Origin of the sequence: Mesorhizobium sp. M1169 (assembly GCF_040318345.1) — a bacterium.
Taxonomy (GTDB): Bacteria; Pseudomonadota; Alphaproteobacteria; order Rhizobiales; family Rhizobiaceae; genus Mesorhizobium.
The window spans coordinates 57,672-106,994 of record NZ_JAMYME010000019.1; the positions used below are offsets into that span (position 1 = coordinate 57,672).

A 49,323-nucleotide genomic window follows, 5' to 3' on the forward strand; every position below is an offset into this window, starting at 1 on the left:
AACAGATCTCTTCGTCCTACCTGCCGATCTCAGCCCTGCTGATCAATGACAAGGTATTCGAGCCGATCGCCGACGAAAGCAACCGTATCGGCACCTTCGGCCACGGTTTCACCGGCGGCGGCCATCCTGTTGCGGCAGCGGTCGCGCTCGAGAACCTGAAGCTGATCGAGGAGCGCGACCTTGTCGGCAATGCGCGTGCGGTCGGCGCGCATATGCTGAAGCGGCTGCGCACGCTCGCTTCGCACCCGCTTGTCGGCGAGGTGCGCGGCATCGGCCTGATTTCGGCGGTCGAACTGGTCGGCGACAAGGCGAACAAGGCGCCGTGGGGGAAGACCAGTGAACTGGGCGGGCTCGTCAACGGCTTCATGCAGCAGAACGGCGTCATCTCGCGCAATATGGGCGATGCGCTGGCTTTCTGCCCGCCGCTGATCATCACCGAGCCGCAGGTCGACCAGGTGATCGACGCGTTTGAACGGTCGCTCGAGGCTGCCGCCAAGCAGGTCCGATCGCAGAGCTGAATAGGCAAAGTCGATTTTGAAACCTGAAAACAAAAACGCCTCGGCGACGGCTGGCAGAAGGTTACCCTCCACACCCGTTGCTGCCGTTTAGTCTCCGTGCTTTGTTTTCGCAGATGAGCCGCTGAATCCTTCCAGTTCCTCGCCGATTCCTGAAAGTGCATTGACGATCGTCGTCTCGACGTCGCCACGCTGTTTCTGGGGAATCAAGCCAAGTCCTTTTTGTATCGCTTCACGCCAATGTTTCCCCCTGTCCCACGCTTCCGAAAACGCGATGGCGAGATCGTCCTGGCGACGGGTAGCTTCCAGTGCCTCGACCAGAAGTGCTGCCTGGTGGACATCCTTTTCCCGCTTGCCCACGCCGTTTGCGTTGTTCTGTCGGCGCGAGGCAACGATCAGCTTGTGAACCGCATATCGTCCGGGCGACGGTACCACGACAGGCACTCCCGATCGATGCAGCAGCACAGTTCTGATTGGTTCGTGGATCAGGAAATCGAGAAACCGAAGAGGCTGCGCGGATGCACCGCCCAAAAACGTCATCGAGGTTGCATGATCGGCGTAGTCATCGCTGCCCGTGTTCGGTGTAAGGAACTCGACCTTGTATCGGACTGCGTTCTCGAATTGCGTCGCGTGTCCGGGATCTGATCTGTGAGGGATTTCCCTGAAGGTTGGGTCGATCTCCCTCAAGATTTCGAGGATGGGCGGCAGGCTGTCCTCGACCGCGGCCGACACGGAACGGAATAGGGCGAAGTCTGCATCGCCCGTCTGCAACGCTGCACCGGGCAGCTTCACGCCCAGATAGCCCGCGTAGGACTGAAAGGCGACTGTGCCGACCAGGACGCCGCGTAAGCGGAAGATGCCAGCCTTCCCCAGCGCCTCGACGACATCCCCGGTGAACCTTTCGGGTTCTGTCAGCCCTGCCTCGCGCACGAGCGTGGATACCAGCTTCCTGCGGGCGCGGAGGTCGTCCTTGATCTGACGGAAGGATTCAACGCGTTTTGCAATCTCGGGATCGCTGTCAGGCCCGACATACCGTCGCGTCTTCGTCGGCTGCGTTTCCTCGAAATACCAGTATACCTTGCCCTTGACGGGCACCTTGACGAGATTGCCCGTCGTAGGGAAATCCGTTTCGAAGACTGCGTCCAAGGATCGCTGGGCGAGTTCCGCATACATCGTGCGGTAAACGAGGTCGACCGTCTTCATGTCAGGCGGCTCCGGTTATAAGAAAAATGCGGTTCTCTTATAGCGGCATGACCTCAAGGGACGCAAGCGGGAGTTATAAGAAAATCGCGAAAACCTATAACACCGCAGGAGAGGGTCAGGAATCCTTGTTGCCGGCGTGCAGCCAAATCAGAATGGGTTTTGCTCATTCAGATAAACAAAGCCATCACGAAAACGCTGCTTGGATGTGGCGCTCGACCTCACCGCGTTCGCGAACGGCCCGAGCCTGTCATAGGCGTTTTTGGTCGACGCGCTATTTTGGCGACGCATCCGGCACGACGACCAGCTTGCCAACGAAATCCTTGGCGATGAAATCGGCCTGGGCGCGATGGAAATCGGAGAGCCGGTAGACGCCGCCGACCAGCGGCCGGATTTTCTTGTCCTCGATGTAACGCACGATGCGGCGGAAATCCGCCCGCGTGCCTTGGCTCGAGCCATGCAGTTGGAGCTGTTTCAGGTACATGGTGCGCAGGTCGAGCTGGACGACCGGGCCGGCGATCGCGCCGGCCGTGGTATAGCGGCCTTCCGGCCTCAAGATGCGCAAGAGGTCATTGAAGATGGCGCCGCCGACCAGGTCGGCGACCACATCGATTGGCCGCCCGCCGGTCGCCTCGTTCACGGCTGCCGGCAGGTCGGCCACGCCACGGGTGATCACCGCCTCGGCGCCGATGTCACGCACGGCCTGTTCCTTGCCCTTGCCGGCAACCGCATAGGGAATGGCGCCGCGTGCCCGCGCCAACTGCACGATGCCGGAGCCGACGCCGCCCGAGGCGCCGGTGACCAGCACGCGCTCACCGGCCTTCAATGCTGCGCGTTCCAGCATCTGTTCGCCGGTGAGATAGGCGCAGCAGAAAGTGGCGAGCTCGACATCGCTGAGATCGGTATCGACGACATGGGCATTCTCTGCCGGCACCGCCTGATATTCGGCATAGCCGCCGTCGCGGCCGTGGCCCATATAGTCGATGTCGGCGAGTGAATCGTCGTCGCGATTGTAGATGGAGAAATCGACCATCACCCGCTCGCCGATGCGGGTCGGCGACACGCCGTCGCCGACGGCAATGATGTTGCCGACCGTGTCGGTGCCCTGGATGCGCGGGAAGCTCAGCGTATTGCCCCGACGACGCCAGGTCGACACAGCGGCGGCATCCTCCTCCGTTCCATAGGCGCCCTGGCGCACCCAGACGTCGGTGTTGTTCATGCCGCAAGCGGTGACCTTGACCAGCACCTCGCCCCGGGCGGGCGAGGGCACTTTCACGTCGGTGCGGTAGACGAGCTTTTCCGGTCCGCCGTGCCCGATCAGTTGCACGGCGGCCATGGTGGCGGGGAGGGTCTTGGTCATGGCATTCATGTCGGCTCTTCAGATATTTGCAAACACGCTCTTCACCGCGTCGGCCGTCCTCGACACGACGATATCGGCCTCTTGCCGCGTCAGGCAGAGCGGCGGCGCGAAACCGAGAATGTCGCCCTGCGGCATGGCCCGGCCGATGACGCCGCTTGCCGCAAGGGTGGTCGCGACCTGCGGCCCGATTTTATGCGAGGCGTCGAAGAATACGCGATCGTTCTTGTCGGCGACGAACTCGATCGCCGCCAGCATGCCGTCGCCGCGCACCTCGCCGACGTTTTTGTGGCCGCCGACGGCTTTCGTCAGCTCGGCGCGGAAATAGGCGCCGGTCTCGCCGGCGTTCCGCACCAGGTCCATCTCGTCGATCAGTTCCAGGTTGGCGACGCCGGCGGCGACGCAGATCGGATGCGCCGAATAGGTCCAGCCATGACCGAGCGAGCCGAGCTTGTCTGAACCCTGCACCAGCACCTGCCAGACCTTGTCTGACACGATGACGCCCGACAGCGGCGCATAGGCCGAGGTCAGGCCCTTGGCGATCGTGATCAGGTCGGGCTTGATGCCGTAGTGGTCGGAGCCGAACATGGTGCCCAGCCGGCCGAAGCCGGTGACGACCTCGTCGGCAACCAGAAGCACGTCGTATTTCTTCAGCACCGCCTGGATCTTCTCCCAGTAGCCGGCCGGCGGCGGCACGATGCCGCCGGTGCCGAGGATAGGCTCACCGATGAACGCGGCGACCGTCTCCGGCCCTTCGGCGAGAATCATCTCCTCGAGCTTGTCGGCACAGTGTTGCGAAAACTGCTCCTCGCTCAGCGAGCGGTCGGCACGGCGGAAGTAGTAGGGCGCCTCGGTGTGCAGGACCGGCGCACGCGGCAGGTCGAAGGCGTTGTGGAACAGGTCGAGGCCGGTCAGCGATCCGGTCATGATGCCGGAGCCGTGATAACCGCGCCAGCGCGAGATGATTTTCTTCTTCTCCGGCCGGCCGAGCACGTTGTTGTAGTACCAGATCAGCTTGATGTTGGTTTCGTTGGCGTCGGAACCGGAGAGCCCGAAATAGACCCTCGACATGCCCTGCGGCGCGCGGTCGATGATCATCTTGGAAAGCGTGATCGACGCCTCGGTGCCGTGCCCGACATAGGCGTGATAATAGGCGAGGTTCTTGGCCTGTGCGGCGATGGCGTCGGCGATCTTCTGACGGCCATAGCCGACATTGACGCAGTAGAGGCCGGCGAAAGCATCGATGCTCTTGCGACCGTTATTGTCCCAGATGGTGACGCCTTCGCCGCCGGCGATGATGCGGGTCGGCGATTCACCCCGTGCATGCGTGCCCATATGGGTCGAGGGATGGAAGAAGTGATCGCGGTCCCAGGCGGCGAGTTCGTTTGACTGGTCGAGCATCTTTTTACTCCTGAGGAAAAGTGTCGGGCGCGGTTCTAGGCCACGTCCAGGCAGAGATATTTGAGATCGGTAAAGGCTTCGAGCCCGTGACGCGAGCCCTCCCGGCCGATGCCGGACTGCTTGACGCCGCCGAACGGGATCGGCGCGCCGGTGATCCTGACGCGATTGATGGCGACCATGCCATAGTCGAGCGCGCGGCCCATGCGCAATTGCCGGCCGCCGTTTTCAGTGACGACATAGGCGACCAGGCCGTACTCGGTGGCATTGGCGCGGGCGGCGACTTCCTCTTCGCTGTCGAAGGGCGTCACGGCCGCAACCGGACCGAAGGTCTCCTCGCGCATGATCAGGGCGTCGTCGTCAACATCGGCCAGCAGCGTCGGCTGGTAGAACAGCGGCCCGGCAGGATGGCGCTTGCCGCCGGTCAGGCAACGCGCGCCTTTGGCGAGCGCATCGGCCACCTGCTCCTCGACCTTCTTGACGGCGCGTTCGTGCATCAAGGGTCCGATTTCGGTGTCCTCAGCGAGGCCATTGCCGGTCCGCAATGCCTCGACGCGTTTGGCGAAAGCAGCGCAGAACCGATCGTAGAGCGGACGCTGGACATAGATGCGGTTGGCGGCGAGGCAGTCCTGGCCGGAGGTGGCAAATTTGGCGTCGACGGCTATTCTCACCGCCTTGTCGAGATCGGCGTCGGCAAAGACGATCAGCGGCGCATGCCCGCCAAGTTCCATCACCAGACGCTTCATCGTCGGCGCACTTTGCGCGGCAATCAGCCTGCCGATCTCGGTCGAGCCGGTGAAGCTCATGGCGCGAACGCGCGGGTCTTCGCACATCCGCCCGACGATGGTCGAAGCCCTGCCGGTGAGGACGTTGAACACGCCAGCCGGCAGGCCGGCACGTTCGCCAAGCTCGGCCAGCGCCAGTGCCGACAGCGGCGTTTCCGAGGAAGGATGCGCGACGATGGTGCAGCCGGCGGCAAGGGCGGCAGCCGCCTTGCGGGTCAGCATGGCCGCTGGAAAATTCCACGGCGTGACGACGCCGACGACACCGAGCGGTTCGCGTCGCACCACCATCTCGGCATTTGGCAAATGGCTGGTGACGCTTTCGGCGTTGAGACGTTTGGCCTCCTCGGCATACCACTCGACAAAAGAGGCTGCGTAGTCGATCTCGCCGCGCGATTCCTTCAGCGGCTTGCCTTGTTCGAGCGTCATCAGCAGGGCCAGGTCATTTTTGGCGGCGACGATCAGATCGAACCATTTTCGCAAGATTTTCGACCGTTCCTGCGGCAGCAATGCGCGCCAGGCAGGAAAGGCGCGCGATGCCGCATCGATCGCCAATGTCGTCTGCCGGGCATCGAGCGCGGCAACGAAAGCGACGGTGGATCCGGTGGCCGGATCGGTCACCTCGAAACTCTCCGCGGTCTCGCTCGCCGTCCAGTGGCCAGCGACATAGGCGAGTTCGCGCAGCAGCCGTCGGTCGGCGAGGCGGTCAAGTGCTTCATGGCGCTGCGAGCGGGCAAAATGTGCGGACATCATCGGGCTCCCGGTTCGGGTGATGCCGCAAGACTATCTCTGCCGCGCAAACAGAGAGGCTGTTTGCGTGCCTGCACGTAGAGAGATTGTCTCTATTGCACCGAGCGGGCAGACGATCTCTCCGATATCAGGAAGATGTCGGCAACAGGTCCGCCACCGGCAGCACACTCTCCTCCTTCACCGTCTTGGTGACGATATAGGTGAAATAGCGGTCGATGCCGATCTCCCGCTCGAGCAGAGTGTCGACCAGCCGCTGATAGGCGTCGATGTCGCGCGCCATCACCTTCAGCAGGTAATCGACGCCGCCGCCGACAGACCAGCAGGCGACGATCTCGGGGATGTCGCGGATGACGCGCTCGAAACGGTCGAAATCGGCCTGGCGATGGCTGGCAAGCGTCACCTCCATCAGCACGGTAGCGACCGGCGAGATGGCGCGCATGGCGATCCTGGCATGGTAGCCCGAGACGATGCCGGCCTTTTCCAGCTTGCGCAGCCGCATCCAGCACGGCGTCGGCGACAGGCCGACTTTCTCGGCCAGCGCCAGCTTGGTGATGCGCCCGTCGCGCTGGATGGCGTCGAGTATTTTCAGATCGATCGGATCGAGTTTCGCTGCAGCCATGATCGTCCACTTCTAGTGCCGGACACCATGACGGCGCATTATTTCGATTGTCAATTGCACTGATTTCGATCTCTAATAAGTCATGACATTTTGGCGACCAGATCCCGCTCTTATCCGGCGGCCGGCCTATCAATCGCTCGCCGACCAGTTCGCGCGCGCCATCCATGACGGGCGCCTGGCCAATGGCGCGCGCTTGCCGACGCACCGGCAGTTGGCTGACGATCTGCAACTTTCCGTGCAGACGGTCAGCCGCGCCTATGAGGAATTGATCCGCCGCGGGCTGGTGTCCGGCGAGATCGGCCGCGGCAGCTTCGTGCAGACGCAGCGCCGCGAGCCGGAGCCGCCCTATCTGCCGGAGCGGCTGGGCGAGGTCATCGATCTCTCCATCCTGAAGCCGGTCTGCGAACCGATGCATCTGGAGCGGCTGAGGCAGGCACTGGGCTGGCTCGCCGAAAACCTGCCGTCGAGCTCGGCGCTGTCGTTCAGGCCGAACATGGTGTTCCCACGCCACCGTGCGGTGGGTGTCGAGTGGCTACGCCTCTGCGGCCTCGACGCGTCGCCGCAGAACATCAGCCTGACCAACGGCGCCACCGCCGGTATGACGGTAGCGCTGATGAGCGTAGCGCCGCCCGGTTCGACCGTCGCCACCGAGGCGATCGGTCACCACACGCTGATCCCGCTGGCGCGTTATCTCGGCTTCAACCTCGAGGGTTTGCCGATCGACGACAATGGGCTGATCCCGGAAGCGCTGGACGAGGCCTGTCGGCTGTCCGACATCCGCGCCGTGTTCGTGCAGCCCTCGGTGATCAACCCGACGGCAACGCTGATGGATGCCGCCCGGCGCGAGCAGATCGCTGCGGTGGCGCGCAGGCACGACATCGCCGTTATCGAAAACGACGTCCTCGGCCCGTTGGTCGAGGACAGGCCGCCGCCGGTAGCCGCCTTCGCGCCCGAGCGCACGCTCTACGTCACCTCCTTTACCAAGATCGTGGTGCCGGGCCTGCGCATCGGCTATCTCGCGGCGCCCGATCGTTATGTCGCCGCGGTCGCCAATCGCCATCTCGTCTCGAACTGGATGGCGACGCCGTTGGTGGCCGAGATCGCCACCAAATGGGTGACCGACGGCACCGCGATGGAACTCGTGCGATGGCAGCGCCTGGCTTTGCGGCGGCGTCTGGACATAGCCGCCGAGGTGCTTGCCGGAGTGGACTATCGGGCTCATCGCGACGGGCTGCATGTCTGGCTGCAACTGCCCGAGGATCGCGGCGAGGAAAGCTTTGTGTCCCAGGCGCGCCTGCAGGGCGTGGCGATTGCGCCCGGTACGTCGTTTCGCATTTCGCAGATGCCTTGGCATCCAGCTGTCCGGATTTCGCTTGGCTCGACCACGGAGGGGGAACTGCGTGCCGGTCTCGGCGTTGTCACCAAGCTTCTGCTCGGCGATCCCGAGCATCTCCTGCTTGCCATCTAGGGAACAAATGGCGGGGAATTGTGCGGAGTTCGAAATATTGTCATGATATGATTTTCTTGATTGACATGATTTGCCGCGATCCGCATCGTTAAAGGCATAGCTTCTCCAGCACGGGAAATTCATTGTCGGCGCCCATCATCAAGATCGACGGTATTTCGAAAAGCTTCGGCACCTTCAAGGTGCTGGACGGCCTCTCGATGCAAGTCATGCCCGGCGAGAAGCTGGCACTGATCGGTCCATCGGGTTCGGGCAAGACGACGATCCTGCGCATCCTGATGACGCTAGAGCGTATCGACAGCGGCCACATCCAAGTCGACGGTGAACAGTTGTACCACATGGAGCGTAACGGCCGGCTGCTGACGGCCGATGAACGGCATTTGGCAAAGATGCGCCAGAAGATCGGCATGGTCTTCCAACTGTTCAATCTGTTTCCGCACAAATGTGTCATCGACAATGTGACGCTGGCACCGATGCTGACCAAAGGCGTGCCGCGGGCCGCCGCCGAAAAGCGGGCGATGGAACTGCTCGACATGGTCGGCATGGTCGACAAGGCCAAAGCGATGCCGGCGCAGCTTTCAGGCGGCCAGAAGCAGCGCGTCGCGATTGCGCGGGCGCTGGCGCTGTCGCCGAAAATCATGCTGTTCGACGAGGTCACCTCGGCGCTCGACCCTGAGCTCGTCGACGAGGTGCTCAACGTCATGCGCAAGCTCGCCGCCGAGACCGACATGACCATGCTGCTGGTCACCCACGAGATGGGTTTCGCCCATGACTTCGCCGACCGGGTGCTGTTCTTCGATCGCGGCAGAATAGTCGAGGAGGGCAAGCCCGACGAGATTTTCCGCCATCCCAAACAGGAGCGCACGCAAGGTTTCCTGAAGAAGATCATTGCGGCCGGACATCGGGTCTGACTGCCATGCGAGGCGGCGACGCCTCAAGCAAGCCAAGAAGACAGACAAACAAGGAGTTGGGAACAATGAAGAAATTTGCCATTTTGGCCGGCGTCGCCGGTATCGCGCTGACGGCGGTGCTGGCCGCCTCGACGGCCGGCTCGGCCGATGACAGCAAGCTCGAAGAGCTCAAGGCGCAAGGCTTTGCCCGCGTCGCCATCGCCAACGAGCCGCCCTATACGGCGGTCGCTGCCGACGGCAAGGTTTCGGGTGCGGCGCCTGACGTTGCCCGTGAAATCTTCAAGCGCCTTGGCGTCAACGATATCGTCGCCTCGATCTCGGAATATGGCGCGATGATTCCCGGCCTGCAGGCCGGCCGTTTCGACGTCGTCACCGCCGGATTGTTCATGAAGCCGGAACGTTGTGCTGCGGTCGCCTATTCGGAACCGGTGCTGTGCGACGCCGAGGCGATGCTGGTGAAGAAGGGCAACCCGAAGGGTTTCAAGAGCTACGAGGACGTCGCGAAGGACGCGAGCGCCACGATCGGCGCACCGGGTGGCGGCACCGAAGAGAAGCTGGCGCTCACCGCAGGTGTGCCGCGCGAGCGCGTCATCGTCGTGCCGGACGGCCAGAGCGGCCTGAAGATGCTGCAGGACGGCCGCATCGATGCTTATTCGCTGCCCGTGCTGTCGATCAACGACCTGGTCAAGAAAGCCAATGATCCGAACCTCGAAGTCATCGCGCCGGTGGTCGGTGCGCCGGTCTATTGCGACGGCGCGGCCTTCAAGAAGGGCGACGAAGCGCTGCGCGACGCCTATGATGTCGAGCTGGCGAAACTGAAGAAGTCCGGCGAGTTCGCCAAGATCATCGAGCCTTACGGCTTCTCGGCGGCGGCGGCAATGTCGACGAGCCGCGACAAGCTCTGCTCGGCGAAGTAGGTGCGTTCTTCCTTCTCCCCTTTCACGGGGAGAAGGTGGCCCGAAGGGCCGGATGAGGGGCGGCGCCATACTCCGGTTGGTTCGCGCTGCCCCTCATCTGCCTGCCGGCATCTTCTCCCCGTGAACGGGGAGAAGGACGCTGGAACCAACGTGTCGCTAGACATTCAACGCGGAAACTTTCGACCCAATGACCCAATGGTCCGGCTATTTCGGCCTGATATTGCAAGGAGCGCTTGTCACCATCGAGCTGACGCTGATGGGGTCGGTGCTGGCCTTGATCATGGCTTTTCTTGCCGGACTGGGGCGGCTGTCGCGGTTTTTCGTGCTACGCGCGCTGGCCACCGCGTATATCGAGTTCTTCCGCGGCACCTCGATTTTCGTGCAGCTGTTCTGGGCTTATTTCGTGCTGCCTTTTGCCGGCATTTCGCTGACGCCGCTGCAGGCCGGCGTGCTGGCGCTGGGCCTCAATGTCGGCGCCTATGCGGCGGAAGTGGTGCGTGGCGCCGTCAAGTCGATCGGCCGCGAACAATATGAGGCCTGCACCGCCCTCAATCTCGGCCGCTGGCAAGCCATGCGCCATATCATACTGCCGCAGGCGCTTCTGGTGATGCTGCCAACCTTTGGCAACAACGCCATTGAATTGCTCAAGGCCACCGCCGTCGTTTCGCTAATCTCGCTCGCCGACCTGACCTTCCAGGCGCAGGTGGTGCGCTCGCAGACCGGCAATACTCTGGTGCCGTTCAGCACCATCCTCGTCATCTATTTCGTCCTGGCGCTGCTCATCTCATGGGGCGTGCGGTCGCTGGAACGCCGCATGGCGCGTGGCCTCGACGGGGTGCGCGTATGATGGATCGGCCCTGCTAATGGAATGGGATTGGGATTTTGTCCGGCAGATCCTGCCGACGCTGATCGAGGGGGTGAAGATCACCATCCTGGCGACGCTGCTCGGCTCGGTACTGGCGGCCATCATTGGACTGGGCATCGCGTTGGCGCGCCGGTCGCCGAACAGGGCTCTGTCGCGCACCGTCGGTTTCCTTGCCGAGTTCATCCGTGGCACGCCGCTGTTGGTGCAGCTCTATTTCATCTTCTACGTGCTGCCGGATTTTGGCATCCTGTTGCCGCCGTTGGTGGCGGGCGTCATCGGTCTCGGACTGCATTACGGCACTTACACGGCCGAGGTCTACCGCGCCGGCATCGACAATGTGCCGCGCGGCCAATGGGAAGCGGCCAAGGCCTGCAATCTGAACGCCACGCAGACCTGGACGCACATCATCATTCCGCAGGCAATTCCGCCGATGATCCCGGCGCTTGCCAATTATTTCATCGCCATGTTCAAAGAGACGCCGCTGCTGTCGGCGATCACCGTGCTGGAACTGATGAACCAGGCCAAGAGCGTCGCCAATACCTATTACCGGTATATCGAACCGATCACCTTGGTCGGCGCCTTCTTCCTCGCCATCAGCCTGTTCTCGGTAGTGCTGCTGCGCTGGCTGGAACACCGTTATGGGCGGATCGAAAGATGAGCGCTGCACCCGAAATCCGCCTGCATTCGGCCCGGCCGCCGCTCGACGCGCGTCCGCTGGAAAAGCGGGTAGGCCTGATCATCCTTGCCACCGACCACACGAGCGAACCGGATTTTCACCGCATGGTGGCAAGCGACCGCATCGGCGTTTATGTCGCGCGCATCCCCTACGCCAACCCGACGACGCCGGACAATTTGCGCAAGATGCAGCCGTCACTGACGGCGGCCGCGGCCCTGATCCTTCCTGACGAGCCGCTCGACGCGATCTGCTATTCCTGCACCTCGGCCTCCGTCGTGATCGGCGATGCCGAGATCGAGGCCGCGGTGCAGGCCGCCAAACCCGGCGTGCCGGTGGTTACGCCGCCGATGGCCGGGGTGCGCGGCCTGAAGGCGCTAGGCGCCAGGACGATCAGCATTCTTACCCCTTATACGATCGAGACCAGCCGGCCGATGGCGGCCTATTTCACCGAGCATGGTTTCGAAATCGTCAGCTTCACTTGCCTCGGCTTCGAGGATGATCGCGAGATGGCGCGGATTGCGCCGAAATCCTTGGTCGATCTGGCTCGCGAGGCGACGGCCGAACACTCGGACGCGCTGTTTGTCTCCTGCACGGCACTGCGGTCCGCGGCGGCAGTTGTCGGTATGGAAGAAGCCATCGGCCGTCCTGTCGTCACCAGCAACCAGGCGACAGCCTGGAATTGCCTGCGGCTTTGCGACGACGACGAGCCGCGTCCTGAATTCGGCCGTCTGATGACGCTGCCGTTGAACTGATTGCAGAGCCATGACCACGTCCAGGATAAGCCTCTCCGACATCCGCGCCGCGCGCGAGCGCATCGCAGGCAAGGTCGAGCGTACGCCGACCGTCACTTCCCGGAGTCTTTCCCAGCACTTGGGCGCTCCTGTTTATCTCAAGCTCGAACATCGGCAGACCACCGGCGCCTTCAAGCTGCGCGGTGCCTCGAACGCTATCGCTTCGCTGACAGACGAGGAGAGGGCGCGTGGCGTCGTCGCTGCCTCGACCGGCAACCACGGCCGGGCGCTTGCCTATGCCGCTCGACTGCAAGGCATCCACGCGACGATCTGCATGTCGCGGCTGGTGCCGCAGAACAAGCTGGACGAGATCCGTCGGCTCGGCGCCGAGATCCGTATCGTCGGCAACAGCCAGGACGATGCGCAGCGGGAGGTCGAACGGCTGGTCGCGGAAGAGGGGCTGATCATGCTGCCGCCCTTCGACCATCCTGCCATTGTCGCCGGGCAAGGCACGCTCGGGCTGGAGATCATCGAACAGGTTCCGGACGCCGCCTTGGTGCTGGTGCCGCTTTCCGGCGGTGGGCTGGCGGCTGGCGTCGCTGCTGCCGTGAAGGGCGTCAGCCCGGCGACGAAGGTGATGGGCGTTTCAATGGCGCGCGGTGCGGCGATGAAGGCGAGCCTCGACGCCGGACATCCGGTTTTGGTCGAGGAACTGCCGACGCTGGCCGATTCCCTCGGCGGCGGCATAGGCCTCGACAACCGGCTGACCTTTTCCATGTGCCGCGACCTGCTCGACGATGTGATCCTGCTCAGCGAGGACGAGATCGCCGCCGGCATCCGGCATGCCTATGAGCAGGAGCGCGAGATCGTCGAAGGCGCCGGCGCGGTCGGCATCGCAGCCGTGCTTGCCGGCAAGATCAGGGCGAGCGGCCCGACGGTGCTCGTGCTGTCCGGCCGCAACATCGATATGACACTGCACCGCAAGATCATCTGCGGCGAAGCAATTGCGGAGAGCGCAGCATGAGCCGGATGACGATCCTCACCGAAGCTGAATTGCGCAAGATCGTGAAGCTTGATCTCGATGCCGTTGCCTGCGTCGAGAACGCGTTTCGCGCGCTCGCCACCTTGCCGGTGGCGATGCCGCCAATCCTCAGGCTCGACATTCCCGAGCATCGCGGCGAGGTCGACGTCAAGACCGCCTATGTACCGGGCATCGACGGTTTTGCCATCAAGATCAGCCCCGGCTTCTTCGACAATCCGAAGCTCGGCCTGCCCAGCGTCAACGGCATGATGGTACTGCTGTCGGCGAAAACCGGTCTGGTCGAGGCGCTGCTGCTCGACAATGGCTATCTCACCGACATCCGCACGGCGGCGGCCGGCGCGGTTGCCGCCAAGCATCTGTCGCGGCCGGGTTCCTCCGTTGCCGCGATCTTCGGCGCCGGTGTTCAGGCCGGACTGCAGCTCGAGGCGCTGATGCTGGTGCGGCCGATCACCAAAGCCCGCATCTGGGCAAGGGATGCCGGCAAGGCCGAAGCCGCGGCCGACGCATTGTCCGAAAGACTGGGCATCGCCGTTCACGCCGAGCCCGACGCGGCAAAGGCTGCGGCCGATGCCGACATCATCGTCACCACGACGCCGTCGACCGAGCCGCTGATCAAGGCCGGCTTCGTCTCCGCCGGCCAGCATATCACTGCCATGGGCTCGGATGCCGAGCACAAGAACGAGATCGCGCCGGCGATCCTGCGCATGGCCGATCTCTACGTCGCCGATAGCGCCAAACAGACGCGCCGATTGGGCGAACTGCACCATGCTATCGCGGCGGGCGTGATGGCGTCCGATGCCGAAATCACCGAGCTTGGCCACATCATCGCCGGCGAAAGGCACGGCCGGCGCTCGGACAGCGACATCACCATCGCCGACCTGACCGGCACCGGCGTGCAGGACACGGCGATCGCCACGCTCGCCCGCGACCGTGCGCGTGCGGCCAAGACCGGTACGATTTTCGAAAGCTGATGCTGGCCGCAAGGCCCAACAAACGAGGACCAAGAACAATGCAGCCCAACTTGAAATTCTCGCACGGCGAATATGCGGAGCGCCTCGCCAAGACGCGGAAGGCCATGGAAGCCAAGGGCATCGATCTGCTCGTCGTCAGCGATCCGTCCAACATGGCTTGGCTGACCGGCTATGACGGCTGGTCGTTCTATGTGCATCAGGCTGTCATCGTGCCGCCGTCGGGCGAGCCGGTGTGGTACGGGCGCGGCCAGGACGCCAACGGCGCCAAGCGCACCGCCTATCTCGCGCACGACAACATCATCGGCTATGCCGACCACTATGTGCAGTCGACCGAGCGCCATCCGATGGATTTTCTGTCCAGCGTGTTCGCCGATCGCGGCTGGGGCAAGCTCAGCATCGGCGTCGAGATGGACAATTACTGGTTCTCGGCCGCTGCCTTCGCAGCGCTGCAGAAGCACTTACCCTATGCCCGCTTCGTCGACGCCACGGCACTCGTCAACTGGCAGCGCGCGGTGAAGAGCCCGACCGAAATCGACTACATGCGCAAGGCCGCCCGCATCGTGGAAGCGATGCACCAGCGCATCGTCGACAAGATCGAGGTCGGCATGCGCAAATGCGACCTGGTCGCCGAGATCTACGATGCCGGCACGCGCGGCGTCGACGGCATCGGCGGCGACTATCCGGCGATCGTGCCGCTGCTGCCGTCGGGCGCCGACGCATCGGCGCCGCATCTGACCTGGGACGACCGGCCGATGAAATCGGGCGAGGGCACCTTCTTCGAGATCGCAGGCTGCTACAACCGCTATCACTGCCCGCTGTCGCGGACAGTGTTCCTTGGTAAACCGACGCAGGAATTCCTCGATGCCGAAAAGGCGACGCTGGAAGGCATGGAGGCGGGACTTGCCGCCGCCAAGCCCGGCAACACATGCGAGGACATCGCCAACGCCTTCTTCGCGGTGCTGAAGCGGTACGGCATCGTCAAGGACAACCGCACCGGGTACCCGATCGGGCTTTCCTATCCGCCTGACTGGGGCGAGCGCACGATGAGCCTGCGTCCAGGCGACCGCACCGAGTTGAAGCCCGGTATGACCTTCCATTTCATGACCGGCTTGTGGCTCGAAACGATGGGGCTGGAAATCACCGAATCCATCCTGATCACCGAGACGGGCGTCGAGTGCCTGGCGAATGTGCCGCGCAAACTGGTGGTGAAGAATTGAGCCCGATGTCCAGCCTTCGCCCATCACCGATCACGCCGACCGTCGATTTCGAGCGCGACGGCGTGCAGCACGGTTTCCTGCGCCTGCCTTACAGCCGCGACGATTCCGCCTGGGGATCGGTGATGATCCCGATCTGCGTCATCCGCAACGGCAAGGGGCCGAGCGCATTGCTCACCGGCGGCAATCATGGCGACGAGTACGAGGGGCCGCTGGCGCTCTATGACCTCGCCCGTACGCTCAACCCGAAGCAAGTCAGCGGCACGATCATCATCGTGCCAGCAATGAACTATCCGGCGTTCCGCGTCGGCACGCGCACCTCGCCGATCGACAAGGGCAATCTCAACCGCAGCTTTCCCGGCCGGCCCGACGGCACGGTGACCGAGAAGATCGCCGATTATTTCCAGCGCGAGCTTCTGCCCCGTACAGACATCGCGCTCGACTTCCACTCCGGCGGCAAGACGCTCGACTTCGTGCCGTTCTGCGCCGCCCACATCCGGCCCGACAAGGTGCTGGAAGCAAAGGGTTTCGCTGCGGTTGAAGCCTTCTCCGCACCATGGTCGATGAAAATGCTGGAGATCGACGCGGTCGGCATGTTCGACACTGCCGCCGAAGAGATGGGCAAGCTGTTCATCACCACCGAGCTTGGCGGCGGCGGGACTTCGCGCGCGGAAACGGTGCGGATCGCACGTCGCGGCGTGCTCAACGTGCTGCGTCATGCCGGCATCGTCGCCGGCGCGGTCGAGATGCAGCCAACCCGCTGGCTCGACATGCCGTCCGGCGATTGCTTCTCGTTCGCCGAGGACGACGGGATGATCGAAACCATGATCGATCTCGGCGAGCCGGTGGCAGAGAACCAGGTGCTGGCACGTATCCATTCCATAGGCCGCACCGGCGGCGCGTCGCAGGAGATCCGGGCCAAAATGTCCGGTCTGTTGGCGGCGCGGCATTTTCCGGGGCTGGTCAAGGCCGGCGACTGCGCTGCCGTGGTCGCCGTGCTGGTCGATTGATGGTTAGGAAGCCGATGTCGGGAACGGCTCGGTCCTGCCTTTGGGGCGATCGCCGATGGCAAAGACGGCGCTCGCCTCGCTGACGATCGAGACATGATCCTTGGCGGCTGTTCCGGCCGCCGCACTGTCGCCGCGCATGATTGCTGTCACGATGGCGTCATGCTCCTGCCACGACTGGGCTAGCCGGCCGGGCAGCATGAATTGCGCGCGCCGGAACGGCGCCAGCCGGCCACGGGTCATGACGGTCAGTTCATAAATGTGCTTGCTGTGGGCGCCGCGATAGAGCCGGGTGTGGAATTCGGTGTTGAAGAGCTCATACTCTTCTTCGGCACCGAGCTGCACGAAGCGCGCCGACGCCTGGTGCTCGGCCTCCAGCGTGCGGCGCTCGCCAGCGGTCATGCGCTCGGCCGAGAACCGCGCGCAGATCGCTTCAAGCTCGGCCATGCTTTCGAACATCGAGGCGAGGTGCTCCTGCGTCACCACGGCGACGGTGGCGCCGCGGTTCGGCCGCCTTTCGACCAGCCCCATGGCGCTGAGCCGGCTGAGCGCTTCCCTGATCGGCGTGCGTGAGACGTCGAAGCGGGCGGCTAGCGAGGCCTCGTCGAGCTTTTCGCCCGGGCGCAGGAAACCGGTGACGATCCGGTCGCTGATCGCCCTCACCATCTGATCGACGGTCGTGCCCGACCTGATCAAATTGCGCTTTCCCGACACGTCTCCTCCGTCCAGTCTTTTCGCTAGAGCCGTAAGCCACTCACCGGCTTCGATTCCTCTGCATCTCTGTATGCCTATGTTTTAGCCTTCATGTCAAATTGGCGATTTTGGAGGCAAAAAGTGTATGCAATTGCTCCGGCTTTGTGCAGCCCACATCGGCACACTCATTGATATTGCAGAATAAATCTCATTTCTGAAACTGGCATGCTGATTGCATACACTTTTTTCATTGAGGTGTTAACCGGCCCCAAAGGCCCCACAGAGGGAGCATTCAATGTCCGAGAGATTCATGCTTAGCCGCCGCGACCTGCTCAAGACCTCCGCCGCCGGAGCGGCGCTCGGCCTTGCGTCCGCATCGTTTCCGATCAGCAGGGCCTTCGCCGCGACGGCCACCGTCGGCTTCATCTATGTCGGGCCAAAGGACGATTACGGCTACAACCAGGCGCATGCCGAAGGCGCCGCCACGCTGAAGGGGATCGAAGGAATTTCCGTCGTCGAGGAGGAGAACGTGCCGGAGACGGTCGACGTGCAGAAGACGATGGAATCGATGATCAATCTCGACGGTGCGTCGCTGATCTTCCCGACCTCGTTCGGCTATTTCGATCCGCACATGCTCGCCATGTGCGCGAAATTCCCCGACGTGCAGTTCCGCCATTGCGGTGGCATGTGGAACAAGGACAAGCATCCGATGAATGCCGGTTCCTATTTCGGCTATATCGGCATGGGCCAGTATCTGAACGGCGTCGTCGCCGGTCACACCAGCAAGACCAAGAAGCTCGGCTTCGTCGCGGCAAAGCCGATCCCGCAGGTGTTGCTCAACATCAATTCCTTCCTGCTCGGCGCGCGCTCGGTCGATCCGACCATCACCTGCCAGGTGATCTTCACCGGCGAGTGGTCGCTGGCGGTCAAGGAGGCCGAGGCCACCAATGCGCTGGTCGACCAGGGTGCCGACGTCATCACCTGCCATGTCGACAGCCCCAAGGTGGTGGTCGAGACGGCGGCCGGGCGTGGCGCCTTCGTCTGCGGCTATCATGCCAACCAGAGCCCGCTGGCGCCGGAAAAATACCTGACCGGCGCGGAATGGAACTGGGCCAAGGTCTACAAGACGTTCGTCGACGATCTGGTGGCCGGCACGCCGCTGCCCAATTTCACGCGCGGCGGCCTGGCCGACGGCTTCGTCAAGATGAGCCCGCTCGGCCCCGCTGTCGGCGAGGCCGCCCGCAAGCAGTTCGACGGCACGCTGGCCGAAATGATGAAAGGCGGCTTTTCCGTCATCAAGGGTCCGCTGAAGAGCAACAAGGGCGTCGTCGTCGCGACCGAAGGCCAGGCCTTCGCCGAGACCGCGCTCGAACTCGAAAGCATGGACTACCTGGTCGAGGGCGTCGTCGGCTCGACCGCCTGAACCGGATCGGAGACGGGCCATGGCAGACACGGTCAGCACTGCGGGCGCACCGGCGCTGGTTGGCGCCAGGAATTATCCGGCGGCGCTCGAATGGGCGGCGCGGCGGGCGGAAGCCTTCGTCATACCGCTCGCGGCGCTGATCGTCGGCATGGCGCTGTTCAGCGTGTTCATCGCGCTGGTCGGCAATTCGCCGGTGCAACTCTACGAGACGATGTGGCGCGGCGGCTTCGGCTCGTGGTTCTCGATCCAGAACTCGCTGTCGCGGGCAGCACCGCTTTTACTGGCAGCGCTCTGCGTGGCGCTGCCGGCCCGGCTCGGCCTCGTCGTCATCGGCGGCGAAGGCGCGATCGTGCTGGGCGGCGTTGCCGCCGCCGCCATCGGCGTCGCGGCGAATGGCGCGCCGGCTTTTCTGGTCATCCTGCTGATGGGCGTGGCGGGCGCGGTCGCCGGCGGCATCTGGATCGGTGCCGTCGGCGCACTCCGCCACTACCGCGCCGTCAACGAAACCATCTCCAGTCTGCTGATGGCCTATATCGCCATCGCGCTGATGAACCATCTGGTCGAAGGGCCTCTGCGCGATCCGGCTTCGCTCAACAAACCCTCGACCGAGCCGCTGGCGGATGCCTACCGCATCGGCAACATTCCAGGCATGGACGTGCACTGGGGCCTGGTCGTCGGCATTCTCGCCTGCCTCCTGTCCTGGCTGTTGATCGAAAAGACGCGCTGGGGGTTTGCCGCCCGCATTGCCGGCGGCAATGTCAGGGCAGCTCAGGTGCAAGGGCTTGCCGTCGGGCCGCTGATCGTCGGCTTCACCGGGCTGGCCGGCGGCTTCGCCGGGCTGGCCGGCATGCTGGAGGTCGGCGCCGTGCAAGGCAGCGCCAACGCCTCGCTCGCCGCCGGCTATGGCTATACCGGCATCCTCGTCGCCTTCCTCGCTCGCCACAATCCGCTCGCCATCATCCCGGTCGCTTTCCTGCTCGGCGGTATCGGCGCTTCCGGCGGGCTGATCCAGCGCCGCATGGACCTGCCCGACGCCACCGTGCTGGTGCTGCAAGGCATGCTCTTCGTCGTCATCCTGTTCAGCGAAACCTTTTACGGCCGCTTCAAGGTCTTCAATCCCGATCTGTGGAAGAGAGGCTCCTGATGGACGCGACCGAGATCGGCCTGTGGGGCGTGCCGCTCGCCATTCTCGGCGGCGCCATCCGCGTTTCGACGCCCTTCATCTTCGTCTCGCTCGGCGAAGCCATCACCGAACGCTCCGGCCGCATCAATCTTGGCCTCGAAGGCACGCTGGTCTTCGGTGCGATGACTGCCTACGCCGTCGCGGTGATGACCGGCTCGCCATGGCTCGGCGTGCTGGCTGCCGCCGGTGCCGGTCTTTGCTTCGGCCTGTTCCACGGCTGGATCTGCAAATTCCGCGGGGTGAACGACATCGCCATCGGCATCGCGCTGATGCTGTTCGGCTCCGGCCTCGCCTTCTTCTTCGGCAAGCCGTTCATCCAGCCCTCGGCACCAGACCTGCCGGCCATCGCCTTCGGTGGCTGGTCGGATATCCCGCAGGTGCAGGCGGCGCTCAACGTCAACATCCTGTTCCTGATTGGTGCCGCACTTGCCGTGTTCCTATGGTGGGCGTTCCGCAATACGCGCGCCGGCCTGATCGTGCGCGTCGTCGGCGACAGCTCCGATGCGGCGCGCGCCATGGGCCTCAATCCCAACACCGTGCGCCTGCTTGCGACAGGTGTCGGCGGTGCGCTTGCTGGCATCGGCGGCGCCTATCTGTCGCTCTATTATCCCGGCAGCTGGACCGAACGCATCTCGTCGGGGCAGGGCCTGATGGCGGTGGCGCTGGTCATCTTCGCCCGCTGGAATCCGCTCGGCTGCTTTGCCGCGGCACTGTTGTTCGGCGGTGCGGGCGCGCTGGGCCCGGCGTTGCAATCGGTCGGGGTCACGCAGGGCTACTACCTCTTCTACGCCGCGCCTTACATCCTCACGCTCATCATCATGATCGCCACCTCGTCGCCGAGCCGCTCGCTTGCCGGCGCGCCGGGCGAATTGTCGATCACCAAATGACTGGAGTTTTTCCGATGAACGCCAGAGCCGAGATCACCCAGCGCTACATCGACGCCGACCCTTATCCATGGCCTTATAATGGCGAGCTCCGGCCGGACAATACGGCACTGATCATCATCGACATGCAGACCGATTTCTGCGGGCCGGGCGGCTATGTCGATCATATGGGCTACGATCTTTCGCTGGTGCGGGCACCGATCGAGCCGATCAAGTCGGTGCTCGCAGCCATGCGGGCCAAGGGCTACACCATCATCCACACGCGCGAGGGCCACCGGCCCGATCTCGCCGACCTGCCGGCCAACAAGCGCTGGCGTTCGCGCCGCATCAATGCCGGCATCGGCGACCCCGGACCTTGCGGGCGCATCCTGGTGCGCGGCGAACCCGGCTGGGAAATCATCCCCGACCTCTATCCGGCGGCGGGCGAGCCGATCATCGACAAGCCCGGCAAGGGCTCGTTCTGCGCCACCGACCTCGAGCTGATCCTGCGCCAGCGCGCCATCGAAAACATCGTGCTGACCGGCATCACCACCGACGTCTGCGTCCACACGACGATGCGCGAGGCCAACGATCGCGGCTTCGAATGCGTGATGCTGGAGGATTGCTGCGGGGCAACCGACTACGGCAATCATCTCGCCGCGATCAAGATGATCAAGATGCAGGGCGGCGTGTTCGGCGCGGTGTCGAATTCGGCATCCTTCGTCGCGCAACTGCCGTGAGGAGGCGATCTTGAGCGGAAGCACTGGGAAGAAGGCCGTCGGCGTCGAGACCATCGGCATGACCATGCGCTTCGGCGCTTTCACCGCGCTGGACGATGTCTCGATCAAGGTGCCGGCGGGATCGTTCCACGCGCTGCTCGGCGAAAACGGCGCCGGCAAGTCGACGCTGGTCAAATGCATGATGGGTTTTTGCCATCCGACCGCCGGCGACATGCTGGTCGATGGCCGCGAGGTCGCGATCGCCAGTCCCAAGGACGCGTCGGCGCTCGGGCTCGGCATGGTTTATCAGCATTTCACGCTCGTTCCGTCGCTGACCGGCGCGGAGAACCTGGTCATTTCGCGCGAGAAGGTGCCGGGCGTCATCGACTGGCGCAAGGAGCGCGCCGCACTTGCGCAATTCATGCAGCGTATGCCGTTCAAGCTGCCGCTCGACGTCAAGGTGGCGGAACTTGCGGCCGGCGAGAAGCAGAAGCTCGAAATCATCAAGCAGCTCTATCTCGGCCGCAGTTTCCTGGTGCTCGATGAGCCGACCTCTGTGCTCACTCCCGGCGAGGCACAGGAAGTGCTTGGCCTGGTGCGCGACATGACCAGGACCGGCGACCTCACCGTGCTGATGATCTCGCATAAATTCCACGAGGTGACGGCCTTTGCCGACGATATCACCGTGCTGCGCAAGGGCAGGCTGACCGGAACCGGAAAGGTCTCCGAACTTTCCCACAAGCAGATGGCGGCGATGATGATCGGCGACCAACCGATCGCCGCACTCGACAGCCGCGCCCCGGTGCCGGCCGGCGCCAGACAGGTGCTGACGGTAAAGTCGCTGAAGGCGCCCGACCGCACCGGTTTGAAAACCATCGACATCGGCGAACTCGATGTGAAGTCGGGTGAGATCGTCGGCATTGCCGGCATCTCCGGCAACGGCCAGAAGGAGTTTCTCGAAGTCCTTGCCGGACAGCGGGCGCGCAATGGCGGCGACGTTCTGGTGAAAGGCTCGCCCTATGGCGCCAGCCGCAGCGAGGCGCGTACGCTCAATGTCCGCTTCATTCCGGAGGAGCCGTTGCGCAATGCCTGCGCACCGAAGATGACGGTGGCGGAAAACATGGCCTTCCGGACCTTCGACCTCAACGAGGCGGGCAAGCCGGTCAACTGGATCAGGATGAGTGCGATCAGGGACTACGCGGCCCGCCTGGTCGAACAGTTCAAGGTCAAGACGGCATCGCTCGCTTCGCCGATTTCGTCGCTCTCGGGCGGCAATGTGCAGCGCGCCGTGCTGGCGCGCGAGCTGACCGGCGAGGTCGATTTGCTCATCGTGTCCAACCCTTGCTTCGGCCTCGACTTCTCTGCCGTCGCCGAAATCCGCGCCCGCATCATGAAGGCGCGCAACGCCGGTGCCGCCGTGCTCCTTATGTCGGAGGACCTTGATGAGCTGCTCGAGCTCTCGGACCGCATCTTCGTCATGTCGGATGGCGCGCTGGTCTATGAAACGCCGATCGCGCAGGCGAGCGTGCAGACGATCGGCGAGCACATGGCGGGACATCACTGATGGCGGAGATCGAGGCGCTGCCGTTTCCGTTTGTGTTCAAGCCTGAGGCGATGGCGCTGGTCGTCATCGACATGCAGCGCGACTTTGCCGAACCCGGCGGCTTCGGCGCCAGCCTCGGCAATGACGTCAGCCGGGTCACGGCGATCGTGCCGACGGTGAAGAGGCTGATCGCGGGGTTTCGCGCCGCTGGCCTGCCGGTGATCCACACGATGGAGTGCCACAAGGCAGACCTTTCGGATCTGCCGCCGGCCAAGCGCAATCGCGGCAATCCGTCGATCAGGATCGGCGATGTCGGGCCAATGGGTCGTGTGCTGATCGTCGGGGAGCCGGGAACGGCGATCCTCGATGAACTTGCCCCACTGCCTGGCGAGATCGTCATCGAAAAACCCGGCAAGGGCGCGTTCTATGCCACCAGCTTCGGCGACGACCTCAAGCGGCTCGGCGCACAGCAGCTAGTCTTTGCCGGGGTGACGACGGAGGTCTGTGTGCAGACGACGATGCGCGAGGCCAACGACCGCGGCTATGAATGCCTTCTGGCGGAGGATGCCACTGAGAGCTATTTTCCGGAGTTCAAGGCGGCAGCCCTTGCCATGATCAGGGCGCAGGGCGCCATCGTCGGCTGGACGGCAACGACGGACCAGGTGCTCGAGGGACTTTCCAATGCCTAACGTCGCATACGCGGCTCTCATCCAAGGGGGCTGGCGTGATCTGCCATTCGAGCATTTTCGCGAAGGCATCACAGTGCATTGGCTGCTCAAGGGTGGGCCGATGGAACCGTCGGTCGCCATCCTGAACTACCGGGCTGGCGCCAGCGTGCCGCGTCATCGCCATGCCGGGCTGGAGACGATCATCGTGCTGGAAGGCACGCAGAGCGACGAGAACGGCGATCATGCCGCGGGCAGCGTGATCCTGAACCCGGTCGGAACCGAGCATTCGGTGTGGACCAAGGATGGCTGCGTCGTGCTCATCCAGTGGAACCTGCCGGTAGTCATTCTGGGCGAGGCCAAATGAGCGACATCCGCTTCGACATAGCGAGCCTGCACGTTGCCTATCAGGCCGGCGTCGGCATTGGCGAGGTGATCGATGTGGTCCATGCGCGGCTCGCGGCGGCCGATGACCCCGGCATCTTCATCCATCTGGCGAGCAGGGCGGAGTTGCTTGCCGAGGCGGAAAAGCTCGGCCCGTTCGATCCCGCGGCAAAGCCGCTGTGGGGCGTGCCGTTCGCGGTCAAGGACAACATCGATGTTGCCGGCATGCCGACCACGGCGGGTTGTGCGGAATATGCCTACTTGCCGGCGAAAGACGCCACCGTCGTCGCGCGGCTCAAGGCCGCCGGCGCGCTGGTTGTCGGCAAGACCAATCTCGACCAGTTCGCCACCGGCCTGGTCGGCGTTCGCACGCCCTATCCAATCCCGAGGAATGCGATCGACCCGAAACTGGTGCCGGGCGGTTCCTCGTGCGGCTCGGCCGTGGCGACGGCGCGCGGCATCGTCTCCTTCGCGCTCGGCACCGATACCGCCGGTTCGGGGCGCATACCCGCCGGCCTCAACAACATCGTCGGGCTGAAGCCGAGCGTCGGCGCGCTATCAGCCGCCGGCGTCGTGCCGGCCTGCCGGACGCTCGACTGCGTCTCGGTCTTCGCGCTCACCGTCGATGACGCCTATCACGTGTTCGAGGCGGCGGCGGCAAAGGACGACGCCGATCCCTATTCGCGTGACCTCTGCATTCAGGCTCTTGCCGCGCGCCCGCCGGTGCTGACTGTCGGCGTGCCGGCCAGGGCGGACTGGACCTTCTTCGGCGACGAGGCGATGCAGGCGGGTTTCGAGGCCGCTCTTGCCTCGCTGGAGACGCTGGGCTGCCGGCTGGTCGAAATCCCGTTCGGTGATTTCTACGCCACCGCCACTCTGCTCTACGAAGGCGCCTGGGTGGCCGAGCGTTACGCCGCGATCAGGGACTTCATGGATGCCAACGAGGCCGCCATGCATCCGGTGACGCGGCAGATCATCGGCGGTGCGCGAAAACTTTCCGCTGCGGACGCTTTCAAGGGGCTCTATGCCCTGCAAGGCTATAAGGCCAGGCTTGCGCCGGTCATCGCCTCGGTCGACGTTTTCTGCGTGCCGACCGCGCCGACGCACTACACAGTCGAAGCGGTGCTGGCCGATCCCATCGTCACCAACAGCCGGCTCGGCACCTACACCAACTTCGTCAATCTGCTCGACATGTGCGGCATTGCCGTGCCGAGCGGAACCCGCAGCGACGGTCTGCCGATGAGCGTCACCTTGCTTGCCGCGGCGGGCAAGGACCACCTGACTGCGTCGCTTGCGCGCGATGTCCATGCGGCAAGCGGCCTTGCGCTTGGTGCTATCGGCTGGCCGCAGCCGCAGCGCGGCGATGTTCTGGCGGGCGTGGATGAAGGCACGATCGAGCTGGCCGTGGTCGGCGCGCATCTGTCGGGGATGGCGCTGAACGGCCAGCTGCAGCAGCTCGGCGCAATGTTCGCCCGGGCTGCAAGAACGGCGCCGCTCTACCGGCTTTACGCGCTCGCCGGCCAGTCGGTGCCGCGACCGGGGCTCGAACGGATTTGCAACGGCAAGGGGACAGCGATCGAGGTCGAAGTCTGGCGGCTCTCGCCGCAAGCCTTCGGCCGTTTTGTTGCCGCGATCCCGCCGCCGCTAGGCATCGGCACGCTTCTGCTTGATGACGGAACTTCGCCGAAAGGCTTCCTCGTCGAAAGTGCCGGTCTCACCGATGCAAAGGAGATTTCGCATTTCGGCGGCTGGCGCAATTTCATGGCGGGTCAGCTGCAGCGAAGCTGACGCTATCACTCGACCTTTTGCCTAAACTTCGAATGGCAGCTCGAGCAATCCTGCAAGATGAGATGCAGGAGGTGCTCCGCCGGCAATTTAGTGGGATCGGCTTCCGCGAGTGATGGTCGCTTGCCAAGCAGGCTGCCACCGCCCATCGCCAGGCCGGAACCCATTCTCATGTCGTCGGTGATGCGCGGCGGCGCCCGCTCGGCGTCGGAGGCCAAGGCGCTGGCCAGCGTCCCGATGTGGCAAGCCAGCTCTTCGAACTCCGCGCGGGCGGGGTCGATATCCGGCCTGGCGCCTGAAGGCGCGCCCAATGTCGCGCTGGGGAATTCGGCAATCAGGGCAGGGCCGGTGCGGGCGCGGATGGTCTCGGCCGCCGCCTTGAAGGCCGCGGCGTCGTACGCCTGCTTGCCGTCGAACATCCCGGCTATCGTCTTTGCGGCCTGGGCCATTTCCTTCATCGAGGCCTGGCGAGCCTGGATGACCGCATCACGACCCGAATGGGCGGCGGCGAGCACGACAGAGACGCAGGCAAGCGACAGGACCGCTATGATAGCTGCTCGTCTCATCGTTGGCACATAAGGAGCTAGAGAATTCTTGTGACCAGACTGTCCAGTCGGGAGTTCTCGCGATAGGCAAATCGGACCACAACGGCACCTAAGACGCCAGTGATGGCACCGCCTATCACGTCGGTGAGATAGTGGGTGCCGATATAAATTCTCGACCAGCAGATCAGCAATGCCATGATGGAGAGGGCCAGCATCCGGCGCGGCAGACCTTGCATTGCAAGAGCAGCAACAACCGCAAAGCTGGCTGTCGCGTGGTCGGAGGGAAACGACCAGTCGGCGCTGGGCGCAATCAGCAGATGCGTCACGCCGGCATCGTAGGGCCGCAGCCGGTGGACGAATAGCAAAATGAACTGATTGATCGCCAGACCGAGCAGGAACGCCAAGCCGGCGGACAAGGCAGCATGGCGCACATGGTAGCGGTCGGCCTTTGCCCACCATTGCAGGGCAACAGCCAGCACCATCAGCGGAACGCCGATTTGTGAGACGGCGATCATTGCCTTATCAAGAAAAGGGCTGATCCCGGCTGCCGCGTTGATCCAGTGGGTTAGAGCTGCATCCATCGTTTCTCGTTTCCGCTGTTGTCGATCGCAAGGTGAATTTTGTGAAAGCAGTAGACGAACGCCGCATCCATCAGATTTTCGAGCTCAGCATCTGGCTTAAAGGGGCGCATGCCCTGATCGAATGCGTGGGCGGGATCCTGCTTTATGTCGTCACCACCGACGCCATTGCCTCCTGGGTCAATACATTCACCCAAGAGGAATTGATCGAAGATCCGAACGATTTCATAGCTGGCTATCTGTCGCAGATGGCAAGCCACTTTTCCGTCGCCAGCAAGGAGTTTTATGCCTTCTACCTGCTTAGCCACGGCCTGATAAAACTGCTGCTCGTTGTCGGGCTTTTGAGAGGCAAGCTGTGGTCGTATCCGGCATCGCTTGCGGCGCTGGGCGCATTTATGTTCTATCAAGTCTACCGCTACTCCTACACTCATTCGTTCGGCCTGCTTGTCCTGACCGTATTCGATGCTGTCGTCATGGTGCTGATCTGGCATGAATGGAAGGTCGTGCAGCAGCACAAGCCGGCATGACAGCGAAGTTTGCACGTCAGCCGCTCCGATTTTCAATCCACCTCACTGGGCGACGCCTTGTCCTGCCAGCTCGTCGATGATCGGGCAATCCGGCCGCTCGTCGCCGTGGCAGTGACTGACCAATTGGTGAAGCAAGCCGCGCAATCCGACCAGTTCGGCGATCTTCCTGTCGACCTCGACCAGCTTGGCTTTCGCGATCGCCTTCACGTCGGCGCTGTCACGTTCCCTGTCCTGATACAGCGACAGCAGCTGGCGGCATTCGTCGACCGAAAACCCCAGGCTTCGCGAGCGCTGCAGGAAGCGCAGCCGGTGAATATCGGCCGTCGAGTAATCACGATAGCCATTGTCTGTCCGGGCCGGGTGCAAGAGCCCGATATCCTCGTAGTAACGGATCGTCTTGGCCGGCAAGCCTGATTTTTCGGATGCGACGCCGATGTTCATGGCGGAAATCTCCTTTGTCGGAGGAAATAGACCTTCCAGTAGATGGAAGGTCAACATGATATGGCGATTTTGGATGCCTGACGCAACCGCCCGCCTGCTCCAACCGTTTGCCTGCCAGCACATACTGAACCTTCGGGAAGAAATCGGTCCTCGGAAACGTTTTTACCGAACAGTGCTCAAAACCCGGTGTTCGACACCGGGTGCCGATGAGCAAAGACCCTCCGGCGCTGGCTCGACGCAACACCGTGCAGACGCCGAGGAGACAGAACATGCCCGTCAAGGCCTATATCAACCGGATCGCGACAGCGGTGCCGGAGTACGAGGTTCATCAATTCTACCTGCGTTTCGCGGCCTCCATGCTCGCGGCCGATCGCCGGAGGATATTCGAACGCATGGCCGATCTTGCCGGCATCGAGCACCGATATTCCTGCTTTGCGCCGGCGTCCGACCCCGACGGACCGTCCGCCGACCTGGCCGGAACCTTCATCCGGGGCGCGTTTCCCGGAACGGCGGCGAGAATGGCGATGTTCGACGATGCCGCACCTGTTCTGGCGCAAAAGGGCATCGACGGATTGCAGCTTGGCGACGACGCTTCCCGCATCACCCATTTGATCGTCACCACCTGCACCGGCTTTTCGGCGCCGGGCATCGATCTCGAGTTGGTTGCGCGTTGCGGGCTGCCGAACGGGATCGAACGCACGATGATCGGGTTCATGGGTTGCTATGCGGCGATCAACGGCCTCAAGCTGGCCCGCCACATCGTCCGCTCCGACCCGCAGGCCAAGGTCCTGCTGGTCAATATCGAACTCTGCACGATGCATCTGCGACAGACCACCGAGCTGGAAAAACTGCTGTCGTTCTGCCTTTGGGGCGACGGCTGCGCGGCTGCGCTCATCACTGCCGAGCCGGTCGGCATCGAGCTCGATAGCTTTCACTGTCTGGTGGCGAGGGAACGGCGGGACCTGATGCGCTGGAACATTCGCGACCACGGCTTCGAAATGGTTCTTTCCGGCCAGGTGCCGGCAGCGATTCATGAAGCGTTGCGGAACAGCCAGGCCGCCGTCCTCGGAGGCCGATCGGCGAAAGACATCGACCTTTGGGCCGTGCATCCGGGTGGACGTTCGGTGCTCGACGCCGTCGAAAGGGCCCTGGAACTGGAGCCCACCGCGCTGGAACCATCGCGCGAGGTGTTGCGCCAGTATGGGAACATGTCGTCGGCGACCGTCATGTTCGTGATGAAGGAGATGCTGAAGGCGCCACCCGGCCTGCTCGGTTGCGGCATGTCGTTCGGACCCGGGCTGACGGCCGAAACCATGCTCTTTCGAACGGTGTCATGAGCGGCCTGGAGCACCGGCAGCTTGCGCCGGAAATCCTCGACGGACTTGCGGCCGACGATCCGCGAGCGCTGGCCGCGCGTCGCGACCTTCGGCGCATCAATATGCTGATGTTTCAGGTGCCGATCATGACGTCGTTGCTCAGGAGGTTTGTGCCAAAGCCGCCACGCCGCATTCTGGAGATCGGCGCCGGCGATGGCTCCTTCATGCTGACGGTGGCGCGGCGCATGACCAGGCATTGGCCCGGGGTCGAACTGGTGATGCTCGACCGCGTCGGCCTCCTCACCGCGCAATTGCGCGGCGATTTTGACCGGCTGGGATGGAGGGCGGAAGGCGTCACCGCCGATGTCTTCGACTGGGCAGGAAAGATCGAGGGCGCGCGGTTCGACGCCGTCACCGTCAATCTGTTTCTGCATCATCTCGACGATGCGCAACTCGTGCGTCTATTTTCGCTGATCGGGCCGAAAGCCCCGTTGCTCATTGCGACAGAGCCGCTGCGGGCGAAATTGCCGCTGGCCGCGACCCGTCTTCTGCCGGCAATCGGCGCCAACGACGTCACACGAAACGACGCGGCGCAAAGCGTGCGTGCCGGCTTTCGCGGCAGCGAGCTTTCCGGTCTCTGGCTTGAGGCCAACGGCAAACCGGTCGAGGAACGACGCGCCGGCCTGTTTTCCCACATTTTCGTCGGCGCCAGCGCCGGCAACGACCCATGACGCGATTGTCGACCCATGACGCGATCGTCATTGGTGCCGGCCCGGCGGGCACCTCCGTCGCGCTCACGCTGGCCCGGCGCGGATGGGCCGTGGCAATTGTGGAAAAGAGTGCGTTTCCACGCCGCAAGGTCTGCGGCGAATATATCTCGGCAAGCAATCTTGCGCTTCTCGACCGGCTTGAGATCGGCGATGCCTGGCGTACCAATGCCGGCCCCGAAATCCGCCGCGTCGGTTTGTTTTCCGGGGAGACCTGCGTCGAGGCGGCAATGCCACGTGCGGGAGCTGGGCCTCGGGCGAAAGACAGCTTCGGCCGGGCGCTCGGCCGGGACATTCTCGATTCTCTGCTTTTGCAAGCGGCGCGATCGGCGGGTGTCGAAATCTTTCAACCCTGCCGCGCCGTCGCCATCGAGCGGGATCGCGAGATGCAACGGGTGCGAATTCATCCCGGGCACGGAACGGCGATATTGCGAGCGCCGGTGATTGTCGCCGCACACGGCTCGTGGGAACCGGGACCATTGCCCAGCCAGCTCGCAAAGGCCAATCGCCCGTCGGACCTGCTCGGCTTCAAGGCGCATTTCACCGGGTCGTCCCTGCCGCCGGATTTGATGCCTCTGCTGGCCTTCCCCGGCGGCTATGGCGGCATGGTTTCGGCGGATCATGGCCGGTTGTCGGTCTCGTGCTGCATCCGGCGCGATATGCTCGCGCGGCTGCGTAAACAATATGGCCCCAAACAACGGAGCCACGTGTCGGCCGCCGATGCGGTCGCGCGCCATCTCGTGGACTCGTGCCGAGGCGTCAGGAACGCCCTGGAACCGGCTCTCCTCGACGGTCCGTGGCTTGCCGCAGGTCCGATCCGGCCGGGAATTCGCTCGTGCTACGAAGAGGACATCTTCCGCGTCGGCAATGCAGCCGGAGAGTCTCATCCTGTCATCGCCGAGGGCATCTCGATGGCGCTTCAGTCCGGCTGGCTGCTGGCTTGCGAACTCGCATCCGCGCCAAGTGGCCGGGCAGGGCGCGAGGCTGCCGCCACACGCTACGGGGCGGCCTGGAAAAGACTGTTCTCGACACGGGTCTACGCCGCCGCGGCCGTTGCCGGAATTGCCCTTCGCCCCGGCAGCGCCACCTTGATGGCAGCGATCGTCCGGAATTTCCCGCAGACACTGACGCTGGGCGCGCAACTGAGCGGCAAGACCAAGCCGGTTCCCGGCTTCGTCTAGGCGACATAGCGGTCCCATGAGCCGTAGTGCTCCTTGCTTCGGCGCCCCCGAGGCAGGCTGAGGCCGATCACAACTAGCCCTGCAACGGCATTGTTCAATGTCGAACCTCTGGTCGCGCCGTCGAGCAGCCAGGGCGCTGCGATCAGCCATAACCCGAACGGCAGGTTGAGGAAACGCAACGGCCGTGCCACCTCGGCCATGGCGCAGACCGCGATCGTGATGATCATGGCGCCCGAGAGGTGATCGCTGTTTGCAATGGCGCCGGCCGTGCCGAAGACCAGCCGCGAGATCATCAGCCAACCGCCGACGATACAGCATGCGACCAGCGTCCATGGAAACGTCACGCCTCGAATGGCTGCGGCGGACTGTGCGGCAAGCGCGGCGGAAAAGCCGGGATCGTTCTTGTCCGCCTCGCCGTTCGGCTCCGGCCCGCCTTGGAAAAAGGTGCGCCAGAACGGACGGTCTGCCCGCACGCTTCGGAGCATATATTGGCCCATCGCCACTACCTCATCGAGCGTCAGCGGTATCATGATCAGCATGGCCGCCGCCGCGATCAGGCACAGCGTGCAGTAGGTTCCGATCATGATCGGCTGGATGATGATGAAGAAGATCGAGACGCCGCCGAGCGGCACCACCAGGATGAAGAAGAACGTCACCATCCAGGGCATGGTTCGCCAACGGGTCGCCGTGCCCATCGCGCCCATCAGCGTTTCGATCATATAGGCCGCCGCGCCAAGCCCGGCATCGGCGACAGGCCAGGCCCGGGACACATCGGACGTGATGATGAACTCCGTGCCGTTCCTGCCGCTGCCGCCGGAAAAGAACGGCTCCCAGACGGCGCCCACCTGGCCGAGCTGGTAGGCGGTGAGATAGCGGGCGATGAGGAAGCCGAAGAAGCCGAGCGCGATGATCGGCAGGCGCTGCAGCCAGGATGATGGCGAGTAGGTCCAGCCGGGCGGAACGGTGCTCTCATCCATCATCCCTTCATGGCTCATGCCCGGCATCATCGGGACGAGCACCGAGAAAGTGATGGCCAGCGCGCCGACGATCGTGTCGTTCATGGTGGCTGCGGCGCTCGGCGTCCAGAAGAACAGCGGCGCGAACAGCAGCCAGAGGCCGACGATCGTCGTCCCCCATTGCGCCCAGGAAAAACGCGGCGACAGCGCGAGCCCGCCAAACAGCATCAGCAGCAGCCCCGAGGCGATGTCGCTCCAGCCGGTGAGCGCGTTGCGCAGCACCGGTTCCCACAGTCCACGCTCTTGCGTGACGTCACGCACAGTGCCAGCCGCCGCCGGATCGAACAGCGCGAACTGAAGCGGGCTGGTGAGGAGCCACACGCCAAGCGTGATGACCAGGAAATGAGCCCAGAGCATCTGCTTGCCCATCCCCGCCATCTCGGCCATGTGTCCGGGTTTCATCTTGTCGTGTTTGGCCTCGAACGCCTTGTCTTTCTCTCGCGCTTTTGTTCCGCTGCCGGCCACCTTGGCGGCGTTGAGCTTGTTGGCCCGATACCAGCCGGCGGGATCTGCCTTGAGCGCGTCGACGATCCGCGGCAACGTCTCGCGCAGGGAATGCCGGGGCTGCCAGCCGAGGACATTGCGGGCACGGCTGATATCGATCGCGTAGTGGTCGTCGGCGATATCGACCATCCAGGGACGAACGAATGATTCTTCGCCCAGCACGTCCTGTTGGACCCAGGCACCCGCCTTGGCGAGCGCCTTCGGCACCTCCCGTGTCTCCCAGTTCTCGCCACGGATCAACCGACCAATCTCGGCTTGAAGTTCGCCGTAGCCCATGACCTCAGGCTCGCCGAGAAGCAGCGCCAGCTCCGTGGGAAGTTTCTTCCGCCGATCTATAAGGCGCGCCACCGCATCGGTGAGGTCTTCCAGATGCAGGAACGACTGCCCGGTGCGCAGGTCACCCGGATATACATGCCCGGTCGGATCCTCTTCGTAGATACGTGCAATCTGATTGGCGAGGAATGCGTTACGGCCGAGATCATCATAGACGCCGGCCGGCCTGGCATAGACGACAGGGATCGCCCCGTGCTGCTCATGGATCAGGCGCTCGGTCTCGATCTTCGAGGTGCGGTAGGGTAGGTTCGATTCGAGCGGCCAATCCTCATCGATGATGTCGCCTGGTCGGCCAGCCTTGTGCGCCAGCATCGAACTCATGAAGACAAACTGCTCGACCTCAAATTGTTTCAGGGCGCGCAGGAGCTTCTCGGTGCCGCCAACCGTAATCTTTTCGTAGAGCGGGTTCCGTTCGCCTGTGAGATCGAAATAGGCCGCAAGATGGATCACCGAGGCGAGGCGGGCGCCATAGCCCGTCCGCACGCGCGCCAAGCCGGCTGCCACGGCGTCCTCCGATGTCAGGTCGATGCAGACGCACTCCGCGGCCGGCGGCGGCTGACGCGTCGCCGCCCGGTCGAGGCCGACGAGAGCAAACCGGTCGGCGAAGCTGTTGACCAGAGCCGAGCCGATGAAGCCGGTGCTGCCGGTAACAATAACCGTGTCTTTGCGCTTCGCCATCCAGACCTCATAGCCGGCGATTTGCCACTCCTGAGAGGGCCGAAGGCGACAGACGTTAAGAGCCGGAGGGCCGGACCAGTTCCGACGCCGACCCGATGACGCTGCTGCTTCCGGTGACGCCTACAACTTTCCGTCCTTTTTGCTCTTTTGACCCCGACTGCCTATGCCGTCAGGTTCGCAAATATTTGACCAGCGCCGCGATCGCGAGCACGAGGGTGACAAGCACCAGGACCCAAATGAGCGCCATGCCGCCCATCATCCACATTGAACCGTCCATCATCATTACAATCATCCCTCCCGCCGCCGCTGCCACCGGCGATTGCGAGGGGAACTAGTTCGCCATGTACGCCCGTCAAGGCGAACTCGATCAGCCCACGAAGGCGGTGGCTTGACGGTCAATCAGGGCATGTTCAATGCTATCGACGAACGAGTTCATAGTAGGCTTCGGCCAAAACATGCTGGCCGTGCGGTAACTCGGGAATGGCAGGGCTTTGATCCAGTGCCTCCAGCGCTCGCAGCAAATGCTCCGCGACATCTGATCTGCCTTGCCGATATGCCTCTCTGAACAGGGCCAGTAGCTGCCTTTCGAAATTCATGGTTCGGTCCGCCATTGGACGATCTCCGGAAGTTGGCAATGAGCCTAACCGTTCCAGCCACCGGAAGGTCAAGCGCTCCTTTCAAGAAGCTAGAACAGGTTGAGAGCGCTTGTTGAACCGCATCCGAGGCGTCGCCCGGCTCTACTCTCCACCGCCGCAGCCGTCGGAGAGATCCCAGACGTCGACGACCTGCTTGCCGGTGAAACCGTGCTCGCGGATCAGGAACTTCGCCAGCCCGCCATACACTTTCCAGCGCCAGCATTGACAGCAGCATGGGCCTTTCTCGTTGGAATTGGCCATCGCATAGTCGTAGGCCTGCTGCTCTTCGCCGGAGAGTTTCACATCGTAGTAGGGAATCAATTTTTGGGCGATGCCAGCCGGAATGTCGTATGGATCGACGGGGATCATGGCGATATCGCGATACTTGGTCAGCCCATTCAACTGCTCGATGTAGCGCTTCATTTCCATCGGGCTGCAACATGAGCCCTTGATCCGCGACGTGCTTGGCATGGTTGCGATCGACTCCGTGAATTTGGCCGAACACGTGCTGTTGCCATTTTCGCTGAGGTCTTTGAAGCGACCCGCCATACCGGGGTCTTCCGCAGCGATTGCCAAATCCGGTTCGTTGACAAAGCCGGCAACCATCGCGGCGCCGAAAACACCGCCGAAAACAACCATTCGTCTGTTTGGGGACATTGTCCGGACCATGACTAATTCCTTTCCCGGTCTTCAGCCGATGCGCGTGAATATTGGAAACTGTTCGAGCAGCCAGAACGAGAATGTCGACATCCGTCCGGTGACCATGGCGAGCCCCATGACGACCATGATACCCCCGGCGGCGAACTGCAACATCGAGCCGGTCCGGCGCATCGCCTTCAGCCGCCGCGCCAGACTGTCGGTGAACAGAGCGGCAAGCAAGAAGGGAAGGCCGAGGCCGAGCGAATAGACGGCGAGCAGCGTCACGCCTTCGGCGACGGTGGCCGACGCGGCGCCGACGGTCAGGATGGCGCCGAGGATCGGGCCTATGCACGGGGTCCAGCCGAAGGCGAAGGCGAGGCCGAGAACATAGGCCGACGTCGCCTTGCCACCGGGCATATCGGCATGAAATCTCGCTTCGCGCATCATCCAGGATGGGCGAAGCAGACCGGTGAGGAACAGGCCGAACAGGATGACGATCGCACCGCCGGCAAGGTTGAGCTCGATGCGGTGGCGGAGCAGCAATCGGCCGAGCGCCGTGGCGCTGGCGCCTAGCACGATGAAGACGGTCGAGAACCCGAGCACGAAACAGAGGCTCAAAGCGGCCGCCGACAGGCGCGCCGACCCGTCCATCGGCGTCCTGCCGGCGACATAGGACACATAGCCCGGCACCAGCGGCAGCACGCAAGGAGAGAGAAACGAGACGATGCCAGCCACGAAGGCGGTCAGCACGCCGATGTTGGAGAGTTCGGGCATCGGTCAATTGTTCCCGCTTGCCGGCGTTACTTCTTCAGGGCCCTTGCCTGCCCGATCAATTTCTTCATCGAAGCAAGATCGGTCGCGCCTTGAAAAATCTGGTCGCCGACGACGAAAGTCGGCGTTCCGGCGATTTTCAGCGCCTGAGCCAGTTTCGCATTTTGGTCAATCGCCGCTTGGATGTCCGGATGCTGCATATCGGTCTTCAAGCGAGGGACGTCGAGGCCGACCTCGGCCGCGATCCTGAGAACGATCGTCTCGTTCACCCGGCTCTTGGCGTCATACAGGGCCTTGTGGAACTCCGCATATTTGCCCTGCATCTGAGCCGCGAGCGCTGCCTTGGCCGCAAATACGGAATCAGGGCCGAGGATGGGGAATTCCTTGTAGACGATGCGCAACTGCGGGTCGTTGGCCGCGGCTTGCGCCATGATCGGCGCCACTTGGCGGCAATAAGGGCAATTATAGTCGAAGAATTCGGCCATGGTGACGTTGCCTTGCGCATTGCCGCCGACGGGGCTTTGCTTGTCGCGGAAAATGTCGTCCGCGCGCGACGCCAGAACCGCCTTTACCTGGGCCGCCTCGGCCTCGCGCTGGCGCTGATCCAGGCTTTGCAGCGCCTGCACCAGGACTTCGGGATGGGCGAGGATATAGTCGTGGATGCGCTGGTCGATTTGGTCCTGGGACATTCCGCCAGCCGCCATCGCCGATCGCCCGGCGCCCTGAAGGCCCGGATTTAGCAGGAACCATCCGGTCACGGCGGCAAGCAGCAGGGCGCGGACAAGCCAGCTCCCATATCGGTTTGCCTGTTTTACGCTGATCGTCATATGCATCTCTCCTTGTTCTCCGTCGAGGCGCCCGGTCGGCATGCCGCCGGCGAAATTGCGCGTCAAAAGAAGTTTTTCAATTTTGCCAGCCAGCCTTCGTCCGGCTCCCCACCCGTTTCCTGTTCATGGTGCGGACGCTCGACGCCGTTGGTGAGCGCGTTGACGAAGGTGACAAGATTGACCGGCGCGAAATCCAGGCCGTGAAAATTGGCGCGCCACCGGCCTTCCTTGTCGATGACATGAGTGACGATGCCGTGCGCCTGAATGCCGTCATCTGTCTTGCTGAATCTGTGGCCGAAGGCTTCCGCCAGCTTGCGGGTCGCGTCCTCCGGCTGATCGGGTGTCGTGGTCAGGAACAACCAATTGACCGGATCGAGCCCGTGCGCCGGCCCGTAGCTGCGCAGCACGTCCGGCGTGTCCCGCGTCGGGTCAGTGGTGATAGTCACGAAGGTGACCTGGTCCTTCATCGGCGTGGCGTTCACCATCGCCTGGATCTCGGCGATCTTCTCGGCGTGGAGCGGGCATACGTCCGTGCACGACGTGTAGACGAAGTGGAGGACGACGACCTTGCCATGCAACTCGGTCGGCCGCACGATACGCCCCTCAGCGGTGCGCAGGGTGAAATCGGGTATCGGCTTATCAATCGGCTGGAAATACTTCTCGTCGCCCTTGAGCATGGCGTCGACTTCATCGAGCGAATGCGCCTGCGCGCCGTGAAAAAGGCCGAGGATCAGCGCCGCCAGTGCGATCAGGCCGCACAGCAAGCGCGTGCCCAAAGTCGGCGAGAGCGCTTGCCGCTCGTTTTGGGTCTGGATAGGCATCAACCGCTGCCTTTCGTGGTGCCTTCCCCATCCGCTTTTGGGGCAGCGTTTTCCGTTTGGCAGGTGCTGCCTGTCATCCGGTTCATGCACAGGCCGAGCGCGCACATGGCCACGCAAGGCAGGACGCTGAGCAGCAGTGGCGCAATGCCCGCGGCGACCAGCCATGTCCAGTTGAAGGCGAGGCCGGCGACGGCAATGACCATGCCGGCAGCGATTAGTCCGCGCCGGTCACCGAGATAGTGGCGGATGGCGTGAAGAATGCTGCGGCCGAGCGAAGCCTGCGAGGTTTCGGGCGATTCTGTTGTGGTCATGTCTTTTCCTTTCTCAGTTGGCCCCGAAATGGCTGCGGATGAACGCCATCATTTCGGGTGAATCCCATTCGGCTGGGCCGATCAGCCGGCCGATTTCCTTGCCCTCGCGGTCGATCAGCAATGTCATGGGAAGGCCGAGGGCGCCGAGGGTGAACATCGCCTTGCCCGTTGTGTCGATGTTGAGGGCGAGATGCTCGACGCCGATCTCGGCGAAGAACTTTTTCACGATGTCCGGACCGCCGCGATCCATCGACAGCGCGATGACCTCGAAGTCCGGTCCGCCGAGCTTGGCTTGCAACCGGTCGAGCGTCGGCATTTCCTTGCGGCAGGGAGCGCACCATGTCGCCCAGATGTTGAGCAGCAGGACCTTGCCGTGGAAATCCGCAAGCGTTTTCGGTTGACCGTCGGCGTCCTCAAAGCTGATTTCCGGCACGGGGACGGGAGCCTCATGAACGGCGAAGTCCTGCGGCGGCTCGACGGCCGATGCGGGCTGCGCCACCGCGAGCAAGGCGCCGAAGAGCGCGAGAGCGAGCATCTTCACGGTTGCCGCTCCTTCGCCTCGGCCCTCAGGCGCTCGACGAGCGGCATGATCGTTTTCTCAAGGGCCTCGTCCGTCACCGCGCCAATGTGCTTGTAGACAATGCGGCCGTCGGCACTCACGACAAAGGTTTCCGGTATGCCGTAGACGCCCCAATCGATGGAGACGCGGCCGTTCAGATCCGCGCCGGTACGCGTATAAGGATCGCCCATCGTGTCGAGCCATTGTGCGGCGTCATCGGGCCTGTCCTTGTAGTTGAGCCCATGCAGCGGCACCGTCTTGCTCGCCGCCAGTTGTATGAACACAGGATGTTCCTCGCGGCAGGCCAAGCACCAGGATGCGAAGACGTTGACCAGCGAAACGTCGCCCCGCAGGTCACCGCTCGACAAACCAAACGTGCGGCCCTGGACCGGCGGCAGGCTGAATTGGGGCACCGGCTTGCCGATCAGCACCGATGGAATGTCGGACGCATTGCGCGTGAGCCCCCAGGCGAGCAACACGGCCAGCCCGACGAAAATCATCACGGGCAGGACGACCAGTAATCGTCGAAGCAAGGCGCGCCGAATGGCTGCCGGTCCCGCATCGGATTGAACGTCACCGCTGGTCATGATGCACCCGGCCGATTGTGGTCCGACGACCCGTCAGCACGTATCTTGCGAGTGCTGCGACGGCGAGCACCAGAACCAGCAGCACGAGGAAACCGGCAACGGACAGGAAGGTCATCGCAAGCCAGGTTCTGGCCGGACAATCGGAAATGTCGGTCAACATCGCGGTGCCTTTCACTCCGTCGCGTAGACGGTCGGCGCCTTGCCGTCCTTGGTGAAAGCATAGATCGTCCAGGTCCCGTCTTTCTCGCCGCCCATGCCGGGCGCGCCCGTCGGCATGCCGGCCAGCGTGATGCCTGTGATTGCTGGCCTTTCGGTCAAAAGCTTCTTGACGATCTCGACCGGCACTAGGCCGTCGACGACATAGCCGTCGACCATCAGCGTATGGCAGCCTTGCAGGTCGGCCGGCACGCCGGCATCGCCGCTAATCTGCGAGAGGTTGTTGACCGGCTTGATCTCGACCTTGAAGCCATTGTGCTCCAAATAGTTAGCATAGGATTCACAGCAGCTGCATTGCGGGTTCTTGTACATCACCGCTTCGATCGTCGCGGCGACGGCCGGAAGGGGCATGGCGATCGCGACGGCGAAGGCCGCAAGCGAGTAGGTCAGTTTCATGGCAGTCTCCTCGGGTTCCAGAAATTCATCGCCGGCCGTCACTGCGTCGCGTAGACGGTCGGCGCCTTGCCGTCCTTGGTGAAGGCGTAGATCTTCCAGGTCTCGGTCTTCTCGCCGCCCATTCCCGGCGAGCCCATCGGCATGCCGGCCATGGCGATGCCGGTGATTTGGGGCCGTTCCGTCAGCATCTTCTTGACCAAGTCGACCGGCACGAAGCCGTCGACCACGTAGTCGCCGATCACCACCGAATGGCAGCCTTGCAATTGCGCGGGAACGCCGAGCCCAGCGCTTATCTGGCTGAGGTCGTTGGTCGGCTTGAGCTCGACCTTGAAGCCGTTCTGTTCGAGATAGGCGGCGTAGGTCTCGCAGCAGCTGCAGCTCGGGTTCTTGTACATCACCGCCTGGATCGTTGCGGCGAATGCAGGCATCGGCATTGCGATTGCGACCGCGAGAGCGGCGATTGAGTAGGGCAGTTTCATTTGCAGTTCTCCTTGGGTGATTGGGTGGCGAAAAAATCAGGTCACGCGGAAGACGGTCATCAGACCCGCCATCTGGTGGTCGGCGACATGGCAGTGCAGCATCCAGTCCCCGGGATTGTCGGCGACGAAGGCGCATTCGATCACATCCTTGGGGGCGAGCAGCACCGTGTCCTGCCATTGGCGGTGCGGCACTGGCGAACCGTTGCGCGAGATGACCGACAGGCTGAAGCCGTGGACATGCATCGGGTGCCACCAGGCGGTTTCGTTGCTCATGGTGAGATGGCAGGTCACACCGCGTTTCAGCGTGAACTGCGGCGCCATGCCGGCATGGCCGTCGCCGGTCATCGACATGCCGTTGATCGCCCAGGCCGCACCGCCGTTCATGCCCATCATCCCCATGCCCATCATGCCGCCGACGCCCTTGAGCTTGCCGCCGCCCATCATGCCGCCCTGCAGCACGATCTCCTGGCGCTCGGCGCCAGCGAGGTCGGGCTGGGGCAAGGGGTTGCGCGGCAGGCCGACAGGCGTGTCGAGCGGATGGGTTCTCAGCGGCGGCGCTGCGTCATAGGCCAGCGTGGTCAGCGTATAGGCGAGGCCGTCGTAGAAATCGTCGATCACCGCGTGGCGGCTGCCGGGGTGGCCCTGCATGTCGAGCACGATATCGATGCGCATGGCGGGCGCCAGCACCAGGCGACCGCCCTCCGGTTCATGCGGATCGCAGGGCTGGCCGTCGATGGCGACGACGACCGGACGGTGGCCTTCGAAGCGCAGCGCCATCATGCGGGCAAGCGAGGCATTGGCGAGCCGCAGCCTGACGCGCTCGCCGGCCTTCACGCTCCGATCGCCTGGCCCCGTGCCGTTGACGGTGACGACATTGCCGACGCGGCCCGACATCGAGGCATCCATGGCACTGCCGAAGCCGCCGGCGATCTGCCCATCGGCCGCAAGCCGCCAGTCCTGCAGCAGCCACAGAATGTCACGGTCGACGGCGACCGGCTCGACCTCCTCAACGACCAGTGCGCCGGCAAGGCCTCGGCCGAGCTGGACCAGGCTGTCGGCGTGCGGATGGTACCAGAAGGTGCCGGCGTCCGGCGGTGTGAACTCATAGACGAAACTTTGCCCCGGCCCGATCGGCTTCTGGGTCAGGCCCGGCACGTCGTCCATGGCGTTTGCCAGGCGAATGCCGTGCCAGTGGACGGTCGTATCCTCGTCGAGACCGTTCTCGACAGTGATGCGGACCGGCTGGCCTTGCCGCAGGCGCAGGGTCGGGCCGGGAATTGTGCCGTCATGGGCCCATACCGTGGTTTGCGGACCACCTGCGTCGATTAACCGGGCATGGGCTGGCGCGACCTTGATACGGCGCTCATCAACTGCGGCTGCCCGCGCCGGGCGCATCGACGTCGAGACGGCGACGCCCGCCGCCGCAAGCAGGAACCCGCGGCGCGACAGGAAAAGACTGGAATTGCTATTCACCCTTACGTTCCTTGCGATCTCGATCGACGGCGAGCGTCGACTGATTGCTTGTCCGCGCCCGTCGCGCATCAACGCGAGCGGGCGACCGGACGCCGGACATCAGCCGTGGGACGGCTGAAACGGCGTCAGACGAGAGCGCTGGCTCTGGGAGGGTATGGGTCGGGCAGGGAACTTCGCCCGTGCAGGAACGGCGCCGGCAGCGGCGATATTTGCGACGGCAGCGGGATTGTCACCATGTCGAGCTTCTGCGGCAGCAACGCAAGCGCCGGGGCAATGCAGGTCGGCGGGCAGTATATCCCCTTGCCGTCACCGCCGGCACCCTTGAGGCACCCCTTGCAGTCACCCTTCATGGCGGCATCGGCCATCTTGTCCATGCCGGGCCCCGCAGGCATGGTCATGCCATCGCCGGCAGCCATGCCGGCCGTCATCGTTGCCGACATGATGCTGGCCTGTGCACCGGACAGGCTGAGCCCCACGGTCAGGAAGACCGCGAGCAGCGTGACAAGCATGTGTTTTGGCGACAGCCGAGCCAACATCTGCTCAGGCTGACCGCAAAGTACGGTTTTTGCAAGTGCCAATGCTGTGACATAGCGACCAAGGGGAGCCAATCAGTGCCGGGCATGCTCGCATTTATCGTGATCCGCCAGCACTTCGATGACACGGCATTCGCAGACTTTTCCGTGCCGGCAGCCTTCGACCATATGCTCCAGCTCGGCTTTCAATGCTGTAAGGCTGCGTATCCGCTGAACCACGTCGGCCAGACGCGCCTGGGCAATGGCGTCGGCGGTCGCACAAGGCTGGCTGGGATTATCCTGCAGCGTCAGCAGCGCCCTGATGGCTTCGATCCCGAACCCCAACTCGCGCGCGTGCCTGATGAAGGCGAGCCGGCGCAAGTCTGCCGCTTCATACTGCCGGCGATTGGCTTCGCTGCGGGCAGCGGCAGGAAGCAACTCAATCTGCTCATAGTAGCGGATGGTTGGAACCTTCACGCCGCTGTGTCGGGCCGCTTCACCGATGGTCACACCTGCTGACATTTTCGCTTGCTCCTCTAGTCGCTAGAGGATGTAGCGTCGCGCTCGAAGATACAAGAGGTTCACCATGGCTGCGACCAAACAACAGATCCGCTATCGCGTGGAAGGCATGGATTGCGCCGCTTGCGCCAGCAAAATCGATACGGCCGTGCGGCGGATGCCTGGTGTTCAGGACGTCAACGTATCCGTTTCGGCGGGCACTCTGACGGTCACTCATAGTCCCGAAAGCAATCTCGGCGCGATCGAGAGGAAGGTCGCCGGCCTCGGCTACGCCGTCGCTCTGCTGACCTCCAAGTCTGGGACGGCGGCATTCGATCAATCCGCCGACGACCATGCAGACGGAAGGCACAATCACGACGAGAACGTAGCGCGGTTACATGATAACGATGATGCGCCGGCGTCGGAGCCATGGTGGGACAGCGCCAAGGGCCGCCTGGCCATCGCCAGCGGAGTCGCCTTGGCCGTGGCTTTCGCGATTGATTACGCCTGGCCCGCAACCGGCCCGTGGGCCTTCATCGCCGCAATGCTGCTCGGCCTGGCTCCGATCGCGCGCCGAGCGGCCATGGCCGCAGCGGCAGGCATTCCGTTCACAATCGAAATGCTGATGACTGTGGCGGCGGCCGGGGCCGTCATCATCGGTGCCGGCGAGGAAGCGGCGACGGTGGTCTTCTTGTTCCTGATCGGCGAGTTGCTCGAAGGGGTTGCGGCCGGCAAGGCACGGTCCAGTATTCAAGCGCTCACGGTCCTCGTTCCCAAAACCGCGTTCGTCGAGAAAGGCGGCCAGACCCGCGAGGTGCCGGCCGAAAGCCTGGCTGTGGGCGCCATCATCCTCGTGCGGCCGGGCGACCGGATTCCGGCTGACGGCGAGATCACCCAAGGCGGGAGCGCCATCGATGAATCACCCGTCTCCGGTGAAAGCGTGCCGGTGCGCAAGGACGTCGGCGACACGGTCTTTGCCGGCACTATCAACGGCGACGGCGTGCTGCGCGTCAAGGTGACGGCGACCGCCGCAGACAACACGATTGCACGCGTGATCAAGCTGGTCGAGGAGGCGCAGGAAAACAAGGCGCCGACCGAGCGCTTCATCGATTGCTTTTCGCGCTGGTACATGCCCGGCGTTGTCGCCGTCGCGGCGCTTGTGGCCGCCACACCGCCGCTGCTCTTGGGCGGCGATTGGAACGAATGGATATACAAGGGGCTGGCGCTGCTGCTCATCGGCTGCCCGTGCGCGCTGGTCATTTCAGTTCCGGCGGCGATCGCGGCGTCGCTTTCGGCCGGAGCCCGGCGCGGCCTGCTGATGAAAGGTGGGGCGGTGCTGGAAGGGCTCGCGACCATCAACGCCGTGGCGCTCGACAAGACCGGCACGCTGACGCTCGGCAAGCCACAGGTCACCGATGTCGTTGCGGTGGGTGCCAGTGAACGCGACATCCTTTCGCTCGCGGCAGCGCTTGAGATCGGCTCGAGCCATCCCCTCGCTTTGGCCATCCTCCAAAGGGCCAAAGCCGGCAACATTCCCGTGCCGCCTGCCGCCGAAGCCAAAGCGATCGGCGGTAAAGGGGTTATCGGTCGTGTCGGCGGCAAGAACCTGTTTCTGGGCTCGCCAGTCGCGGCGGGCGAGATAAACCTGCTGCCAGCAGACCAGGCGGCACGCATCGTGGCATTGAACGATGAAGGCAAGTCAGTGGCGGTGCTGCTTGTAGACAACGCGCTGGCCGGCTTCATTGCCATGCGCGACGAACCCCGGCCGGATGCTTTCGCCGGGCTAAAGGCGCTGACCAATGCAGGCATCAGGACAGTCATGCTAACCGGCGACAATAAGCGCACGGCGGCTGCCATCGGCAAACAGCTCGGCATCGAGGTGCGCGCCGAACTGCTCCCTGAGGACAAGCAGCGCATCCTCGGCGAGTTGAAGGGGCAGGGGCTTAGGGTAGCCAAGGTCGGCGACGGCATCAACGATGCGCCGGCACTTGCCGCGGCCGATGTCGGCATTGCCATGGGCGGCGGCACCGATGTGGCTCTTGAAACGGCTGACGCAGCGGTGCTGCATGGACGCGTCGGCGACGTTGCGGCCATGATCAGGCTGTCCCAAGCAACCATGGCCAACATCAAGCAGAACGTCACCATTGCGTTGGGCCTGAAGGCAGTGTTCCTGGTGACGACGATCGCCGGCATCACCGGCCTCTGGCCCGCCATTCTCGCGGACACCGGGGCGACGGTGTTGGTGACGGCCAATGCCATGCGGCTGTTGCGTTGGAAGAGCAGCTGGTAAGAGCGACAACGGCATCGTGTTAGGACAGACCATGCAGCAAGCCATTGCGTCGGACGGCCTTCGCCGGGTGGTGCTTGTCGTCGCACTGCTGAACCTGGGTTATTTCGGCATTGAATTCGCTGTCGCGCTGGCGATCGGCTCGGTGTCGCTGTTCGCCGACAGCGTCGATTTTCTGGAAGATGCCTCGGTCAATCTCCTCATACTGCTCGCCATGGGATGGTCGCTGCGTGCCCGCTCGCGGGTCGGCATGGCGCTGGCGCTTATCCTGCTGGTGCCGGGCCTGGCGACGCTGTGGACCGCGTGGGAAAAGTTCAACATGCCGGTGCCGCCGCAGCCAACGGCGCTGACGCTGGCGGGATTGGGCGCTCTGGCGGTCAATCTGTCGTGCGCCTACATGCTGGCGCGCTACCGCCATCACAGCGGCAGTCTTACCAGGGCGGCATTCCTCTCGGCCCGCAACGATGCGGTCGCCAATATTGCGATCATACTGGCCGGATTGGTGACGGCCTTCCTGTGGCGCTCGGCGTGGCCGGATTTGATCGTCGGCCTGGGAATCGCGGCACTGAATGCAGATGCGGCGCGCGAGGTCTGGGAGGCAGCTCGGGAAGAGCACCGGGCCGTTTCGTGAACTCCAAAACGCTCAGCGCGCTGCCGCATTGCCAATCCGCCAATGCGGGCCCCTATACCGGCCAGCAGTCAGCCAGAAACTTGCGCGATCTCTAATATAATCGCACCCTTTCAAAGCGGTCGGAGGGAGAACCGCCCATAAGTAAAAATCGGGAGGAAAAACCATGAACAGCATGAGCCTCACCACACTTGGACGAAGTCGACCGGGTTGAAGCGGTGAAACGATGAACCGCACAAGGCCACGCACGTCATCAAAAGGCCCGCGCCTCCGAAGAGGACGCGGGCCGATTTCGTCGGTATGCGCTAGGCAGGTATCAAGACGGCGATCCGGTGGATGCCGACCACCTTGCTGGTGTTGGCTGCCTCGTCGGTCTTGCCCTTGGAGCAGGTGTACACGTCACCTTCCTTGAGCTTGAATTCCTTGTCCGCCTTCTTGATCGTGAATTCACCGGCAGCAATGGTGCAGACCATATCGTTGTCCATCACCATTTGAGGGGCGGCTGCTCCGGGCTGAAAGACTATATCGACAATTGAGATGCTCTTGTAGGCGGGGATATCGGAATTGCCGGTGCCGACCTCGACCAATCTGACGCCGGGTGCAATCTCCTTGCCTTCCTTCGGGCCGTATTTCTTCACCTTTGCCGCCGCCGCCAGCGTGAACAAAGGCGTTACCGCTGCCGCCGTCACGCCGAGCGCAATCGCGGACCTGCGATTCATGGTTTTCATCGCGTCCTCCCATTTAATGTTTGGCCACGCACCAATGCGCATGACCACAATACATTAGCACACATGCAGATAATTGCAGCACGGCGTTTCGGAGCTTACGGAAGCGAACCGCCTCCCGGTCGAATGCGACCGAACAGCAAACAATTCCATGCTATGCTGGCGAGCCATCAAACGGGCGACGGGGGATAGCAATGTTGGAAACGGACAAGGTATTCGCTGGCTCAATTCCGGAAAACTACGACCGCTATATGGTGCCGTTGATTTTCGAGCCGTTCGCCGCAGATCTTGCACGACGAGCAGCGTCCTTGTCGCCAAGCGCCGTTCTGGAAACCGCCGCGGGCACCGGGGTTGTCACCCGCGCATTGGCGCCAAAACTGTCCGCCGATGCAAGCTATGTCGTAACCGACCTCAACCAGCCGATGCTCGACTACGCCGCTTCGCGGCAAGCTCCCGACGATCGCATCAAATGGCGTCAGGCTGATGCTCTGGCGCTACCGTTCGAAAATGCGGCCTTCGATCTCGTTTGTTGTCAGTTCGGTGCGATGTTCTTTCCCAACCGCTCATCCGCCTATCGCGAAGCCCGGCGAGTCCTGAAGCCCGGAGGACATTTTCTATTCAGCGTATGGGATCGCATCGAAGAGAATGTATTTGCGGACGATGTGACCAATGCCCTGGCGAGGATTTTTCCGAACGATCCGCCGCGCTTTCTGGCACGCACGCCGCATGGCTACCACGATACGGCACTGATCCGTAGCGAGCTGGAGGACGCAGGTTTTTCCGGTGTGGTGATCGAGACGAGAGCCGAACAAAGCCGTGCCTCCTCGCCCCGCGTTCCGGCCGTTGCTTATTGCCAGGGCACTCTCCTTCGCAATGAAATCGAGACCAGAGAGGCGGGAAAACTGGACGCTGCAACCGACTACGCCGCAGCCGCGATTGCTGACAGGCATGGCAGCGGCGAGGTTGCTGCCAAAATCCAGGCTCACATAGTGGTGGCTGTGGCCTAGGTGTTGGATATCCCGCTCCGGCACTTCGCGACATTCAGCTGCTGTGCGGCAAACATCTTGCCGCTATCCCGAATTCTCAGAGGTTAACGTTCATTCGCCCGAGTGGCAGGTCGACAAGTGCCAGGTCGATAATCGCCGGTTTGACCGATCGCCGGGGCTTGATGGCGGCGGCTGCCGGCCGCGCGATTCCGGTCGGCCCGGCTTCACTTTGGCAGCCATGGCCGACTCCGCCCAGCAAGGTCTAGTCATTTCGCTTTCTTGACTCGGCCGACAAAAACGGGCAGCAAAGTCATCATTGGAGGGCAGTTTTGCCACCTATGCAGGTTTTGGAGGGCGTTTTTCGGTGTGACCGTCGCCCAATCGGCGGTCGGTAGAGGGATTGGTTAACCAACTTTGTCCATCTTTTGAATCAATCGGCAACAGACGCAAAGCGTGCTGGGGGCACCAGGCGAACTGTGAATGTCACGGCTGCGAAATCCGCTAGCCGGCATCGGCCGATTGAGAGTGGTTGAATGGCGTTTGTAAGTGCGAAAACCCGGGGTGACAGTCCTGCAACTGGATTGACTTCGATGAGGCCCGGCCTGCGCTGGGTCGCGGTTCCGGCCGTCGGCGCAGCCATTGCTTTATGGTCGGTGGCGACCTTGGCCGGCCTTTATTCAGTGGGAACCTCGCTCAGCGCCGCTTCCAACGGTCTCCCGCAAAGCCTGCTCGCGCCGCGCACCATCGCGCTCGCCGATCCTCGCCGCAGCCTTCCAAAGGCGCAGGCCCCGACATGGGCCGCAGCAAACGCGGCGCTGTCGGCCAAGCTGCTGCAGCACGGATGCGATGCCAACTGCCTGCGGTCGGCGTCGAACTTCGTCCACCAGGGAAAATCGGCCCGCCTCAAGCGCAACACCGTGCCGCTTGTCGCTGATGCGTCGCGGCAATCGAGCTTCGACGACGTGGTCGCCAAGGCCGCGCTGTCGCCGCAAAAGCTTGCCGCCGCCTTTGCCCGTGCCTCAGCCGGCTCTCCCGTCATGCTCGCCAGCCTGCCGGCCGACGCCCGGTTCGCCGAGCCGGTACGCATACCCGACCCGAACGGCCCGGCGTCAGTGCGCTTCGGGCCCGCGGTGGCGGAGATCGAACGCTCGTCGCGCCTTGCGCTGGCGCTGGCGAATACATTGCCGGAGCAGATGATCGACGTGCTCCCGGCAGCCGTCGCGGCAAGCGAGCCCGCGGCTTCGCAAGAGCCGCAAGAACCTGAGGTCCAACTGGCCTCGCTGCCGCCGCAAGACGACATGCCCGACAGCATTCCGCTGCCGACGCTGCGTCCGCGGGCGGACATCGATAAGCTGGCCGAGGCGCCGCGGGCTCAAGCGTCAAGAGATCAGGCGCCAAAAGACCAGGCGCGAAAAGATCAGGCGCAAAAGGATCAGGCATCGAAAACGGAGCCGCCCAAGGCGCAGGCCTCCAGGACCGCCAAGGCGAGCAAGGTGCAGACGGCCGACGCTCCGCCGGTCGAGACGCAACCCGGCAGCCTGTCGCCTCGCAATTCGTCACAAGCGGCAGTGCCGGGTGTGTCGGGCAAGCCGGGCAAACGTTCGAAGACGCAGGGCGGCGACATGCTGGCCTATGCCAAGCCCGACATGCCTTCCGGCGGACTCGGCGGAGCCTTCAGGAACCTGTTCACCACGCCCAACATGGGTACCGGCGTCGCCGTCTACGACATCTCGGCCAAGACCGTCTATATGCCCGACGGCTCGCGGCTGGAGGCACATTCGGGACTGGGCGCGATGGTCGACCAGCCACGCTACGTCCACAAGAAGAATGTCGGCCCGACGCCGCCGGATACCTACAATCTGACGATGCGCGAATCGCGCTTCCACGGTGTCGAGGCGATCCGTCTGACGCCGGCCAGCGGCAGCAACAAATATGGCCGTGACGGCCTGCTCGCCCACACCTACATGCTGCGCGGCGGCCGCGCCGAATCGAATGGCTGCGTCGTCTTCAAGGACTATGCCCGCTTCCTCGCCGCCTACAAGAAGGGCAAGATCAAGCGCCTCGTCGTGGTGCCGCGCCTGTCGAAGCCGCTGACACGCGTCGCCCAAGAGGGGCGAGGGGCTTAGGTCGCTCGCGGCAGCCCTTCATGGCTTCGTCATCCCAGGGCGGAGCGAACGCGAAGCGGAGCGCAGACCCTGGGATCCATGCCGTTACGTCAGCCGAAGAATGCAACGACGCAGATTGAAAGCCGTTCTGTAGCGATCCCTTTCACCTCCTGTCCTTCCCGCATCAGAAAGTCCCGCCCGTTGCAGCGCGGAGAGGTCACGGCATGATGGGGTGGACGGCGCCCGACGGCATCGGATGTGCCAGAATGAGTTCGTTGAGATCTCAAACAAGGGAGCCGTCCGT

52 protein-coding genes (1 of these 52 cut by a window edge) are annotated in these 49,323 nt (G+C 63.3%); 27 read left to right on the top strand and 25 right to left on the bottom strand.

Going from position 1 to position 49,323, the window contains the following annotated elements; genetic code table 11:
• A protein-coding gene (locus tag NKH41_RS19280) for an aspartate aminotransferase family protein (protein WP_352473216.1) crosses the window boundary here: on the top strand, positions 1-518 show its 3' end. The gene continues 859 nt to the left of window position 1, outside the view; 518 of the gene's 1,377 nt are visible here — the last part of the coding sequence; its start codon lies beyond the left edge, outside the window; its stop codon occupies positions 516-518.
• 87 nt (positions 519-605) lie between these two features.
• Here NKH41_RS19280 and NKH41_RS19285 read toward each other — a convergent pair whose 3' ends face one another.
• The 5 genes from NKH41_RS19285 to NKH41_RS19305 form a co-directional block, all read right to left on the bottom strand.
• Positions 606-1,718, bottom strand: a complete 1,113-nt coding sequence (locus tag NKH41_RS19285) for a nucleotidyltransferase family protein (RefSeq protein WP_352769465.1) — start codon at positions 1,716-1,718, stop codon at positions 606-608.
• A 271-nt stretch (positions 1,719-1,989) separates the two neighbouring features.
• Positions 1,990-3,084 (bottom strand): alcohol dehydrogenase family protein, encoded by a 1,095-nt coding sequence (locus tag NKH41_RS19290; RefSeq protein ID WP_352769468.1) that lies wholly within the window; start codon positions 3,082-3,084, stop codon positions 1,990-1,992.
• 9 nt (positions 3,085-3,093) lie between these two features.
• Positions 3,094-4,473, bottom strand: coding sequence for an aspartate aminotransferase family protein (locus NKH41_RS19295; protein WP_352769471.1), 1,380 nt, complete (start codon positions 4,471-4,473; stop codon positions 3,094-3,096).
• Between the two features lie 35 nt (positions 4,474-4,508).
• Complete coding sequence (locus NKH41_RS19300) at positions 4,509-6,002, bottom strand: NAD-dependent succinate-semialdehyde dehydrogenase (protein ID WP_352769473.1); 1,494 nt, start codon at positions 6,000-6,002, stop codon at positions 4,509-4,511.
• A gap of 127 nt (positions 6,003-6,129) precedes the next feature.
• On the bottom strand, positions 6,130-6,621 hold the full coding sequence (locus NKH41_RS19305) for an Lrp/AsnC family transcriptional regulator (protein WP_352769476.1): 492 nt from the start codon (positions 6,619-6,621) through the stop codon (positions 6,130-6,132).
• 82 nt (positions 6,622-6,703) lie between these two features.
• Between NKH41_RS19305 and ehuR the strand changes: the two genes are divergently transcribed.
• The 10 genes from ehuR (at position 6,704) to doeB (ending at position 16,423) form a co-directional block, all read left to right on the top strand.
• Entirely contained in the window at positions 6,704-8,089 is a 1,386-nt protein-coding gene (ehuR, locus tag NKH41_RS19310; RefSeq protein ID WP_352769479.1) for a MocR-like ectoine utilization transcription factor EhuR, read from the top strand.
• Positions 8,090-8,211: 122 nt separating this feature from the next.
• On the top strand, positions 8,212-8,997 hold the full coding sequence (gene ehuA, locus NKH41_RS19315) for an ectoine/hydroxyectoine ABC transporter ATP-binding protein EhuA (protein WP_023677199.1): 786 nt from the start codon (positions 8,212-8,214) through the stop codon (positions 8,995-8,997).
• Positions 8,998-9,062: 65 nt separating this feature from the next.
• Positions 9,063-9,914: an ectoine/hydroxyectoine ABC transporter substrate-binding protein EhuB gene (ehuB, locus tag NKH41_RS19320; RefSeq protein ID WP_023677200.1), complete on the top strand. Its 852-nt coding sequence runs from the start codon at positions 9,063-9,065 to the stop codon at positions 9,912-9,914.
• Between the two features lie 187 nt (positions 9,915-10,101).
• Complete coding sequence (gene ehuC / locus NKH41_RS19325; protein ID WP_352769482.1) at positions 10,102-10,761, top strand: ectoine/hydroxyectoine ABC transporter permease subunit EhuC; 660 nt, start codon at positions 10,102-10,104, stop codon at positions 10,759-10,761.
• Between the two features lie 16 nt (positions 10,762-10,777).
• On the top strand, positions 10,778-11,437 hold the full coding sequence (ehuD, locus tag NKH41_RS19330) for an ectoine/hydroxyectoine ABC transporter permease subunit EhuD (protein WP_352635941.1): 660 nt from the start codon (positions 10,778-10,780) through the stop codon (positions 11,435-11,437).
• Positions 11,434-12,207, top strand: coding sequence for an ectoine utilization protein EutA (gene eutA / locus NKH41_RS19335; RefSeq protein WP_352769485.1), 774 nt, complete (start codon positions 11,434-11,436; stop codon positions 12,205-12,207). The genes ehuD and eutA overlap by 4 nt, the downstream gene beginning before the upstream one ends.
• A gap of 10 nt (positions 12,208-12,217) precedes the next feature.
• Complete coding sequence (gene eutB, locus NKH41_RS19340) at positions 12,218-13,210, top strand: hydroxyectoine utilization dehydratase EutB (RefSeq protein ID WP_352769488.1); 993 nt, start codon at positions 12,218-12,220, stop codon at positions 13,208-13,210.
• The gene (locus tag NKH41_RS19345) at positions 13,207-14,199 is read left to right on the top strand and encodes a cyclodeaminase (RefSeq protein WP_352769491.1); all 993 of its coding nucleotides are present in this window, start codon (positions 13,207-13,209) and stop codon (positions 14,197-14,199) included. Before eutB ends, NKH41_RS19345 begins: the two co-directional genes overlap by 4 nt.
• Positions 14,200-14,237: 38 nt before the next feature.
• Entirely contained in the window at positions 14,238-15,416 is a 1,179-nt protein-coding gene (gene doeA, locus NKH41_RS19350; RefSeq protein ID WP_352769493.1) for an ectoine hydrolase DoeA, read from the top strand.
• Positions 15,417-15,421: 5 nt separating this feature from the next.
• Positions 15,422-16,423 (top strand): N(2)-acetyl-L-2,4-diaminobutanoate deacetylase DoeB, encoded by a 1,002-nt coding sequence (doeB, locus tag NKH41_RS19355; RefSeq protein ID WP_352769496.1) that lies wholly within the window; start codon positions 15,422-15,424, stop codon positions 16,421-16,423.
• A gap of 3 nt (positions 16,424-16,426) precedes the next feature.
• Here doeB and NKH41_RS19360 read toward each other — a convergent pair whose 3' ends face one another.
• Positions 16,427-17,086: a GntR family transcriptional regulator gene (locus NKH41_RS19360; protein WP_023677208.1), complete on the bottom strand. Its 660-nt coding sequence runs from the start codon at positions 17,084-17,086 to the stop codon at positions 16,427-16,429.
• A 322-nt stretch (positions 17,087-17,408) separates the two neighbouring features.
• On the opposite strand from NKH41_RS19360, the gene NKH41_RS19365 reads away from it, so the two are divergent.
• From NKH41_RS19365 to atzF, 8 genes are read left to right on the top strand one after another with little or no spacing between them, the layout of a single operon-like run.
• The gene (locus tag NKH41_RS19365; protein WP_352769498.1) at positions 17,409-18,536 is read left to right on the top strand and encodes a BMP family ABC transporter substrate-binding protein; all 1,128 of its coding nucleotides are present in this window, start codon (positions 17,409-17,411) and stop codon (positions 18,534-18,536) included.
• Between the two features lie 19 nt (positions 18,537-18,555).
• The gene (locus tag NKH41_RS19370; protein WP_352501330.1) at positions 18,556-19,680 is read left to right on the top strand and encodes an ABC transporter permease; all 1,125 of its coding nucleotides are present in this window, start codon (positions 18,556-18,558) and stop codon (positions 19,678-19,680) included.
• On the top strand, positions 19,680-20,606 hold the full coding sequence (locus tag NKH41_RS19375) for an ABC transporter permease (protein ID WP_352501329.1): 927 nt from the start codon (positions 19,680-19,682) through the stop codon (positions 20,604-20,606). The genes NKH41_RS19370 and NKH41_RS19375 overlap by 1 nt, the downstream gene beginning before the upstream one ends.
• A 14-nt stretch (positions 20,607-20,620) precedes the next feature.
• Entirely contained in the window at positions 20,621-21,322 is a 702-nt protein-coding gene (biuH, locus tag NKH41_RS19380) for a biuret amidohydrolase (RefSeq protein ID WP_352769500.1), read from the top strand.
• 58 nt (positions 21,323-21,380) lie between these two features.
• Complete coding sequence (locus NKH41_RS19385; RefSeq protein ID WP_502895680.1) at positions 21,381-22,865, top strand: ABC transporter ATP-binding protein; 1,485 nt, start codon at positions 21,381-21,383, stop codon at positions 22,863-22,865.
• The gene (locus NKH41_RS19390; protein ID WP_352541667.1) at positions 22,865-23,533 is read left to right on the top strand and encodes a cysteine hydrolase family protein; all 669 of its coding nucleotides are present in this window, start codon (positions 22,865-22,867) and stop codon (positions 23,531-23,533) included. Before NKH41_RS19385 ends, NKH41_RS19390 begins: the two co-directional genes overlap by 1 nt.
• A complete protein-coding gene (locus NKH41_RS19395) occupies positions 23,526-23,876 on the top strand; it encodes a cupin domain-containing protein (RefSeq protein WP_352501326.1) in 351 nt (116 codons plus the stop codon). Before NKH41_RS19390 ends, NKH41_RS19395 begins: the two co-directional genes overlap by 8 nt.
• On the top strand, positions 23,873-25,681 hold the full coding sequence (gene atzF / locus NKH41_RS19400) for an allophanate hydrolase (RefSeq protein WP_352769506.1): 1,809 nt from the start codon (positions 23,873-23,875) through the stop codon (positions 25,679-25,681). Before NKH41_RS19395 ends, atzF begins: the two co-directional genes overlap by 4 nt.
• A gap of 5 nt (positions 25,682-25,686) precedes the next feature.
• Here atzF and NKH41_RS19405 read toward each other — a convergent pair whose 3' ends face one another.
• Together NKH41_RS19405 and NKH41_RS19410 are read right to left on the bottom strand one after the other, a co-directional pair.
• A complete protein-coding gene (locus NKH41_RS19405) occupies positions 25,687-26,244 on the bottom strand; it encodes a cytochrome c (RefSeq protein WP_352769509.1) in 558 nt (185 codons plus the stop codon).
• A gap of 17 nt (positions 26,245-26,261) precedes the next feature.
• Positions 26,262-26,804 (bottom strand): phosphatase PAP2 family protein, encoded by a 543-nt coding sequence (locus tag NKH41_RS19410; RefSeq protein WP_352473248.1) that lies wholly within the window; start codon positions 26,802-26,804, stop codon positions 26,262-26,264.
• Between the two features lie 41 nt (positions 26,805-26,845).
• Here NKH41_RS19410 and NKH41_RS19415 point away from each other — a divergent pair, with 41 nt between their 5' ends.
• Positions 26,846-27,328, top strand: a complete 483-nt coding sequence (locus NKH41_RS19415; protein WP_352933362.1) for a DUF2127 domain-containing protein — start codon at positions 26,846-26,848, stop codon at positions 27,326-27,328.
• Between the two features lie 42 nt (positions 27,329-27,370).
• On the opposite strand, the gene cueR is transcribed toward NKH41_RS19415, so the two are convergent.
• Positions 27,371-27,769, bottom strand: coding sequence for a Cu(I)-responsive transcriptional regulator (cueR, locus tag NKH41_RS19420; RefSeq protein WP_352473250.1), 399 nt, complete (start codon positions 27,767-27,769; stop codon positions 27,371-27,373).
• Positions 27,770-28,038: 269 nt separating this feature from the next.
• On the opposite strand from cueR, the gene NKH41_RS19425 reads away from it, so the two are divergent.
• From NKH41_RS19425 to NKH41_RS19435, 3 genes are read left to right on the top strand one after another with little or no spacing between them, the layout of a single operon-like run.
• Positions 28,039-29,106, top strand: a complete 1,068-nt coding sequence (locus NKH41_RS19425) for a type III polyketide synthase (protein ID WP_352769513.1) — start codon at positions 28,039-28,041, stop codon at positions 29,104-29,106.
• Entirely contained in the window at positions 29,103-29,816 is a 714-nt protein-coding gene (locus NKH41_RS19430) for a methyltransferase domain-containing protein (protein WP_352473252.1), read from the top strand. The genes NKH41_RS19425 and NKH41_RS19430 overlap by 4 nt, the downstream gene beginning before the upstream one ends.
• Positions 29,813-31,033: an NAD(P)/FAD-dependent oxidoreductase gene (locus NKH41_RS19435; protein ID WP_352769516.1), complete on the top strand. Its 1,221-nt coding sequence runs from the start codon at positions 29,813-29,815 to the stop codon at positions 31,031-31,033. The genes NKH41_RS19430 and NKH41_RS19435 overlap by 4 nt, the downstream gene beginning before the upstream one ends.
• Here NKH41_RS19435 and NKH41_RS19440 read toward each other — a convergent pair.
• The 15 genes from NKH41_RS19440 to NKH41_RS19510 all read right to left on the bottom strand — a co-directional run bounded on the left by NKH41_RS19440 (position 31,030) and on the right by NKH41_RS19510 (position 42,312).
• A complete protein-coding gene (locus NKH41_RS19440; RefSeq protein ID WP_352769519.1) occupies positions 31,030-33,564 on the bottom strand; it encodes an NAD-dependent epimerase/dehydratase family protein in 2,535 nt (844 codons plus the stop codon). The genes NKH41_RS19435 and NKH41_RS19440 overlap by 4 nt on opposite strands.
• Before the next feature lie 416 nt (positions 33,565-33,980).
• Positions 33,981-34,175: a hypothetical protein gene (locus tag NKH41_RS19445; RefSeq protein WP_352473255.1), complete on the bottom strand. Its 195-nt coding sequence runs from the start codon at positions 34,173-34,175 to the stop codon at positions 33,981-33,983.
• A gap of 126 nt (positions 34,176-34,301) precedes the next feature.
• Positions 34,302-34,868: a hypothetical protein gene (locus NKH41_RS19450; protein WP_352473256.1), complete on the bottom strand. Its 567-nt coding sequence runs from the start codon at positions 34,866-34,868 to the stop codon at positions 34,302-34,304.
• A 21-nt stretch (positions 34,869-34,889) separates the two neighbouring features.
• A complete protein-coding gene (locus NKH41_RS19455; RefSeq protein ID WP_352473258.1) occupies positions 34,890-35,612 on the bottom strand; it encodes a cytochrome c biogenesis CcdA family protein in 723 nt (240 codons plus the stop codon).
• Positions 35,613-35,638: 26 nt separating this feature from the next.
• On the bottom strand, positions 35,639-36,436 hold the full coding sequence (locus NKH41_RS19460; protein WP_352542788.1) for a DsbA family protein: 798 nt from the start codon (positions 36,434-36,436) through the stop codon (positions 35,639-35,641).
• A gap of 62 nt (positions 36,437-36,498) precedes the next feature.
• Positions 36,499-37,212, bottom strand: a complete 714-nt coding sequence (locus NKH41_RS19465; RefSeq protein ID WP_352771294.1) for an SCO family protein — start codon at positions 37,210-37,212, stop codon at positions 36,499-36,501.
• A 44-nt stretch (positions 37,213-37,256) separates the two neighbouring features.
• Positions 37,257-37,568, bottom strand: coding sequence for a hypothetical protein (locus NKH41_RS19470; RefSeq protein ID WP_352769524.1), 312 nt, complete (start codon positions 37,566-37,568; stop codon positions 37,257-37,259).
• A 13-nt stretch (positions 37,569-37,581) separates the two neighbouring features.
• A complete protein-coding gene (locus NKH41_RS19475; RefSeq protein ID WP_352744225.1) occupies positions 37,582-38,103 on the bottom strand; it encodes a TlpA disulfide reductase family protein in 522 nt (173 codons plus the stop codon).
• 2 nt (positions 38,104-38,105) lie between these two features.
• A complete protein-coding gene (locus NKH41_RS19480; RefSeq protein ID WP_352473263.1) occupies positions 38,106-38,714 on the bottom strand; it encodes a DsbE family thiol:disulfide interchange protein in 609 nt (202 codons plus the stop codon).
• A complete protein-coding gene (locus NKH41_RS19485; protein ID WP_352473265.1) occupies positions 38,701-38,874 on the bottom strand; it encodes a hypothetical protein in 174 nt (57 codons plus the stop codon). Before NKH41_RS19485 ends, NKH41_RS19480 begins: the two co-directional genes overlap by 14 nt.
• 11 nt (positions 38,875-38,885) lie before the next feature.
• Complete coding sequence (locus tag NKH41_RS19490; RefSeq protein WP_352473266.1) at positions 38,886-39,326, bottom strand: DUF411 domain-containing protein; 441 nt, start codon at positions 39,324-39,326, stop codon at positions 38,886-38,888.
• 38 nt (positions 39,327-39,364) lie between these two features.
• Positions 39,365-39,805 (bottom strand): DUF411 domain-containing protein, encoded by a 441-nt coding sequence (locus NKH41_RS19495; protein ID WP_352703986.1) that lies wholly within the window; start codon positions 39,803-39,805, stop codon positions 39,365-39,367.
• A gap of 36 nt (positions 39,806-39,841) precedes the next feature.
• Positions 39,842-41,278: a multicopper oxidase family protein gene (locus tag NKH41_RS19500; RefSeq protein ID WP_352933368.1), complete on the bottom strand. Its 1,437-nt coding sequence runs from the start codon at positions 41,276-41,278 to the stop codon at positions 39,842-39,844.
• Positions 41,279-41,403: 125 nt separating this feature from the next.
• On the bottom strand, positions 41,404-41,787 hold the full coding sequence (locus tag NKH41_RS19505) for a hypothetical protein (RefSeq protein ID WP_352501311.1): 384 nt from the start codon (positions 41,785-41,787) through the stop codon (positions 41,404-41,406).
• Between the two features lie 99 nt (positions 41,788-41,886).
• The gene (locus NKH41_RS19510) at positions 41,887-42,312 is read right to left on the bottom strand and encodes a MerR family transcriptional regulator (protein ID WP_352769529.1); all 426 of its coding nucleotides are present in this window, start codon (positions 42,310-42,312) and stop codon (positions 41,887-41,889) included.
• Positions 42,313-42,376: 64 nt separating this feature from the next.
• Between NKH41_RS19510 and NKH41_RS19515 the strand changes: the two genes are divergently transcribed.
• Together NKH41_RS19515 and NKH41_RS19520 are read left to right on the top strand one after the other, a co-directional pair.
• Entirely contained in the window at positions 42,377-44,578 is a 2,202-nt protein-coding gene (locus NKH41_RS19515; protein ID WP_352769532.1) for a heavy metal translocating P-type ATPase, read from the top strand.
• Between the two features lie 31 nt (positions 44,579-44,609).
• Positions 44,610-45,206 carry a cation efflux transmembrane domain-containing protein gene (locus NKH41_RS19520; RefSeq protein ID WP_352452320.1) on the top strand — a complete coding sequence of 199 codons (597 nt, stop codon included), beginning with the start codon at positions 44,610-44,612 and terminating at the stop codon, positions 45,204-45,206.
• 302 nt (positions 45,207-45,508) lie between these two features.
• Here the strand turns inward: NKH41_RS19520 and NKH41_RS19525 are convergent, their stop codons facing one another.
• Entirely contained in the window at positions 45,509-45,931 is a 423-nt protein-coding gene (locus NKH41_RS19525; RefSeq protein ID WP_352473275.1) for a hypothetical protein, read from the bottom strand.
• A 191-nt stretch (positions 45,932-46,122) separates the two neighbouring features.
• Between NKH41_RS19525 and NKH41_RS19530 the strand changes: the two genes are divergently transcribed.
• A complete protein-coding gene (locus tag NKH41_RS19530; protein ID WP_352769535.1) occupies positions 46,123-46,935 on the top strand; it encodes a class I SAM-dependent methyltransferase in 813 nt (270 codons plus the stop codon).
• 569 nt (positions 46,936-47,504) lie between these two features.
• The gene (locus NKH41_RS19535; RefSeq protein WP_352473277.1) at positions 47,505-49,040 is read left to right on the top strand and encodes a DUF2778 domain-containing protein; all 1,536 of its coding nucleotides are present in this window, start codon (positions 47,505-47,507) and stop codon (positions 49,038-49,040) included.
• The last annotated feature ends 283 nt before the right edge of the window (positions 49,041-49,323 follow it).

What these genes read in the sequence shown, in the direction of transcription:
- NKH41_RS19285 (WP_352769465.1), bottom strand. Translation starts at nt 1,718, where the DNA reads ATGAAGACGGTCGACCTCGTTTACCGCACGATGTATGCGGAACTCGCC.
- NKH41_RS19290 (WP_352769468.1), bottom strand. Translation starts at nt 3,084, where the DNA reads ATGAATGCCATGACCAAGACCCTCCCCGCCACCATGGCCGCCGTGCAA.
- NKH41_RS19295 (WP_352769471.1), bottom strand. Translation starts at nt 4,473, where the DNA reads ATGCTCGACCAGTCAAACGAACTCGCCGCCTGGGACCGCGATCACTTC.
- NKH41_RS19300 (WP_352769473.1), bottom strand. Translation starts at nt 6,002, where the DNA reads ATGTCCGCACATTTTGCCCGCTCGCAGCGCCATGAAGCACTTGACCGC.
- NKH41_RS19305 (WP_352769476.1), bottom strand. Translation starts at nt 6,621, where the DNA reads ATGGCTGCAGCGAAACTCGATCCGATCGATCTGAAAATACTCGACGCC.
- ehuR (WP_352769479.1), top strand. Translation starts at nt 6,704, where the DNA reads ATGACATTTTGGCGACCAGATCCCGCTCTTATCCGGCGGCCGGCCTAT.
- ehuB (WP_023677200.1), top strand. Translation starts at nt 9,063, where the DNA reads ATGAAGAAATTTGCCATTTTGGCCGGCGTCGCCGGTATCGCGCTGACG.
- ehuC (WP_352769482.1), top strand. Translation starts at nt 10,102, where the DNA reads ATGACCCAATGGTCCGGCTATTTCGGCCTGATATTGCAAGGAGCGCTT.
- ehuD (WP_352635941.1), top strand. Translation starts at nt 10,778, where the DNA reads ATGGAATGGGATTGGGATTTTGTCCGGCAGATCCTGCCGACGCTGATC.
- eutA (WP_352769485.1), top strand. Translation starts at nt 11,434, where the DNA reads ATGAGCGCTGCACCCGAAATCCGCCTGCATTCGGCCCGGCCGCCGCTC.
- eutB (WP_352769488.1), top strand. Translation starts at nt 12,218, where the DNA reads ATGACCACGTCCAGGATAAGCCTCTCCGACATCCGCGCCGCGCGCGAG.
- NKH41_RS19345 (WP_352769491.1), top strand. Translation starts at nt 13,207, where the DNA reads ATGAGCCGGATGACGATCCTCACCGAAGCTGAATTGCGCAAGATCGTG.
- doeA (WP_352769493.1), top strand. Translation starts at nt 14,238, where the DNA reads ATGCAGCCCAACTTGAAATTCTCGCACGGCGAATATGCGGAGCGCCTC.
- doeB (WP_352769496.1), top strand. Translation starts at nt 15,422, where the DNA reads ATGTCCAGCCTTCGCCCATCACCGATCACGCCGACCGTCGATTTCGAG.
- NKH41_RS19360 (WP_023677208.1), bottom strand. Translation starts at nt 17,086, where the DNA reads ATGGTGAGGGCGATCAGCGACCGGATCGTCACCGGTTTCCTGCGCCCG.
- NKH41_RS19365 (WP_352769498.1), top strand. Translation starts at nt 17,409, where the DNA reads ATGTCCGAGAGATTCATGCTTAGCCGCCGCGACCTGCTCAAGACCTCC.
- NKH41_RS19370 (WP_352501330.1), top strand. Translation starts at nt 18,556, where the DNA reads ATGGCAGACACGGTCAGCACTGCGGGCGCACCGGCGCTGGTTGGCGCC.
- NKH41_RS19375 (WP_352501329.1), top strand. Translation starts at nt 19,680, where the DNA reads ATGGACGCGACCGAGATCGGCCTGTGGGGCGTGCCGCTCGCCATTCTC.
- biuH (WP_352769500.1), top strand. Translation starts at nt 20,621, where the DNA reads ATGAACGCCAGAGCCGAGATCACCCAGCGCTACATCGACGCCGACCCT.
- NKH41_RS19385 (WP_502895680.1), top strand. Translation starts at nt 21,381, where the DNA reads ATGACCATGCGCTTCGGCGCTTTCACCGCGCTGGACGATGTCTCGATC.
- NKH41_RS19390 (WP_352541667.1), top strand. Translation starts at nt 22,865, where the DNA reads ATGGCGGAGATCGAGGCGCTGCCGTTTCCGTTTGTGTTCAAGCCTGAG.
- NKH41_RS19395 (WP_352501326.1), top strand. Translation starts at nt 23,526, where the DNA reads ATGCCTAACGTCGCATACGCGGCTCTCATCCAAGGGGGCTGGCGTGAT.
- atzF (WP_352769506.1), top strand. Translation starts at nt 23,873, where the DNA reads ATGAGCGACATCCGCTTCGACATAGCGAGCCTGCACGTTGCCTATCAG.
- NKH41_RS19405 (WP_352769509.1), bottom strand. Translation starts at nt 26,244, where the DNA reads ATGAGACGAGCAGCTATCATAGCGGTCCTGTCGCTTGCCTGCGTCTCT.
- NKH41_RS19410 (WP_352473248.1), bottom strand. Translation starts at nt 26,804, where the DNA reads ATGGATGCAGCTCTAACCCACTGGATCAACGCGGCAGCCGGGATCAGC.
- cueR (WP_352473250.1), bottom strand. Translation starts at nt 27,769, where the DNA reads ATGAACATCGGCGTCGCATCCGAAAAATCAGGCTTGCCGGCCAAGACG.
- NKH41_RS19425 (WP_352769513.1), top strand. Translation starts at nt 28,039, where the DNA reads ATGCCCGTCAAGGCCTATATCAACCGGATCGCGACAGCGGTGCCGGAG.
- NKH41_RS19430 (WP_352473252.1), top strand. Translation starts at nt 29,103, where the DNA reads ATGAGCGGCCTGGAGCACCGGCAGCTTGCGCCGGAAATCCTCGACGGA.
- NKH41_RS19435 (WP_352769516.1), top strand. Translation starts at nt 29,813, where the DNA reads ATGACGCGATTGTCGACCCATGACGCGATCGTCATTGGTGCCGGCCCG.
- NKH41_RS19440 (WP_352769519.1), bottom strand. Translation starts at nt 33,564, where the DNA reads ATGGCGAAGCGCAAAGACACGGTTATTGTTACCGGCAGCACCGGCTTC.
- NKH41_RS19445 (WP_352473255.1), bottom strand. Translation starts at nt 34,175, where the DNA reads ATGGCGGACCGAACCATGAATTTCGAAAGGCAGCTACTGGCCCTGTTC.
- NKH41_RS19450 (WP_352473256.1), bottom strand. Translation starts at nt 34,868, where the DNA reads ATGGTCCGGACAATGTCCCCAAACAGACGAATGGTTGTTTTCGGCGGT.
- NKH41_RS19455 (WP_352473258.1), bottom strand. Translation starts at nt 35,612, where the DNA reads ATGCCCGAACTCTCCAACATCGGCGTGCTGACCGCCTTCGTGGCTGGC.
- NKH41_RS19460 (WP_352542788.1), bottom strand. Translation starts at nt 36,436, where the DNA reads ATGACGATCAGCGTAAAACAGGCAAACCGATATGGGAGCTGGCTTGTC.
- NKH41_RS19470 (WP_352769524.1), bottom strand. Translation starts at nt 37,568, where the DNA reads ATGACCACAACAGAATCGCCCGAAACCTCGCAGGCTTCGCTCGGCCGC.
- NKH41_RS19475 (WP_352744225.1), bottom strand. Translation starts at nt 38,103, where the DNA reads ATGCTCGCTCTCGCGCTCTTCGGCGCCTTGCTCGCGGTGGCGCAGCCC.
- NKH41_RS19480 (WP_352473263.1), bottom strand. Translation starts at nt 38,714, where the DNA reads ATGACCAGCGGTGACGTTCAATCCGATGCGGGACCGGCAGCCATTCGG.
- NKH41_RS19485 (WP_352473265.1), bottom strand. Translation starts at nt 38,874, where the DNA reads ATGTTGACCGACATTTCCGATTGTCCGGCCAGAACCTGGCTTGCGATG.
- NKH41_RS19490 (WP_352473266.1), bottom strand. Translation starts at nt 39,326, where the DNA reads ATGAAACTGACCTACTCGCTTGCGGCCTTCGCCGTCGCGATCGCCATG.
- NKH41_RS19495 (WP_352703986.1), bottom strand. Translation starts at nt 39,805, where the DNA reads ATGAAACTGCCCTACTCAATCGCCGCTCTCGCGGTCGCAATCGCAATG.
- NKH41_RS19505 (WP_352501311.1), bottom strand. Translation starts at nt 41,787, where the DNA reads ATGCTTGTCACGCTGCTCGCGGTCTTCCTGACCGTGGGGCTCAGCCTG.
- NKH41_RS19510 (WP_352769529.1), bottom strand. Translation starts at nt 42,312, where the DNA reads ATGTCAGCAGGTGTGACCATCGGTGAAGCGGCCCGACACAGCGGCGTG.
- NKH41_RS19515 (WP_352769532.1), top strand. Translation starts at nt 42,377, where the DNA reads ATGGCTGCGACCAAACAACAGATCCGCTATCGCGTGGAAGGCATGGAT.
- NKH41_RS19520 (WP_352452320.1), top strand. Translation starts at nt 44,610, where the DNA reads ATGCAGCAAGCCATTGCGTCGGACGGCCTTCGCCGGGTGGTGCTTGTC.
- NKH41_RS19525 (WP_352473275.1), bottom strand. Translation starts at nt 45,931, where the DNA reads ATGAAAACCATGAATCGCAGGTCCGCGATTGCGCTCGGCGTGACGGCG.
- NKH41_RS19530 (WP_352769535.1), top strand. Translation starts at nt 46,123, where the DNA reads ATGTTGGAAACGGACAAGGTATTCGCTGGCTCAATTCCGGAAAACTAC.
- NKH41_RS19535 (WP_352473277.1), top strand. Translation starts at nt 47,505, where the DNA reads ATGAGGCCCGGCCTGCGCTGGGTCGCGGTTCCGGCCGTCGGCGCAGCC.